General features: G+C 56.2%; 52 protein-coding genes and 4 pseudogenes (1 of these 56 running past the window's edge). 9 read left to right on the top strand and 47 right to left on the bottom strand.

Annotated elements, in window-relative coordinates:
* A protein-coding gene (locus BM193_RS28615) for an NACHT domain-containing protein (protein WP_139176061.1) crosses the window boundary here: on the bottom strand, positions 1-3,040 show its 5' portion. 2,255 nt of this gene lie to the left of the window's left edge; only the first 3,040 of its 5,295 coding nucleotides appear in the window; the start codon lies at positions 3,038-3,040; its stop codon lies beyond the left edge, outside the window.
* Between the two features lie 700 nt (positions 3,041-3,740).
* A pseudogene (locus BM193_RS29250) lies at positions 3,741-3,894 on the bottom strand (transposase); the annotation flags it as partial.
* Positions 3,895-4,046: 152 nt separating this feature from the next.
* Between BM193_RS29250 and BM193_RS27645 the strand changes: the two are divergent.
* Positions 4,047-5,195, top strand: coding sequence for an IS5 family transposase (locus tag BM193_RS27645; RefSeq protein WP_092832592.1), 1,149 nt, complete (start codon positions 4,047-4,049; stop codon positions 5,193-5,195).
* Positions 5,196-5,220: 25 nt separating this feature from the next.
* Here BM193_RS27645 and BM193_RS27640 read toward each other — a convergent pair.
* A pseudogene (locus BM193_RS27640) lies at positions 5,221-5,478 on the bottom strand (transposase); the annotation flags it as partial.
* Positions 5,479-5,935: 457 nt separating this feature from the next.
* Here BM193_RS27640 and BM193_RS27635 point away from each other — a divergent pair.
* Complete coding sequence (locus tag BM193_RS27635; protein ID WP_092797222.1) at positions 5,936-8,539, top strand: HD domain-containing protein; 2,604 nt, start codon at positions 5,936-5,938, stop codon at positions 8,537-8,539.
* Positions 8,540-9,017: 478 nt separating this feature from the next.
* On the opposite strand, the pseudogene BM193_RS27630 reads toward BM193_RS27635, so the two are convergent.
* The 30 genes and pseudogenes from BM193_RS27630 to BM193_RS27490 form a co-directional block, all read right to left on the bottom strand.
* Positions 9,018-10,259: pseudogene (locus tag BM193_RS27630) on the bottom strand (RNA-guided endonuclease InsQ/TnpB family protein).
* 122 nt (positions 10,260-10,381) lie between these two features.
* Entirely contained in the window at positions 10,382-11,380 is a 999-nt protein-coding gene (locus BM193_RS27625; protein ID WP_092797223.1) for a S49 family peptidase, read from the bottom strand.
* Between the two features lie 32 nt (positions 11,381-11,412).
* A complete protein-coding gene (locus tag BM193_RS28610; protein ID WP_139176062.1) occupies positions 11,413-11,991 on the bottom strand; it encodes a hypothetical protein in 579 nt (192 codons plus the stop codon).
* Between the two features lie 449 nt (positions 11,992-12,440).
* Positions 12,441-15,305, bottom strand: a complete 2,865-nt coding sequence (locus BM193_RS27620) for a conjugal transfer protein TraG N-terminal domain-containing protein (RefSeq protein WP_092797224.1) — start codon at positions 15,303-15,305, stop codon at positions 12,441-12,443.
* 37 nt (positions 15,306-15,342) lie between these two features.
* Positions 15,343-16,764, bottom strand: a complete 1,422-nt coding sequence (locus tag BM193_RS27615) for a conjugal transfer protein TraH (protein ID WP_092797225.1) — start codon at positions 16,762-16,764, stop codon at positions 15,343-15,345.
* Between the two features lie 10 nt (positions 16,765-16,774).
* Positions 16,775-17,629 (bottom strand): conjugal transfer protein TraF, encoded by an 855-nt coding sequence (traF, locus tag BM193_RS27610; protein WP_092797226.1) that lies wholly within the window; start codon positions 17,627-17,629, stop codon positions 16,775-16,777.
* Positions 17,626-18,039: a hypothetical protein gene (locus tag BM193_RS27605; RefSeq protein WP_217638437.1), complete on the bottom strand. Its 414-nt coding sequence runs from the start codon at positions 18,037-18,039 to the stop codon at positions 17,626-17,628. Before BM193_RS27605 ends, traF (BM193_RS27610) begins: the two co-directional genes overlap by 4 nt.
* Complete coding sequence (gene traN / locus BM193_RS27600) at positions 18,033-19,346, bottom strand: conjugal transfer protein TraN (RefSeq protein WP_092832588.1); 1,314 nt, start codon at positions 19,344-19,346, stop codon at positions 18,033-18,035. The genes BM193_RS27605 and traN overlap by 7 nt, the downstream gene beginning before the upstream one ends.
* 2 nt (positions 19,347-19,348) lie before the next feature.
* Positions 19,349-20,122, bottom strand: a complete 774-nt coding sequence (trbC, locus tag BM193_RS27595) for a type-F conjugative transfer system pilin assembly protein TrbC (RefSeq protein WP_092832586.1) — start codon at positions 20,120-20,122, stop codon at positions 19,349-19,351.
* On the bottom strand, positions 20,112-21,119 hold the full coding sequence (locus tag BM193_RS27590) for a TraU family protein (RefSeq protein ID WP_092804448.1): 1,008 nt from the start codon (positions 21,117-21,119) through the stop codon (positions 20,112-20,114). The genes trbC and BM193_RS27590 overlap by 11 nt, the downstream gene beginning before the upstream one ends.
* Entirely contained in the window at positions 21,116-21,808 is a 693-nt protein-coding gene (traW, locus tag BM193_RS27585; RefSeq protein ID WP_092804445.1) for a type-F conjugative transfer system protein TraW, read from the bottom strand. Before traW ends, BM193_RS27590 begins: the two co-directional genes overlap by 4 nt.
* A gap of 14 nt (positions 21,809-21,822) precedes the next feature.
* A complete protein-coding gene (gene traF, locus BM193_RS27580) occupies positions 21,823-22,347 on the bottom strand; it encodes a conjugative transfer signal peptidase TraF (RefSeq protein WP_254786455.1) in 525 nt (174 codons plus the stop codon).
* Positions 22,344-22,688, bottom strand: a complete 345-nt coding sequence (locus tag BM193_RS27575) for a hypothetical protein (RefSeq protein ID WP_254786454.1) — start codon at positions 22,686-22,688, stop codon at positions 22,344-22,346. Before BM193_RS27575 ends, traF (BM193_RS27580) begins: the two co-directional genes overlap by 4 nt.
* A gap of 5 nt (positions 22,689-22,693) precedes the next feature.
* On the bottom strand, positions 22,694-25,261 hold the full coding sequence (gene traC, locus BM193_RS27570) for a type IV secretion system protein TraC (protein ID WP_254786453.1): 2,568 nt from the start codon (positions 25,259-25,261) through the stop codon (positions 22,694-22,696).
* Between the two features lie 26 nt (positions 25,262-25,287).
* Positions 25,288-25,950 carry a TraV family lipoprotein gene (locus BM193_RS27565; RefSeq protein WP_092804438.1) on the bottom strand — a complete coding sequence of 221 codons (663 nt, stop codon included), beginning with the start codon at positions 25,948-25,950 and terminating at the stop codon, positions 25,288-25,290.
* Positions 25,951-25,952: 2 nt separating this feature from the next.
* Positions 25,953-26,729 carry a DsbC family protein gene (locus BM193_RS27560; protein WP_092804435.1) on the bottom strand — a complete coding sequence of 259 codons (777 nt, stop codon included), beginning with the start codon at positions 26,727-26,729 and terminating at the stop codon, positions 25,953-25,955.
* Entirely contained in the window at positions 26,713-28,095 is a 1,383-nt protein-coding gene (locus tag BM193_RS27555; RefSeq protein WP_139176398.1) for a TraB/TrbI/VirB10 family type IV secretion system protein, read from the bottom strand. The genes BM193_RS27560 and BM193_RS27555 overlap by 17 nt, the downstream gene beginning before the upstream one ends.
* A gap of 6 nt (positions 28,096-28,101) precedes the next feature.
* Positions 28,102-28,908 carry a type-F conjugative transfer system secretin TraK gene (locus tag BM193_RS27550; protein WP_092804429.1) on the bottom strand — a complete coding sequence of 269 codons (807 nt, stop codon included), beginning with the start codon at positions 28,906-28,908 and terminating at the stop codon, positions 28,102-28,104.
* Positions 28,859-29,461, bottom strand: coding sequence for a type IV conjugative transfer system protein TraE (gene traE / locus BM193_RS27545; RefSeq protein WP_076572811.1), 603 nt, complete (start codon positions 29,459-29,461; stop codon positions 28,859-28,861). Before traE ends, BM193_RS27550 begins: the two co-directional genes overlap by 50 nt.
* Before the next feature lie 16 nt (positions 29,462-29,477).
* Positions 29,478-29,777: a type IV conjugative transfer system protein TraL gene (gene traL, locus BM193_RS27540; RefSeq protein ID WP_092804423.1), complete on the bottom strand. Its 300-nt coding sequence runs from the start codon at positions 29,775-29,777 to the stop codon at positions 29,478-29,480.
* Between the two features lie 44 nt (positions 29,778-29,821).
* Complete coding sequence (locus tag BM193_RS29245; RefSeq protein ID WP_254786452.1) at positions 29,822-30,202, bottom strand: hypothetical protein; 381 nt, start codon at positions 30,200-30,202, stop codon at positions 29,822-29,824.
* A 171-nt stretch (positions 30,203-30,373) separates the two neighbouring features.
* Positions 30,374-31,009, bottom strand: coding sequence for an OmpA family protein (locus BM193_RS27530; protein ID WP_254786457.1), 636 nt, complete (start codon positions 31,007-31,009; stop codon positions 30,374-30,376).
* A 59-nt stretch (positions 31,010-31,068) separates the two neighbouring features.
* The gene (locus tag BM193_RS27525; protein WP_092804417.1) at positions 31,069-31,692 is read right to left on the bottom strand and encodes a lytic transglycosylase domain-containing protein; all 624 of its coding nucleotides are present in this window, start codon (positions 31,690-31,692) and stop codon (positions 31,069-31,071) included.
* Positions 31,693-31,782: 90 nt separating this feature from the next.
* Positions 31,783-32,289, bottom strand: a complete 507-nt coding sequence (locus BM193_RS28605; protein WP_139176395.1) for a hypothetical protein — start codon at positions 32,287-32,289, stop codon at positions 31,783-31,785.
* Between the two features lie 155 nt (positions 32,290-32,444).
* The gene (locus BM193_RS27515; protein ID WP_092804411.1) at positions 32,445-33,059 is read right to left on the bottom strand and encodes an IncC plasmid conjugative DNA transfer DtrJ family protein; all 615 of its coding nucleotides are present in this window, start codon (positions 33,057-33,059) and stop codon (positions 32,445-32,447) included.
* Complete coding sequence (gene traD / locus BM193_RS27510; RefSeq protein WP_092804408.1) at positions 33,053-34,966, bottom strand: conjugative transfer system coupling protein TraD; 1,914 nt, start codon at positions 34,964-34,966, stop codon at positions 33,053-33,055. Before traD ends, BM193_RS27515 begins: the two co-directional genes overlap by 7 nt.
* A 2-nt stretch (positions 34,967-34,968) precedes the next feature.
* Complete coding sequence (gene mobH / locus BM193_RS27505) at positions 34,969-36,786, bottom strand: MobH family relaxase (protein WP_092804405.1); 1,818 nt, start codon at positions 36,784-36,786, stop codon at positions 34,969-34,971.
* A gap of 762 nt (positions 36,787-37,548) precedes the next feature.
* The gene (locus BM193_RS28600; protein ID WP_139176392.1) at positions 37,549-37,959 is read right to left on the bottom strand and encodes a hypothetical protein; all 411 of its coding nucleotides are present in this window, start codon (positions 37,957-37,959) and stop codon (positions 37,549-37,551) included.
* A gap of 106 nt (positions 37,960-38,065) precedes the next feature.
* On the bottom strand, positions 38,066-38,524 hold the full coding sequence (locus BM193_RS27495; RefSeq protein WP_092804399.1) for a hypothetical protein: 459 nt from the start codon (positions 38,522-38,524) through the stop codon (positions 38,066-38,068).
* Between the two features lie 346 nt (positions 38,525-38,870).
* A complete protein-coding gene (locus BM193_RS27490) occupies positions 38,871-39,452 on the bottom strand; it encodes a FlhC family transcriptional regulator (protein WP_092804396.1) in 582 nt (193 codons plus the stop codon).
* Between the two features lie 704 nt (positions 39,453-40,156).
* Between BM193_RS27490 and BM193_RS27480 the strand changes: the two genes are divergently transcribed.
* Complete coding sequence (locus BM193_RS27480; protein WP_092804390.1) at positions 40,157-40,852, top strand: S24 family peptidase; 696 nt, start codon at positions 40,157-40,159, stop codon at positions 40,850-40,852.
* A gap of 96 nt (positions 40,853-40,948) precedes the next feature.
* Here the strand turns inward: BM193_RS27480 and BM193_RS27475 are convergent, their stop codons facing one another.
* Genes BM193_RS27475 through BM193_RS27460 form a run of 4 tightly spaced genes read right to left on the bottom strand, consistent with a single transcriptional unit; the run spans position 40,949 to position 44,161 of the window.
* Positions 40,949-42,124, bottom strand: a complete 1,176-nt coding sequence (locus BM193_RS27475) for a DUF945 domain-containing protein (protein ID WP_254786451.1) — start codon at positions 42,122-42,124, stop codon at positions 40,949-40,951.
* A 51-nt stretch (positions 42,125-42,175) separates the two neighbouring features.
* Positions 42,176-43,198 carry a DUF7146 domain-containing protein gene (locus BM193_RS27470; protein ID WP_092804387.1) on the bottom strand — a complete coding sequence of 341 codons (1,023 nt, stop codon included), beginning with the start codon at positions 43,196-43,198 and terminating at the stop codon, positions 42,176-42,178.
* Positions 43,195-43,548 (bottom strand): hypothetical protein, encoded by a 354-nt coding sequence (locus BM193_RS27465; protein WP_092804384.1) that lies wholly within the window; start codon positions 43,546-43,548, stop codon positions 43,195-43,197. Before BM193_RS27465 ends, BM193_RS27470 begins: the two co-directional genes overlap by 4 nt.
* Positions 43,541-44,161 (bottom strand): hypothetical protein, encoded by a 621-nt coding sequence (locus tag BM193_RS27460; RefSeq protein ID WP_092832581.1) that lies wholly within the window; start codon positions 44,159-44,161, stop codon positions 43,541-43,543. The genes BM193_RS27465 and BM193_RS27460 overlap by 8 nt, the downstream gene beginning before the upstream one ends.
* 588 nt (positions 44,162-44,749) lie before the next feature.
* Between BM193_RS27460 and BM193_RS27455 the strand changes: the two genes are divergently transcribed.
* The gene (locus BM193_RS27455; protein WP_139176389.1) at positions 44,750-45,535 is read left to right on the top strand and encodes a DUF1845 domain-containing protein; all 786 of its coding nucleotides are present in this window, start codon (positions 44,750-44,752) and stop codon (positions 45,533-45,535) included.
* Between the two features lie 951 nt (positions 45,536-46,486).
* Positions 46,487-46,744, top strand: coding sequence for a helix-turn-helix transcriptional regulator (locus tag BM193_RS27450; RefSeq protein WP_254786456.1), 258 nt, complete (start codon positions 46,487-46,489; stop codon positions 46,742-46,744).
* Between the two features lie 4 nt (positions 46,745-46,748).
* Here the strand turns inward: BM193_RS27450 and BM193_RS27445 are convergent, their stop codons facing one another.
* From BM193_RS27445 to guaB, 3 genes are all read right to left on the bottom strand, one after another.
* Positions 46,749-47,945: a tyrosine-type recombinase/integrase gene (locus BM193_RS27445; protein WP_092804454.1), complete on the bottom strand. Its 1,197-nt coding sequence runs from the start codon at positions 47,943-47,945 to the stop codon at positions 46,749-46,751.
* Positions 47,946-48,343: 398 nt separating this feature from the next.
* Positions 48,344-49,954: a glutamine-hydrolyzing GMP synthase gene (gene guaA / locus BM193_RS27440; protein WP_092804375.1), complete on the bottom strand. Its 1,611-nt coding sequence runs from the start codon at positions 49,952-49,954 to the stop codon at positions 48,344-48,346.
* Positions 49,955-50,124: 170 nt separating this feature from the next.
* Entirely contained in the window at positions 50,125-51,585 is a 1,461-nt protein-coding gene (gene guaB / locus BM193_RS27435) for an IMP dehydrogenase (RefSeq protein ID WP_092804372.1), read from the bottom strand.
* Positions 51,586-51,915: 330 nt separating this feature from the next.
* Between guaB and BM193_RS27430 the strand changes: the two genes are divergently transcribed.
* Positions 51,916-52,470: a hypothetical protein gene (locus BM193_RS27430; protein WP_092804370.1), complete on the top strand. Its 555-nt coding sequence runs from the start codon at positions 51,916-51,918 to the stop codon at positions 52,468-52,470.
* A 252-nt stretch (positions 52,471-52,722) separates the two neighbouring features.
* Here the strand turns inward: BM193_RS27430 and BM193_RS27425 are convergent, their stop codons facing one another.
* Together BM193_RS27425 and BM193_RS27420 are read right to left on the bottom strand one after the other, a co-directional pair.
* Positions 52,723-53,019: an RnfH family protein gene (locus tag BM193_RS27425; protein ID WP_092804367.1), complete on the bottom strand. Its 297-nt coding sequence runs from the start codon at positions 53,017-53,019 to the stop codon at positions 52,723-52,725.
* The gene (locus tag BM193_RS27420) at positions 53,012-53,443 is read right to left on the bottom strand and encodes a type II toxin-antitoxin system RatA family toxin (protein ID WP_092804364.1); all 432 of its coding nucleotides are present in this window, start codon (positions 53,441-53,443) and stop codon (positions 53,012-53,014) included. Before BM193_RS27420 ends, BM193_RS27425 begins: the two co-directional genes overlap by 8 nt.
* A gap of 93 nt (positions 53,444-53,536) precedes the next feature.
* On the opposite strand from BM193_RS27420, the gene smpB reads away from it, so the two are divergent.
* A complete protein-coding gene (smpB, locus tag BM193_RS27415) occupies positions 53,537-53,986 on the top strand; it encodes an SsrA-binding protein SmpB (protein WP_092804361.1) in 450 nt (149 codons plus the stop codon).
* 13 nt (positions 53,987-53,999) lie between these two features.
* Positions 54,000-54,212, top strand: coding sequence for a hypothetical protein (locus BM193_RS28595; RefSeq protein ID WP_139176386.1), 213 nt, complete (start codon positions 54,000-54,002; stop codon positions 54,210-54,212).
* Positions 54,213-54,285: 73 nt separating this feature from the next.
* On the opposite strand, the gene BM193_RS27410 is transcribed toward BM193_RS28595, so the two are convergent.
* The 5 genes from BM193_RS27410 to BM193_RS27395 all read right to left on the bottom strand — a co-directional run bounded on the left by BM193_RS27410 (position 54,286) and on the right by BM193_RS27395 (position 57,315).
* Positions 54,286-54,594 carry an H-NS histone family protein gene (locus BM193_RS27410; RefSeq protein WP_076569808.1) on the bottom strand — a complete coding sequence of 103 codons (309 nt, stop codon included), beginning with the start codon at positions 54,592-54,594 and terminating at the stop codon, positions 54,286-54,288.
* Positions 54,595-54,722: 128 nt separating this feature from the next.
* Positions 54,723-54,869, bottom strand: coding sequence for a hypothetical protein (locus tag BM193_RS28930; RefSeq protein WP_175533441.1), 147 nt, complete (start codon positions 54,867-54,869; stop codon positions 54,723-54,725).
* Positions 54,870-55,263: 394 nt separating this feature from the next.
* Complete coding sequence (locus BM193_RS27405) at positions 55,264-56,208, bottom strand: SPFH domain-containing protein (RefSeq protein ID WP_092804357.1); 945 nt, start codon at positions 56,206-56,208, stop codon at positions 55,264-55,266.
* Between the two features lie 15 nt (positions 56,209-56,223).
* A complete protein-coding gene (locus BM193_RS27400; protein ID WP_092804354.1) occupies positions 56,224-56,640 on the bottom strand; it encodes an NfeD family protein in 417 nt (138 codons plus the stop codon).
* A 177-nt stretch (positions 56,641-56,817) separates the two neighbouring features.
* The gene (locus BM193_RS27395; protein WP_071324012.1) at positions 56,818-57,315 is read right to left on the bottom strand and encodes a Dps family protein; all 498 of its coding nucleotides are present in this window, start codon (positions 57,313-57,315) and stop codon (positions 56,818-56,820) included.
* A gap of 207 nt (positions 57,316-57,522) precedes the next feature.
* On the opposite strand from BM193_RS27395, the pseudogene BM193_RS29240 reads away from it, so the two are divergent.
* Positions 57,523-57,671, top strand: a pseudogene (locus BM193_RS29240) (IS1595 family transposase); the annotation flags it as partial.

Raw genomic sequence — 57,671 nt, 5'->3', positions numbered from 1 at the left:
CTAAGGGCTGAGGAGCCAGTTGCCCCAAACCCCAGCTGTACACATGCCAGTCGCCCCAGAATTGTTGCTCTCCCCAGGGAAACCGTATAGACACAGCAAGAGGTGTGCCCATTCGGCTTTTATTAATGGCATGAACCTGGCGCCACCCCGTAGTTGCGTGATTGGCCAGGTCGCTTACCAAACGTAAGGCCTCTTCTGAATTATTTTCGAAAAGGCTCTTGAACGGCTCCTGAAGCGCGGAGGACGGATAGTATGCGTTGTTGTGACGGTCTATCCCAACATCATCAAGGTCGTATTTTTCGCTATGTAAGAAGGATCCGGAATGCAGCGCAGCCTGTTGTTTCGTTGTGCGGGACTCTTCCGGTATCGCGTTCAATTCGGCTCTACGCTTGTAATAGTCCTCTTGACGCGTACGCTCTCGCTGACGTCGTGCTTCTGGGAGTTCTTGTAGTAACTCCGTACGCGTTAGGTCCGCAAGCAATTCAGGGGCAATGACCGACATAAAAGGAGAGAAAGCAATCAAGTCCGAATACGAATGGCGCCTTAAGCGTTCGTCCGCGATAGTTCGCTTGAACAAGTCCCTCGCAAATTCAGGATAGCTTCTCGCTGAACGTAAAAGCATATTTCGCAAGGTGTTGCCTACCCCAGAGTCATCACGGAACCCAATTGTGGTCTTGGCTTCGCTCAGTGATCTGTCATGCAAGGTGCCCATTTCCATTTTACGAAGCCATGACTCAACCAATTGCAAAATTTGGTATGAACGAGGGTTTTCTATATGAGACCACGGATTTTGCCAGACACTAAACAGCTCAAGCGCTTTCGGTATCAGTCTCACAGGCATCTGTGGCGCCTCGCTTATAACCCAATCAATCAAACGCCCCCAAGCGATAAAGTCGGAGGGCCAACCGAGCATATCGGCAAGAGTTAGACGGTCAATCGTACCTACAGGACCGTGGTCCCGTCCCAAAATAATCGGGCTTGGAATGGTATGTTGCGCTTGGAACCAAACTAAAACTTTCTCAAATAATGCATAGTCGTTGGATTGGAGTAAAGTAGAAAATTCGACTATGCGCTTTTGGAAATCTGGTGTAAACGGCGGGGCGGTGAGCCATTCCCGTTGCCACTGTCGCCTGAGGTTTTTGTCATTCAATGATAGGTAGCCGGCAGTCCAGCGGCCTGAATCTCCGAGTGATTCTTGAGCAAGGATACCGACCACCCGGCCGAGAAGCGGGGCCTCACCTGCGGCCACCAACGCAGTCGGCCAATCATCTCCGAGGTCAACCAGGAGCCTGAAGAATGTCCACTCAAAAAATATATCGTGGGAGAATGTAAGTGAAGCGCCGCCGCGTTGCTCATTGATGATTTGGTCGGTCTTTAGCGCTGTAATTTGCGCAACGGAGGAATCTTTTAAGTCTCGCACTGGAATTCTTTTACCGAAATTACGCACTCCGTTTTCTGCAATGTCGATAAGCGCGCGCTGGCGTAGAGGAACAGCGTCGGTGACAGCGTCATGTCCTGCGTTGCTCCACCATGCCGAAATCAAGTCCACTTCAGCTTGCGGCTCGGTTCCATGGGGTATTGAGCGAGCGAGAACTGAAGCAAAGAACGGTCGACGTGCTATCTCACGCACCGCTGGATTTCCGAACAACACAGCGCGAAGATTCGGCTTTGACTGCGCCAGTTGCTCCGACTCGTCTTCAGAAAATGCCTCGACAATAACATCGCCTATCCCGCTCGATGCTATAAAGGTAGGTGGGAACCACGTGCGGAAAGCTTCAAGCCCCTGGTCGCGAGATGTGGCCATCACGCGCCAGTTACCTAGATTCGAATTGTTTTGAATAGCGCGAATTACATCTAAAATCAGTCCGCGTTGGTCGGGTCTAATACGGTCTATGCCATCGATGAACACGATAGGCTTGCTGACGGAACCAATTTCTGAGAGTAGCTGACTCAGGCTTCGTCTAAGGCCCAGACTTGCAGCAAAGGCGGTCCATCCGTTACCAACGAGACGGTCATTTTTAAAGAAGAGAACCGGGCCTCTAGAAGCTGCGTCCTGTGCGAACCGTTTTAAGACAGCAGACTTCCCGCACCCTGGGAGGCCGCCAATCACCACCACTTTGAACTGCTCAAGTTGTCGGGCTAGTTTCAACTGCAACTCAGCTCGCCCAACGTGAAAGTCGTCAATAGTCTCACTCACGTCGTTCATGCATTCCAACGAATAAGCGGACAGAGCCTTTAAGTCGCTCTGGAGGTAAGGGATAGTTCTAAGCGTTACACAGCTGCGAAGTTGAGGCAGTAGCGATTCTCTTGTCCATGTTGTCGCATTGGCTGAGCCTTCTCGTGCAATGCGGCACAACCGGTCAAAAAGCAAAATGTCGAGGCCATCATCATTTGTAACAATGAGCTCCTGAAGACGATTGATTACTTCCGCTCGCCAAGCTCCATTTTCGTCAAGGCCGCTCATCTGCGTCGCATCAAAGTGGCGATAGAACGAAACTTCGTCTTCGGTGCAGCTAGCTTCAAGTAACGGCAGCAGCGATTGTCGCAGTTCACGTTCATCCTTGGCGGCGTTGCCTTCGCTTAGAAAACGCGATTCAAATTCGAGCGAGGTCGGGCTTGCCCGCGCCCAATCAATTAAGCGCTTCAAACTACGCAAGGTGCTGGGCGTCACGTGTTCGACGATGAATCCGCATTTATCGACATCTCTCTTGAACTCAGCTAAACGTTGCGTGGCAACCGCGGCAGAAATTATTCCACGGAATTCTGTATTGGACTCAGAACCGCTAATTGTTATAGAACGCTTTATTTGTAGGCCAATGTTCCGAGTGACACCTGAGTCATCAAAGCCGACAACGAGGTCGTCCATAGGATTTTTTTGCTCTTGCTGAATAGCGACGCTCGTCACCAATCCTGGCTGACCGTAGGCCCTTTCGAACCTTAAAAGTTGAGCGAGATAGTATGCAACGACTGTATCCTCGTAAGTAAAGCCGCTGCCGCCAGTTAGTTCGCTTGAAGCTGCCTTAGGTTGTGGATAGGTCATGTGAATGCCTTGGGAAATTTTCTATTGTCAATTATATTACCGCAACAAACTAGCTCCTCATGAAATTTCGGGCAACGCTTTTATGTCGAATCGTCGTGTTCTATTACTGGAAATCACGAGACTTTGTTTCCAACTCTCCTAGCGTGTGGCTTTGAATCACCAGGAATTCACTAGACGCTCGCAAGTCGCTTGAAATGCGGCTTTTTGTAGGATTGGGAGCAGCTTGTTGTTGAAGCGGTGGCGTACGCACCGTTCCCGTCCCGCCGCCGCCTAAACCGGACACGCCTGGCTGGTGTGGTACTTTGGCCCGGCCAGCAATATGTCGCCGCTCCATTCCATCTTGTGGGCGAGTTGCTGCCTGAACTCTTCTCAGCCCTGGTCTAGAATGGCACGGTGCAGCCCCGACTTCTGGCTGACCTTCTTGCCCGGCTGCCCGCATGAACCAACTGATGAACCCGGTGCCGCCTACATCGCGACCAGCTGCTGCGTTGCTAGTCGACCTTGCGGCGGCGGCAGATGGTCGATCAGGTCCACGGCGCCGGCGTGGCCGGCTGTTGACTATTACCCTGAGGCAGCTTCGGTAAATGTTGCGTCACCCATGCGGATCGGCCGTGTTGCCAGATCAGATCGTGCAACGCGATCAGCCGATCAACTCCCAGTCAGTCGCCTATATGGCGAAGGACTCGGACGACAGGTATTCCCAAGGCAAGCCGGCCTTCAGGGCGAATAGGATGCCGATCAAGGCATCGCGATCGCCAACGCGAGGACATCCGCCATCGAGGGAAAGGACGATGTGCTGGCAACAAAGGCTGAATCAGCTCCCACAGGTCATCAGGAAGAAGTGCTTGGGCCATGGCGCGGCCCTCGAAAATGATGTCAGGTAGGTTTGACCAGCATCGGTCCCCTTTGTTTCCCTGGACGACGTTTTGTTAGGCGTTCTAAGAGGGTGTAGACAAAATCAACAACGAAGTTGTGGCATGCTATCTCGATGTGGGAGGAACATGCCATGGTAACGACACATCCACTCGACGGCACTGAACCGTCAAGCAGCGCCGGCGGCAGACCGCCAGCGCTGAAGCCTGAGCATATCGCAGTTTTGCACGATATCGTGATGGAACGCGCCCAGGCCAGCTTGCAGGAAATCGCCGACGAACTGCATTACCGCTGCGGTCTACGCGTGTGCGCAGCAACGATTCGTCGTGCCCTACGCGCGTTAGGCGTCGTACGGCTCAAGCCACTGCGCCGTACGGTCACGGTGCGAGCCGAGGGCGCCAAACGATATGGCTATACGGCGGCCCACCGGCGCGAGGCCATCTCGCCATACAGCACGAACCTGACCGATGCCGAATGGGAGCTGGTTGCTGATTTGTTCGAGCGTATGCCGGGACAGCGAGGCACGCCCGTGCATTACAACCGCCGCGATCTCGTCAATGCGTGCTCTTACGTGCTGCGCACAGGCTGTGCCTGGCGGCTGTTACCCGAGACGTTTCCTCCCTGGCAGGCAGTCTACAAGGCGTTTTCGCGCTGGGTTGACGCCGGTGTATTCGAACAGATGCAAGACCGGCTGCGCGAACAATGGCGTGTCCGTATGGGACGCGCAAGTACGCCAAGCGCAGCAATCATTGATGCGCAGTCCACCCGGATCTCGCCGCAAGGCGGCGAAAGCGGATTTGATGCAGGCAAGAAGATCAAGGGGCGCAAGCGTCATCTCGTCGTCGATACGATGGGGCTGATCATCGCCGTGTCGGTCACCGCCGCGAGCGTGCAAGACCGGGATGCGGCCGCAGCCGTGGTGACGCAAGCGTGCAGCAAGAGTCCTCGCCTCGACAGGCTCTATACCGACGGCGCTTATGGCGGGAAATGTGCGCATGCCATCGAGCAGGCGCACCGTATTCGCGTTGCAGTGGTGCGTCATCCAGCCAATGGCACGACCGGAACACTGCACGATCCCAATACCACCCCTGAAGATGTTGCGGGTGTGAATGCCGGGTTCATGGTCCTTCCCATGCGCTGGGTCGTCGAAAGGACCCATGCATGGACTGAACGCTGGCGCCGCACGGTGATGCACCACGACCGCAAACTCGATGTCTCGGCAGCTTGGGTCTGGTTGGCTGAGGCGCGCATGCTACTCAACAGACTTGCTTATAAGGGTTAATTTCGTCTACACCCTGTTAGAACGCCTAACAAAACCTCTGAATGTATCTCCAGCAGATGAGTATGCAGGCAAGCGCGAAGAATGCCTGGTGGATATCGGCACGGCGCTCGTAGCGGATGCGTAATCGGCGGAAGCGGTGCAACCAGCCCTGCGTGCGTTCGACCACCCAGCGCCATTTACCCAGGCCATCGCGCGACTCGATGCCGTAACGGACTATGTGTGGAGCAATGCCACGGCTGCGCAACCAGGCCCGATGGGCACGCGAAGCATAGGCCTTGTCGGCATCCTTGGCGGCCTAGCTGTGAAGTTGCAAGAGGCTATTCGGAGTAGATATGAGCCGTGACATCGGGGCCATGCTGCGGCTAGGAATATGATCACACGAAATTAAACAACTAACGTCTACCTCAACCCGACCGCGGCGAAGTAGAGTTCGGAGCGGCTCAACCAGGTCAGTTACCTTTTTTTATCAATCGTAGCCTACCAGGATAGCCAATTTGACGGCTTCTTCAGGCGTTTGAAACGGAAAGCTGTCTCCAGCTAACTAGTATGTGCTGCCCAGCCTCTTGCTACAAATACGTACTCTTTTCGGACGGCTCAACTTTTGCACTAATCGATAAGGTTTGCGCGCTCAGAACAGATAGATTAATATCTGAAAACACCGTTCTCTTGGAAATTATTGTGCAAGAGTGATTTCCTGCACTGATGCGGCATTACCCCATACTTAATTTCTAAACATTGCCATGACGCCTTACATCGAAGCCACTACCCTTTGGAAAAACAGTCTCGGCGCGGTCGACCACGACCGCGAAGCCGAGCAAAAAAAGGAGGCTTTGCGCGGCACGCTTTCGCGTTTTCGCAATAACGTTTCAATGTTGACATTAAGGATCGCAAATCAATTTCCTCAGCTAACGATCCACGATATTACACACTTGGATGCACTGTGGGAGACCGCGAGCTTGATTGCCGGGCCGCAGTATCCTCTTAATCCCATGGAGGCATTTGTCCTAGGCGGAGCTATTCTATTGCACGACGCCGCGCATTGTTCTGAAGCCTATGAGGGAGGAATAGTCTCCATTAGAAACACTGTCGTCTGGAAAGACGCCTATGCAGCCGAAATTAGCAAGGAAAACAGAGCTTCACAGGACGTAATCGAGCAGTTCTGTGACTTTTATACAATGAGGTCATTACATGCACGACAAGCAGAACTCCTGGGCGAACGCGAATGGCCTGGTCAAAACGGAATGCCCTCTTTCTATCTGATCGAGGATCCAGAGCTGCGACGACGATATGGGTCACTGATAGGACAGATAGCCGCGAGTCACAATTGGAGCATCGAAGACGTAAAAAGAATACTGCCGTCTCAATTTAACCCACCGGGAACATGGCCAATTGGATGGGCCGTCGATCCAGTCAAGATCGCTTGTCTATTGAGGTGCGCGGATGCGGCACATATTGATGACCGTCGCGCCCCTGACTTCCTATTTTCGCTATCCAAACAGAGCGGAGTATCCTTAAACCACTGGAAGGCGCAAAATTGGTTAGGCAGGGCAAGCGTTGATACCTCAGATTCCACCGAAAGCAGTTTGCTGATTACGTCGATGAGACCATTTCACTCGCAAGATGCAAAAGCGTGGTGGGTTGCGTACGACACGATTGTTTTAATCGACGCAGAAATAAAGTCATCGAATGCCCTCCTAGAAACGAGACCTCAATGTCTCAGACAAAGCCCTCAGTTTCAAATTCGAAGAGTTACCGGCTCCGAGTCTCCTCAGGAGCTGAGCCGCTTCGTCAGAACGGTAGACTGGACCCCGACCACTGCTAAGATTCACGTTGGGAATCTGGAAAAACTAGTTAGGGACTTGGGCGGCAAACAGTTGTACGGAGATGGCGATAGTTTCGCAGTTGTTATCAGAGAGCTTGTTCAAAACGCACGGGACGCGATACGGGCACGTATGGCACTTGCGCCGAATTTCCGTGGACGTATTTTGGTAAAAGTTAGCCGCAAGTCTGAGACTAAAACCGTTATCGAAATCTGTGATGACGGCATAGGCATGTCCCAGCGCACCATTGTAGGGGCACTCCTAGATTTTGGTACATCATTCTGGGCCTCGGATCTAGTTCAATCCGAATTTCCGGGATTGAGATCATCAACTTTTAAGCCCGTCGGAAAATTTGGCATCGGATTTTATTCTACATTTATGGTCGCGTCAGAAGTTTCCGTGTCCAGCAGATTATTCAGCGACGGGATCTCAGATGTCACCAATCTTCATTTTCCCGATGGATTATCGTTGCGTCCAATATTATCCAAAGGTGGTGGCGTTAAGTTTAATGCAGCATTTTCTACAAGCGTCTGCATCACGGTCGACGAACCAATAGAGACGGTGACAGTTCGGCTCCTAAATAAAGAACAGAAACCCGAGGTACGTGTACCGCTAAGAAATTATCTTGCCGTCATCACAGTTGGCCTTGACGTAGGAATTACACTTCAAATTGAAGGAGAGCATGAGACGCGAGTTCACGAAGATATCAACCTCATTAAATCAGAAGAACAAATCCGAGAATGGATAACTGATTTAACATTTTCCGATGTCTTGGGATCATCTTTACCGCCCTCTGCCGAATACGTTTATGAGAACGCCAATCGACTTAAGGCTATTGAATTTGAAGGGCGCATGGTCGGGTATGCCGCGCTACTTGACCTGCCGCCAAATAAAGAAATGAATTTTCTGACGACTGAAGCTATTGGAGGACTCACGCACCAAGTCAATCGCGCTACGGGATCATATTTAGGATATTTGGAAACCCAGCCGACATCTGCGAACAGGGAATCAGGGATAAGAGTCGCGCCGATCGGGGTTTTGCAAACATGGGCAAATGAACAGATCTCAATCCTCACGAAAAAAGGCGCTGCACGAGAACAACTCTACTGGGCCGCTTCGAATCTAGCCAATCTGGAATTAGATCCAATCGAAATAATATCTTTTCCACTTGTCTACCCTGGCGGCAAGATCGCCCTAAAAACTATTGATGAAATCTTGGATATTTTGGCCTTGTCTCCAATTCCAAGCTTAGTACATCAGCAGACAAATTTTTCTGAGACCAACATTGGATTATTTTGTATAGATGACCTCCCAACGCTCAGGCCACTTACAAATGGAAATTTGATTCAGATGCAACTAGAGAACGGTCAACCAAAATTTCCCACAAGCCTGCTTGGCTGTCTCGCTAGGTTGGCTTCACAGCGCGGGTGCGAGCTAGAGTACGAAGTTAAGCCCAACATCATGAGGACATTTATTGGCACCTTGGATGTGCTCTTTATAAAGCTAAGACCACCTCATGCTTAAAAGTCGAGAGAGTCTCAGGTTTTTGCATTGGTTATCTCGTTCGTGCATTGGCAATGGCGGGCGTTCTAAAAGTCTAAGGACTACGCCATTGCAGCAGTAACAATCTTCAAAAAAGATGGACATACTCTTCGAGACTGCTTTTCCTAAAGTGTTAACAATGTAGACATTGCCTACTTGATTCGTGCGTATGTGAAACCTTCTGCTACGCGGCGAATCTAAAGGTGAATTGCCCCGAATTCACTAGACACTCGCCAGTCGCTTGAAATGCGGCTCTTGTAGGATCGCGAGCAGCTTGTTGTTGAAGCGGTGACGCACGCGCCGTCACTGGCCCTCCTGTCCCTGTTGACATCCTCCCGCCTAAAGGACGGAGATTTCTACGCGCTGGGCGATGACTTGCGAAGCGCTTCGGCGGGTTCCTGCTTATTCGAGCGGCCTGACTGCGCCATCTCTCCACAGGCTAAATTGACATCCTCCCTGCCTAAAGGACAGGGATTTCTACGGCGCGGCGCGATGAGTTGCTACACGCTTCGAGGGGTTCCTGCTTCTTCGAGCGGCCTGACTGCGCCATCTCTCCACAGGCTAGCAAGCGGTGCCCCCGCTCAAGCACATTTATCGCGCCAACTGTATCGGCGTGATTTGTGTAACCACAATTGACGCACTGGAAATTTGCCTGCGTCTGCCGATTGTCTTTCGACACGTGGCCGCAAGCTGGGCATGTCTGGCTAGTGTGGTGCGGTGGCACGGCAAGCAGCATGCCGCCACTCCATTCCATCTTGTAGTCAAGCTGCCGTCTAAACTCGCCCCATCCCTGGTCGAGAATGGCGCGGTTCAGCCCCGACTTTTGACTGACCTTCTTGCCCGGCTGTTCGACAGTGCCTTTGGCGGACCTGGACATATCCCCTATCTGCAAATCCTCAATGCAGACGAGCACGTGATTTCGGCTTATCGCTGTGGTTGTCTTGTGCAGGAAATCTTTCCGGGCATTCGCGATGCGCGTGTGAATCCGTCGAACTTTGGCGATTGCCTTTTTCCAGTTGCTACTAAATTTGACCTTCCGGTTCATGCGGCGCTGGTAGCGCGCCAAGCGCTGCTGGTGTCTCTTGAAGCTGTTCAGCGGCGCTATGAAGCTGCCGTCGCTCAGGGTGGCAAAGCGAGCGATGCCGACATCTATTCCAACTGCACTCGTAGCGATAGGAACCACCAGATCTACCGCACGCCGGGTCTGTATTGAAATGAACCACTTACCAGCAGCCTGGCTTATGGTTGCATTCACAGGTTCACCAACAAAGTCCCGGCTCTTGCGGTACCGTAGCCACCCTAACTTGGGAAAACGCAGGCGGCTGTTGGTTTGTTCGATTCTAATTGCCCCTTTTGCTGCCACGCGGAAGGAAATTCTGTCGCCCTTGCACTTGAATCTTGGAAATTTCGCACGGCCAGCAAAGAAATTCGCGTAAGCTTTCTCTAAGTCCTTCAACACATATTGAAGTGCTGAACGCGGTGCGGCAGCAAGCCAAGGAGTTTCGCAACAGTTGCGTCATGCTGTCAGATATTTCGACATGTCCACATAGCTGATGAACTTGTTGCCGGCTGCGTGATTTTCTTTTTGCAGAGCCAAGGCTTTGTTGAAGACGAACCGGCACGAACCAGCGAAGCGGCGCATGGCGCGCTCCTGTTCGCCGGTTGGTCTCAACTCGAACCTGTAGGCTTGATATCTTTCCATGATTCTTCAAGCTTACTCGTGCGAAGGCAGTATCGGCCACAAGAAAGCTAGCCAATTTGCACCGTATTTTTGCTTGACATGGGTCGCATACCGTACGGAATTGCACCTCCGCTCTCCCTCCTCTACCTGAGCTGAAACCTCTGCCTCGCGATGATGTCGTCGAGCGAAGAAATGAGCGAGGTTGAGATCAGGGCACCCATTTGGCCAAATCCGCCAGGATGTGGTCCAAAGTTGAATGCAGTCCCCTCCTTTTGAGCATCCACGAAGTCATCCACCGTGCCGATGGCATCGATCAGGCCGATTTCCTTTGCCTCTAACCCGCTCCAGATTTCCCCGCTGGCGTAGTTAACGTCGTGCCTCAGGGCGCGGCCGCGCCGTTCCTCAAGTTCGCGCAAAAAGGTTCGCCCTACCCTGTCCACCAAATCCTGCGCCTTGGCTTGCGCGTCCTGGGTAGGCGGCGTGAACGGATTTAAGAATGCCTTCAGGTGACCGGATGCATATACCTGCTGCGAGATTTCCAGGCGGTCCAGCGCACGCGACAGTTGCCATGGCGCGATGATGGCGCCGATCGATCCCACCAGACTGTATTTCCCGGCGATGATCTTGTCGGCGTGCAAGGCAATCATGTAGGCAGCCGATGCGCCGACGTTGCTGATCGCCGCCACTACCGGTTTCGGGTGCTTTTTCCTGAAAGAGTAAATCGCGTTTCCGATACGCTCGGCCTCGACCGGCGCACCACCGGGACTATCTATCGCCAGAACTATCTGCGTAACGTTGCTGGACTCAAACGCGCGCTTCAGGGCCGGCACGATCTTGTCCGCGGACGCGAGTGAGGTTGCAGCGATCTCGCCTTCGATGTGCACAATGCCTATGACCGGGCTGAAGGGACCTATTTTAAACTGCAACATTTGCATGAAAAAGTACAGGCCGAACAAGAGTGGCATGAGAACGAGCAAAGACTTCAGCGTCATGGTGAGGCGGCGAGCAAATTTTCGATCCCGTTCAAGCGCCAGGCGTTCTTCCCTGAATCCCGCGCGTTGTTCGCGTATCTCAGCCAACATCAGTAGTGCGAGATTGGCGGCCTGCAGTTCAGCCTGACTCTTATCGTCATTATTTTCCATGGCGTTTCCTTGGGGCGGATAGGCGCGATAAGTTAGCGACAACTGCCCCCCCAACCCAGTACGACAGTTTCCCAGGTCATCTTGTCACCACACGCTTTTTTTTCTTCTTCTCTCCGGTTGGGCTGTGCACTGCGCATCGGCGCGCCCTCCTCGATCATGGCTTCCGTCGGTTTTGCTTTTTCCATTTCGGCTAATGCTGCGGTGGCTTCTTTGATCTTCGAGATCGGGCATTCCAGCATGAAAGCATGTGGGCGTTCTTGAGTAGCGGCAGATTCTCGTTTTACCGCAGAGGCGCTACATAGCTGAGCTGTAACGGCGCGAAAATATTGCTCGTCGAATTCTGTTCCATCCTCGGAGTGCAAAAGCAAAACCTGGCCATTTGTACACGCCTTTGTGACGAAGCGAAGGGCGAGCCGAGCATAAATTTCGCTCTCATCGCGCGTGCCGGCTTCAACGAAGGTCCTTTGCCCTAACCGACTCGTGGTCTTCGGCGCTAAATCGCAGACCGAGTCATCCGTCGGTTTTTTTGCGAAGGCTACAGCATGCGACGAAGTTGAAAAAAGACTTAAAGAAAGGAAAATCATAATTGATAAAAATTTCCAGCCATACATGATTTTAATGTCCTTCCGTAAAGTTATTCAGTCTGAATTTATATTTAAATACTTGAAAAAAGAAAAAATATCACTATTATTTCCTTTCTTGGTCACCTGTTCGTGGAGGAAGTTCATGATTCATTTAAAGAAAGTATTGATGTGTGGAATCGTCGGATCGATCTTCGGTGGCGTTCTCGGATATGGCGAATCTACAACGGTAACAGCCATTTTTTCGATAATTGGTTTCATTTTTATTGTAATGCTATATGAATTGATTTACCTTATACATTATACAATTACGGAATTTCACAAATGCAGTGGGAAAACCACATTGCGCTCTCATGCTCATCGATACGATACCGATTTTAATGATGGAAATCTCATAAAAAATCCGTCATACAGAATCGATGAGCATGGCAATTCAAGTTTAGATGCTAGATGGTTATCTAGGGAGAATTAATGTGCGTCTATTTATTTAATAATTTATTCAAATTATCTTTCGCCTTTCTTTTTAGATATTGGAAATGTTTGGCAACGACATCGGGATCTTCAGTAACTTGTTCATTTGCATTTCCAAAAAGAGATTTATCTGTCGCAATGTGTCCTGATGGGTTTTCTTTAATGCCTGTAGATTTATAAAAATCCTTCTTTGATTGATTTACTTCTCGGTCTAAAGCGTCGTATTTGTTAGAAATTTCCTTCTGCAATGGCGATGGGGATTCTTTGATTCTCACTTGTTCCTTTTCAACCCAGCTTTTTCCTTCTCGCTGTAAGCTTGTGCCGCCTGCATCGGCAACCTCCCCGCTGCCCCCTATTTTCCCGGAAGGTTTTTGATTCACCTTTAATTTGTTGTTTTTGTGAATTTTTATTAAATCCTGATTCAAAGACAGGTCGGATTTATCACGATGATAAATTTCTCGAACAGCTTTAAATGAATTCGGAAGATTAGATTTTGCGCTAGGAATAATCGGTGACTTCGCGATACTACCTAAATGCGAATCAAATAATATTTGAGCGGAAGCGCTACTCTCGCCATGTGAGAGTAGCGCTTCAAACAAGTCGATGTTTTTAGGATTTTTTGCAAGATCGATGCTCATTAATTCACCGCGTTCAAATGCCCCGGAGACAGTTCTTGAATATTCTTCTTGTTCTCGAAGCGTTGCATCCGCTCTTTCAGATCTAGAAACAGAATTTGTCAATCTTGCAGCGATCTCTTGCCCATTTCTATGGTCCGATATTACCGAATTCAATAAGCTAGTATTTTTGGCAAGCATTTCTCCCCATTCCTTAAATTTTGTTACTTCTTCACTACTTAGTTTGTTTTTGATCTCTTTTAGTTGTTGGTCAATCGATGCGACGTAATCCTTGGCACCACGAGCAGATATACCGACGCTTCCGACTCCAGGTATGCCGGGCTTAAACTCAACAGCGCCGCCAAATGCGACGGTTGCTACTTGCTGCTCGGTGGCCCCAGTTGCTTTGGCCACATTCTCGGCCACTTGGCGGAGCTCGTTCGTACGTTGTCCAAAACCTTCTGTACTAGCCCTGTTTGTACCTTTAGACGCGTTTTGAATACCAGAGGTTCCTTGCGAATGTGTTAGCGCGTCCGACAGGACTGCGGCTTTATCATTGGTGGCTGCGATGGCCTCAGACTTTGCCGCGCTAGCGGACTTCCTAGCGGCTGCAACGTGCTGTTGCGTAATCTTGGCGTCGACGATCTTCGAAACAGGCCCCTCATTGGCAAATGCTTTTCCTGCCGTGATTCCAGACAGTTCACCACCTGTATACGTGTTCCCCGAAAAATCATTTTGCCGACTTCTGAAGAACGGTGACGAGCGGACAGGCGCCAAGGTCATCTGGTCCATGGAGACATTTCCCATAGATACGTTGCCTGTTGCCGCCGAATTGGTGGCAGTGGTCACATTGCCTTGCAACAGGCGCATGCCATCGACGAGCGCGGTGCCGAAGTTCTCCATGCGCTTGAGGGCAGCCCAGGCAATGAAGGGAATGCTGATGGTCATATAGCCGACGACGGCTTCGCCAGAAATGGCGCTGGAAAAAATGGTCGAGGAAGTAGTCAGCGACAGGGCGTTGACCCCGTTGCCTACGCTGGCCGCGGCCGCCAAATCGCGCATTGCATACATGGTCGCAGCGTAGTTGAGGATGGCATACAACGGCGGCCAAAGCTGGATCCAAATAAGCACAGACGCATAGTTCTTGAAGCCAGCCACGGTATCTTTGCCGTTAGCCAGCATAAGGAGCAGGATCAGCAGCGGGAACATCGCGTACGCCACCACTTCGACCACGTTACGGATGACGGGCAGTGCTTGTTCAGCTATTTTCCCAGCATTGATCCACGCCGCATTGGTCTGAACCACCGCCTGCGCGCGGCCGACAGCCAGCAGCATCGTGGCCGGATCGTTGTCCTTTTGGCCAGCCAGAAGGCTAGTGTCGTTCACAGCATTGATGAGTGCGTTTTGGCGGATGATATCAGCAGCGCTGGCCGAGGCGTCGGCAATTTTTGCTTTCAGATAGGCTTGCTGTATCTGGTCCGCGATCAGGGCCGAGGCTACCGCCCCAGGAAGCGTCGGATTCATGCGGAATGCCAGTGTGCCCTGGATGCGCTGAACTTCGGCCGGCATTTTCGCCGATAGCTTTGTATATGCCTGAGGACAGGTGAGCACTTCCGAGGTACCGGCCGCATTCGTGACGCCGGTAAACCTGGCAGGATTGGGATCCCCCATGAGCGCCCAAACGTCACCAGAGGTCGCAAATGCTTCCGGTGACAGGTAGCCAGAGGCCAAATCGAACATCGTGCACTGGTGCAGAAAATTAATCAGATCGTTCCTGAAGTACGGACTTTGGAACACGACCTTGGACGTTTCGCGCACCAGCCGGCTGCCGAACATGAGTCCATTGTTCTGATAGCTCAGCTTATCCGGCATGCCGGCGGGCCCCGGAATCACCTGCATGGCTGTTTCTTCGAGTTCCGTCAGACTATTGCCGACCGTACTGGTCAGCGAAGCAAGCACCGCCAGGCCGAACGGGACGTTGTCGACGAATACTTCGGCCGAACCTCCCGTCTTGTCGACAATACCGACAGTGACCTTTGGCACTACGAGTACTGAAAATACCAGGACGACCGAGGCGAGCCACTTCCAGCCCACCATCTTTTCCGGGGCGAAGGCATAGCCTACCAGTGCGGCCACGAAGCCGCACACGGCGACGATGCCGAGAGCATTTCGGTAGGTGTTGGCGCCGACCATGGCGGCCACTGCATTCATCAGCCCGTACAAACTGTCCGAGTTCTGGTAAGCGAAAATTTCCCACATGACTATTTACCTCCTTCTTTTACTTCTCTACTTTTTATCAACGCAGATAGGCGGCCTGGCGTCCCAGCAGATCGAGTACCTGCTGCGGCATATTGGCGCGCATTTGCCGTGACAGTTGTTCCAGGTGGTTGGACACCACCGTGATAGAGCCTACTTTCTGGTAGACGAGGGCCTTTTCGCGGGACAGCTGGGCCAGCATGTCTTTGGCACGCAGCCGGATTTCTTGCGCTCTTATCTTTTGTTGGGCGTTTAACGTGAAATCCTTTTCGAGCGCCCCCATACCCAACCTGAGGTTCTTCTCGAGAAACATGTAGGCGTAATCCGCGGCAATCACATCCCGATAGGTGGCAATCAGCTGCTCATTGGCTGTGGCAGAAGGAAACGATGCGCCGATCGACAGCATGCGGTAGACAGGCTCACTGGTCTGGTTCACAAAACCGACCTCCGGCGACATGTTGGGAATCGGTGTGCGCGTCTCGATTTTGTAAGCGATAGAACGCATCAGTTTTTCAACCTTGGCGGTAAATGGCGTGTGGACGTAGGCGGGATCCACGGTAACCTGGTCACACGTTGTAAAATTGTTGCACCGCAACACTGTTTGGTGGACGTTCCCGCCGCCAGCGTCCGACTGGCCATAGAGCAGCTGGGAGATGGAAGTGAAGGTCGGAGCAATTGGGTTGTCGTCTCGTCCTTCCGGATAGAAAATAACGGTGCCGACCATGCTCATGACCATTTCCCGCTCTTTGTCGTCCAGGTAGTTGCCAGCGAGCTTAAGCGATTCCCAGGTGAGGTTGCCGACGAACGGCGCCTTGTTTTTGACGAGGGGATCGGAGGATTTACGCGCGGCATCCAGAATGGAACCCTTGTCGGACTTGCAGCGGACGGCTGCGGCGGCATAGTCCGATTCGAGGCCCAGCGAGACGGCGATGTCCTCGCAGGCCTTGCTGGAGCTGAACCCCGTGGCCTCGGCGGCCGACGAGACCAGGGATTTGGCGGTGTTGCAGGAATTGATTTGCGCATTCGTCATCATCGATTCGAGGTTTTTGGTCCACTTGGTGATACCGCCGAGCATCGGAGACACCGATTCGAGCGCGAGCTGAAACGCTACGCCTGGCAGCGCGGAGGTGACGTTCTTGAGCATGTTCTTGAATTCGGCCGCCGAAATGTAAGAGAACGAGCCGCCGAAAAGATCAATGCCACCGCAGCCAGCTTTGGCCGTCGGGTAGTTAATTGCCATTAATTGATACGTCTTGTTCGGCGCGCGCAGCATCAGGCTGCCGCCACTGTAGGTGTTGTAGACCTGGCCGCGGAAGGCGCCCGGCGCCGAGTAGTTGCCGATGGCACCGAGGTCGTTGAACATCTTGTTGACTTCGGCATTCAAGTCACCGGCGAAGGCCAGATGGCTATAAAGGGTACTGGTGGACAGGGATAGTGCGATGATGAGTTTGCGCATAGGCATGATGAGCTCCTTACCGAGATGAAAGTGTTTTTCCAAAAAGTGGTTCGACGGTCTCAACGGCGCGCGGCCGCAAGGCGTCGATCCGTTCCACCAGCTGGCCTTCCGACAGCACACCAAAACCGACCGGCATGATCTTGCCGGTGATGGGCTGTGCCAAAAACAGCGCCGGAACTTGCTTGACGTTGAGCGTGGCGGCGGTACCGTTGTCGGTGCGGGCATTGGTAAAACCCGGCACCGCGCCGCCATCCAGGCTGACCGGCAGCACCTGGATACGGTATTTCGTGGAAAACGCCCGCAATACCGGCCCATAGGCATGGCAGTACGGACAATCGCCACGGAAGAAGAACATCAGAATGTGGTCGCTCCCGATGTTGGCGAGGGCGGAATATCTCTCCTGCATCTGCACCTGTTCAAATACCTCCAGCGCCTGGGCATTGACGGGGCGGCCCTGTGTGGTAGGGTCCAGGTCCGGATTGGTCCACGCCACTTTCTGCGACAGGTCGGCAAACAGCGAGGCATTCCTGACGATCTTCGATTCGAGCTCCATGTAGCGGCGCACATTGGCGACAGTCGGGTTCATGACGGCGACGGCCTTCACCTGTTCCAGCTGCACCTGTAAATCGCGCAGCGCCTTGACTTCAGGCGGTGGCTGCGGCCCGGTGGGCTTTGGCGGCGCGACTGGCGCAGGCGTTACTACTTCCTTCTGCGGTTCGTGCACTGCCGGGTCATCATAAAAATGCCAGCCGCGCCGCACAGCGGCCTGCGCGCCTGCAGCGTGGCCTTGTGCAGGGACACTGGCGGGAACCTGGGCGTGTACGGCTCCGCATGCGAGCAGCACTGTCAGACAGTATTGGTACCTTCTCATGGTGTTTTCTCCAGGCGCAGATGGGCGGGCGGCTGGCCATTGCGGCAGTAATTGATGCCGATATCGATCGTTTGCCTATTTGGTGCCTGCCCCGCCGCAAGCCTGACGCCTTCCTGCCAAAAGCGGACGTTGAGCCGGCGGCAACCGTCCTGGGCGTAGCGGGCCAGTGTCGTGACATCCATGAAGAGCGCAGAGGTGGCAGAAAAGCGCTGGGTGATCGCGTCAGCCAGTTCTCCCGTCAGCATGCCGGCTGCACGGCCGTCGGGTGCATCGATGGCCGCCAACATCAGTACTTTCGGATCGTTCACCGCCACGCGGAGTGTGGCGTCCGAGGCCGCACTGGTTGCGGCACAGAGCATGGCGGAGCAAAGGGCAAGCGAAACCTTGCGCGTCGTGGTTCGATTCAGCATTTCCCTCTCCCAAGATAACAGGCTGGCGCACGCTGGGCGGCAGCATCCTTGACTGCCGCCACGTTGGGCAGCGTCGGCACGATCGAGGCATAGAACTCGGTCAGATCGAGCTTCGCAAAGTCGATGCTTTGCAATTGATCCACGCTAAAGCCGGAACAGGCAGGATTTTTTGGTGCTCCCCAGCCCATGCCGAGCTGCGCCCTCCCCTGTTCGTTGATCATCCTGGCCAGGCGCGAGTTAAAACAGCATTTAGAGGTCGTGTGCTCGATGCACGACACGCATTTCCCTAATACCCGGATGCAGGAGCTGCACCAGGTACCAATGGTGTGACATAGCTGGGCGCCCTCCTTCATCGCCAGCTTGCCCTCGCCGGCGTTGCAGGACATCATCGAGACCGCGATGTACATCACCGCAGTCATCGCCAGGCTCCAGGGATTGAACGCGATCGCCAGGTGTTCGGTGGTGGCCAGCGTGATGGAACCAGCCGGCAGCGCCGTGCCATTGACGGCCACCGTCACACCGAACGTCGTATAACTGCCGCTGAAACCACCACTGGTCAGCAGTGCCTTGGCGCCTTGCGTGATGAACTCGCGGTTGCCACTGTTCATCAGGATGTCGAATACCAGGCGCGAGCCGATGCCAAACAGGGACTGGTTAGTAAAGTGGGCCCCGGCGCCATCCGTATAGCAGCAGTTTTTGAGGAGCCGGTTGCGGCAGGTATTACCCTCGCCATTGAACAAAGTCATGGTCTTCGGATCGAGATAGACGCCAGCCTCGCGCACGGCCTCCATGTAGGTCATGACCTGCGCAAAATCGACGTCATTCGTATAACTCGTACTGAAGCATTGCGTACCGAGACAGAACGTTTTTGGCGCACATGTTGCGCCAGCGGGACAGCCGGTGGTGTACGCGGCCAGCGCCGTCTCGGCACTCAGGGGATCGCGGGCGATGGCTTGCGCGGCGGCGATAGCCGGATCGGTGGCCAGCACGGGCGGGCGCGGCGTGTTGGCCGAGTTCAGGGCACCCACTTGCGCAGCGCAGGCCGGGTCGCCAGGCGTCAGGGCGCAGGCCGCCAGGTGGGTACTGGCATCGCTTTTGAGGTTACTCTTGCCGTGGTAGACGGTTTCGGGTGGCGACAGCGTATAGCCGGGCACGTGGGCAGTGGCGCTCTGGGTGGTGACGCTGGCCCGGGCCGCCTGGTTGGCAGCCGTGGCGCCGGCCAGATCCTCGTTGACTTGCGCCAGGACAATGGCAGGCTGCATGCTGCTCAGGCAGCAGGCGGTCGTCAGGGCGATCAAACGGCGCATGGCTATTTCCTCATCTTCTCCAGGAGGCGGCCGGCGCTGTCGGCGAAGCGCGGTGCGCGTTGCTGGATGGTTTTGAGCGCGTATTCAAGCGAGACGTCGCCGGCGACGCGAACATAAGCATCCGGCGCGAAACAACTACCTGCCCCGCAGGTCTGGGCGGGTGCACCGGCCCGCAGTAAAACGAAGGTCGGCGCCTGGCGTACGATAAAACGGTCAAATGCCTGCGGATCGATTTGCCATGCCACCTTGCGCTCGCCCATGATTTTTTGGACATGCACCACGGTTTTGACCAGTGATCCGTCGTCCAGGCCCCGTAGTAACAAGGTCGCCTGCAGCTGCGCCGCTTGCATCGCCAGTTTATTCAGCGCGGCTTCCGGCATAGCGAAGGTCACAAAGACCAGCAGCCGGTCGCCATTCAACGCGGAGAGCGCGATCGGATTGGACGCCGCTTCATAGCCTTTGGCGATGGCGCCCAGATCAACGGGTGGCGTTGGGCGAGGCTGGGGCAAGGCGTCGATCCGCATCCGTGGCGTAGTGGGAGTTGGCCCTGGCGGCGGGTCTTGTGGCATGGGATTGGCCCGTACCGCGCGGGCGATATCCTGCTCGGTGATGACCGGCTGCAGCTTTTTGGCACGTTCGATGTCCGCGTCGGTGATCGTTGGTATCGCCTGCGCCGCCACGGCCTGGGCCAGGAACAGAGCACCTAGCCCTGCCATGGCACGCACCGCAGCAGGCCTGGCGCCCGCAAGGGGCACTTGGATCGGATTAGTAGCCAACACAGCAATTCCTTTTTCGAAATAACATAAACGCAAAATCTTCACCCTTGACCGGGTATTCCTTCCCCGCTCCCCAGGCGATGGTGGTGCGACCAAAAGGCTGGCAGCATTTGCCCAGTTCCTTGTCGGTGGCCGGAATGGGATACGTCAGCTGGGATTTGTAGGCAGTCTTGTCCATTTCCGGCAGGAAGTACGGACCGCACAGCCCTTTCTGGCCATGCATGCCCCACGTCAGCAGTTCCCGGTGCATCTTGGCGGTGAGGCGCTGCATCACCAATTCGGCGGTGCGCACCCCGCCCACGTGGTAGGCCGCGCGGCCATCGAGCGGGAAAAGACCTCCCTGACAGCCGGCGCACCAGAACAATTCCGGGCGGCCAAATCCCGCCGTGGCGGCAACGCAGTCGGCAGCGCAGGCGGCGACCGCCCCCGGATTGGCAAAGAGGACTGTTTCGGGATTGATAATTAAGGTGAGCTCATCATCACCCCATAGCGGGTCGACCTCGGTCATGTAGGCGATATCGAAGGAGCCGGCTTCCAGGCAGGGGAAATCGGCGACCGCCTTAAGCCAGTACATGACCGGATTAACGTAGTAATGCGCCTGGTAGAAGGCGTCCTGGGCGCCGCCTGCGTCCGTGGCCCGGGCGGCTTCCGGCGCAGGGATGCCCGGATTGAGATCGATGCCACCCAGGGACACCAGGCAGAACGGTTTGCGCACCACTTCCACGTGGCGCACGGGTTCCCAAAAGCCGATGGACAGGCCGATCACCGGATTGACTTTGCACGAACAAATCGGACTGGACGGATTGGCCGTGTCTTCCTGGCCACCCAGGTTGCCCAGGGTGACGCTGCCCAGGGAGATCGGCAGGATGCATGACCAGCAAATATCCGTGATCGGATTCGGGAAGGCGCCAGTGCAGGTACCTGCCGGCGCCGCCTGGGCATGGCCTGCCCCGATGAGGAGCAGGATCAAACCGATGGTGTGTTTTAGTCGGCTCATTTGGCCACCACGATTTCGTCGATGCGAAGGCGCATGCCTTCCTGGTAGACCAAGGCCGGGACGTGTTCGATGCCAAAGCGCCGCACTAGCGTGCCCTGCTGATCGAAGTAGATCCGCGTCTTCCACTGTTTCATCAGCTGCAAATACGAGCCGCCGACGAGTACCGGCTTGATCCGCGCGCCATCGCGCTGAAGCAGGCTGCGCGCTATCCTTGCCTGTGCCGGATCGCGCGCGTCAAAAAACATCAGCTTTTTCGACATGGACGTGATCGCGAGCGGGTTGGTACGGGTTCCTGCGGGGAACAGGACGTGACCTTGTGCGTCGAGGATGTTCTTGTCGAGCACATAGGTGGGATCAACATAGACGGTTCGTGGTGCCTTCGCCGGTGTCAAACCTGCCACCGGCGCCGGGTTGGCCACGGCCGCCCTGCCTTTGGCGATCGCCTGCTCCTGCAACTTGTGAAGCTGGCCGCTCTTTTCCAGCGCGCGCAGGCGCTGGGCAATCATGTCGAGCAGGTTTTGCTCGGCGATCGGATACGTCGGCCCGATCGCAGCCAGTTCCTCGGCCTCGGCCAATGCTCCCATGAGGCCACTGGCCAGCAACAGGACGGACAAAATCCGCCTGGTCAGCTCACCGCATGGCAGGCAGTGAAAACCCCGTGTCGTGGGTGCGGGTTCAAGTAATGGCATGATTTGCTTTTCCTTCAAAAGATCGGAATGACGACGCCCAGGACCGCGTCGGCGCGTACCAGGCCATTGATGCTGTAGCGTGAATCGAAGCTGTCCGGGCTGGTGCCTTGCACATAAAAATACGAGAGCGGAATCACGGTCTCGGCGATGGGTTCGAGCCGGAGGTGTTTAACGGTGGTATGGGTCTTGGCAAAACCGACTTCCTCACCATTGACGAACACGTGGCGATCCCGGACGGTCACTTTGTCGCCGGCCACGCCGCGCACAATCTTGAAGAACGGCTGGTGGTACAGGCCGGGGAAGATGCGGTACGCCGCCCCTTCGAATGCATAGACCACATAGTCTCCGCGACGGATGCCGTCCGCCCGGTAGTCGACTACTGCGACCGTGTAGGGCAAGCTGGGGGTCACGTTAAACAGGATAGGCAAGCGCGGGGTGGCATCGATAAACAGACGCACATAGGCGAGTGTCCAGATCGCGACCAGCACCAGGTACAGATACCAGTGTCTGCGCACATGCTGAAAAAAATCGCGGGTCACAGCTTCACCTTTTTTCTGAGCAATGGAGTGAGATCGATCAACGTTGCGCGGCTGCCGATCACCGCCGTTTTGTCGACCACCAGGCATGCGCACTCTTGCGGTAATTGCGCCAACGCAGCAGCAAAACGGGGGACGAATCGTTCAGCATCGGATATCGCCTGCCGCCGTTCCATGTCGGTACGGCTGGTCGTCATGGCTTTGAAGTACTGTTCCTGTTTTGCATTGAAGACGTTCGCCGCGTCGACGACCCCGATGACCAGCATCGGCCGCAGCACCAGCCGGTCATAGGCCGCAATGCCGATCGCCACGAAGCAGGCCGATACGAAGATATTGATCAGCATGATCCTCATTGAAGTCCCCTATCTGCCAGTACCCGGGCGATGGCCTCGTCGATGGAATAGCCTTGGGCGCGCAGGGCATCGATCGGCTTGTTGTCGGCGAGTTTGTTCGAGAACAGCAGCTGTGTGGCTGGATCAATGACGAGGCGTACGACGCCTTCGCCGATGGGCGACGAGACGTACATTTCCGCAAAGGCCCCCGCTTCCGTGCGCAGCGATTTGAGCAGCCGCTTTTTGGCCGCATCCATGACGAGGCGCTTGTTGCTTTCCAGGATGTCAATCGACTCCGGTTTTTGCCGCAGCAGGAAAACCCAGTCGGAGCAGTTGAAAGCGGCCGTCATTTGCACCGAACCGTAATAGTCATCGGCACCCTGCGTCGCGGTGCCCAGTGCACCGCCATACTTGCGCGCACGCCGGGCTGCTTCTTCCACCACGGCGGCCTTGACCGGGTCGTCTGCACCGATCTCTCCAAGCTGTTGCTTGAGTTCATCGATAATCAGGAGCTTCTTGCGATCGCGGTTCAGGTACATCTCGCCGGTGATCTGGTACATCAGCAGGATATTGACGACGGCATGCAGATCGGGCTTGCGTTTGAGTTCTTCGTTTTCGATCACGACGAAGTCATTCGAGAAGTCGACGTTATTCTTGCCCTCGAAGAAGCGTTCGTACTGCCCGTCCTTGGAGTATGGATTGAGCATGATGGCAAGATCGCGGATGCGCTCATCGCCTTTGATTTCGAGTTCAACAATACTGCCGGTCTTGAATTCGTCGCGCAAAGCGGTGATCGTCAGATCATTGCCGTAGGATTTCCATAGCTTCAGGAGGACCGTTGAAATGGCCTTATATTGCACTTCTTGCAATTGCTGACTCATGGAACACATCTTCGCCAGGGCGGGCATTAGCATATCGATGTCTTCGTGAATGTCATTGACCGCTGTAAACGGGTTCAAAATGATCTTCGAGCGGGGGCTGAACTCGACATGCGTGCCATTGGCTTTCTTGCACAGCTTCTCAAATGAGCGCCCGAGATCAAGCAGGCGCACTTGCGCACCGCCGGAGCGATATGACCAGGCTATCTCGTTGAGGGTGACGGACTTGCCGGAACCTGGAGCGCCGACGACGGCAAAATTGTAGTTGCCCAGGTCGTTGTCATACAGGTCCAGCGTCACGAGCTGGCCGCGGCGGCCGGCGAAGATGAGCGTTGGCGTGTCGGTTCCTCGCCATTCCGCCAGCAGGGGCGCGAGATGGATGGCGTTCGCCATGGATTTGCGCGTCACCCGCTTCATCTTCTTCATGTCGTTGTGGAATGCGGGCGTCAGGGTCATGGGCAAGCTCGCCAGCAGCGCCTGCCGGTGCATGTACACATCGGCATTGAGTTCAAAGCCGCTGGCACGCCAGATGGCCCTGGCCGCTTCTGCAGCCGCCGTCGCCTCGGCGGGCGGACAGAAAATGGCCAGCTGGTGGTACATCGAGACGAGGTTGCCGCCGACATCCATGGCGTTGGCGACGGCACTCCAGTCTTCCTGCTTCTTCTGCACGTCCGGCATGATGGCGGCCATCTTGCTGGCCGCGTTCTGTGTCGCGCGGATATGGTTCGCCGTAATCAATGTCCGCGTCGTGTTCGTATCGAGGATGTGCACGCCCATGGTGAGCAGGAACGGCGCACGGTACTGCAGTGCCGGTTGCATGGCGTGGCCGATGAGCGCACCCATCTGCCAGAGGGGAAAACGTCCCGGAAACGATTTAATGGAGAAGAAGCGTGCTTCCACCTGCTGCGGCTTGCCTGGCTTCGAAAACCGGATGCCTTCGTTGGTCGGCTCCTGGACGGTATCGAAGTCCACAATCTGATCCCGCAGTTCTCTTCCCTCATCGTAGTGAATCCATGGGATGAAACCATCTGTGAGCCGGTGCGGATTGGTGAACAGTGCGCACCAGTTGATTAAGTCGGCCGCATCGCATTCTTTGCTGGGTATAGAGGCGGCGTCAAGGGTGCTTGCCATCGAGTCGCGCAAACTAATCGCCGCTTCGCGCTGGCCGATATCATCGGCGCGTCCGTCCACCGTGACGCTCATCATCAGTCGAAAGTCGCGCAGCGTAAAATGAAATCCCTTGGTCAGGGATTTCTGGCTCCCGGCCAGCAGATGATGCACGCGTTGGCGTGCCAGCTGGCGGTACAGGTTGCTGTTCCGTGCCGGCCGGCCCCACTGCTGCGAGTTTTCATACTGATCCTCGTCTTCCATGCGCATGTTGGCATATTGGATCAGCGGGGCGCGGATGTCCGGCGAGCCAAACAGGTGAAATTGCACACCCGTGTTGGCGGGACAGTTGGTATACAGGCTTTGCAGTACTTCCACCATGCGCTCATCGGCGCCGGCCTGGGGCATGAGTTCGAGCATGAAACCAAGCTGGTGATGGCGATTGATGAACAGCTGCTCGCTGTCGACATAGGGACCGTACGGTAGCCAGCTGGCAAACTGATCCTTGGAAAATGTCTCGCCTCGGCTTAATCCAAACAGATCCCAGAGGCCAGCGCTGATCCCTTCGCCATCGTTTTCTGGCATGAAGAACTTGAGCATATTTGTCCTCTCTGAATACAATATCGCTATTGGTTTGTTGCCGGCGCTGGAGACGGCGCGCCTTCTAGAACCGTCGTGACGGCCCCGAGGGGAGGATCGGCAAGCGCTCCCGCTGGCAGCGAGGTTGGCCGTGTTTCAGCGCCAGAGTTGGCCTGTCCGGAGGGAGACGCTGTACCCGGAGATGAGGCCCGCTGAGGTGCGGGCGGTTTCAGGGGCGCATAGGCATCACGGATCTGCCGCTGCGCATGGGCGATCTGCCACCTGCCAGGGTCTGTCTGCAGGTAGACAAAGGACTGATCGTGGAGATCATGGTCGCTGTCCTCCCACGGTTTGATCCAGAGCCGCATGACGCGCGGCGGCGAGCGCAGCGCGGCGGGCTCGAACGCAGGCGATCCCTGCATGGCGCTGCCGCTGGATGCAGCTTTTAGCATCGTGTACATGCTGCGCGGGGCTGCACGCGGCGTTCCTTTTGTGGGAGCCCCTGTGGCCGTCCCACCGCCGCCCGATGGCAACGAGTTGTAGTAATTGCCGGAGACAGAGTTGCACTGCACGCCTTCTGGCGCCTTGCAAGCATATTCGGACTTGCCGCCCAGGCCTGTCATGTCGCCGCACCCGGCCAGGATCGTCAGGCAAACCGCTGCGGCGGACAGTTTTTTGGCACGGAATGAAATCGATGGATTCAGTTGCATGATTACTCCTGTGGGTTCTTACTGGCTTGGTGGCGCGACGCGGCTTGCGCCAGATGGGCCTCAATCTCACTGGCACTGATAAAACCGGTTTCCCGTGCGCCATCAGCAAAGAAGAGGGTCGGCGTGCCCTGTACGCCCAATGTGCTGGCCAGGGCCAGGTTGCGGTCGAGCGGATGGGCGCATTGGGCTGGTGCGCCCTGCCCGTCCAATGTGCCGCTGACGGCGCTGCGCCAGGCAGCGATGCGGTCGGTAGCACACCAGATGCGCAGAGGTAAAGCCTCGTCCTGGAATGGCACCATGAAGTTGTAGATGCGCAGGTTGGGTACCTTGACCAGTTCCGGTTCGAGCTGGCGGCAATACGGACAATGTGGATCGCTGAAGAGATAAAGGACGCGTTCGCCCCTGCCCTGCGTGGAGACGATCGCATCGGCCAACGGCAACTGGCGGACATCGATAGCCGCTACCGTCGGCGCTGCCGGGTTGGCCGCTTTGGTATGCTGCTGCAGTTTCGGTGCGGTCAGGTCGCGCATGGCGCGCAGGTCGACCAGGCGGCCAAAGATCATGTAGTCAGGGCGTGTATCGGCGACGAAGCCGACGTTGTCGCCCATCCACACCTCAAAGACGTGGGGGATCGGTGTCGCCGTGACAGTATCAAAGGCCGTGCCGGGATAGGTTCGCTTCAGCGCGGCGAGCAGTGTGTCCTCGGCCGTACTGGCGTGGGCGCCGAGTGTGGCGGCGCAGGTGAGCGCGGCGAGGGCCAGTCTAGTCAGCATCTTCATTGGGAACCTCCATCGTGCGCTCGGCAAGGCCAAGCTGATCCTGCCGGTCCGCGTCGCTGCGTGACATGGGCCGCGCGGGAATGCGCACGCCGCGCGTCAGCACCACGTCCACTTTGCGGCCCGCATGCACCTCGATGACGGGAAATGTCTGTTCGGCCAGCCGGATGTAATAGTTGGCCAGGTTGTTGAGCGCGCTCCCCATGCCGCTGCCAATGCCACGGCGGAATTGATCGCCCGTGCCGCTGGTCGTCGTCGACAGGGTGCCAAACGGCGAAGTCGTAAATGAGCTGTTACCTTGTGCAAAACCCTGGCCGATGCCGCTGACGATGCCGGCGCGCAGGCTGTTGGCCAGCAGCTGCCCCTGTTTGGAGACGAGCGTGCCGCGCAGCCCCAGGTTGCCATCCTCCCCAAAGATGTTACCCTCGATCTTGACCTCGACCACCGAGCGGTCGTAGCGGATGCAGGAGAGCACGTCGGTGCGCAGGTACGCGCGTTCGGAACTGATGTCGCCATAGCCGGAGGCAACCACAAAGCATTCCTTGACGTCCGCGCGGAACTGATTCGGCAGGATGGCTGCGGCTGAAATCTTGATGAGTGCCGGCAGCGGATTGCTTTGGGCTTGCCCACCCGTTGGCGCATCGATCCCACCGAGCAGCTCTCCGGGCAGGATGCCGACCGGAAGGAAGTCCTCCAGCGTATTCGCAGTCGTTCCCCCATTCGCCCCGATCTCGCCGGTGGATCCAGTCTTCCTGCTGGAGTCTGTCGCGGCGCCCAGGGACACGCGGATCATGGGGGCGGGCGTCTCCGGTGGCTCGTTTGGCCGCAGCACGCCGGTGTTCCCACTGGCTACGTCGGTGGCGGGCGGTCCTGGCGGCATGTTGCCACCGAGTGGCGTGCCAGGAGGGTACTGCGATGGAGCCGGCCCCGATGGCTGGGGAATGGGCGGCGTGACGGGCGCGGGCGGTGCGGGTGGCGGCGCTGGTTCTGCCGTGGCGGCCGTTTTTGCTTCCAGATCGGCCAGGCGCTTGAGCAAGGCTGCTTCGACGACCTTGTGATCGTTGTTGATTTTGTCTTGCGCTTCCTTGTCACTGTCATATTGGGCCAGCTTCTTGCCGGCATTGCCGACCCATTGGTCTTCCGGCGAGATCTGGCCCGGCACCATCATGCTGGTGCCATCCACATTGACGGTGGCGCGCTTGTCGGTCGCTTTGGGGAGCTGCTTGGCCGGGCTGCCGGACTCGGAATAGGCCAGTACCGCCCACAGGACGCCAATGCAGGCTGTCACGATACCGGCGGCGGCCAGGTACTGCTGCTGCTTGGGCGTCAACCGTGCCGTGCAGGATTTCAATGTTTGCATGATGCGCATGGCGGCTCACTCCCCTGCCCTGATGACATAGACTCGCGTGCTCTCGTTCGGACGCAAGTTGAGGTTGTCGATGGCGACGGCCAGGACATCGCCATCGTCGCGGTCAAATTCCTGTTCTGCGAGCACCAGCGGCGCACCGCTGATATTGCTCAGTGCATAGGTCTCGCCGATGAGGCCACGGCCTTCAAACTGGCGGATGAGCTTCATTTCCGCTTCCGCCCACAGCAGGCGCGCTTCGTCTCGCTCTTCCATCCGGACGTCGTCGGGCACCTGCTCGGAAGCCATGAACATCAGCATCGATTTCAGGGAGCGGATGAATGTGGCGGACCTCCCTGGCCCCACTCCGCCGGCATTGGCTGCCTTGGCCTGGCGTCTGGCCGACTTGTCTGAGATCACGATGGTGTCAGCAGGTACCTCCGCGCGGTTCAGGCGCAAGGTGTAGGTCGCCGTGGCGGAAGAAATAAACAGGTTGATCGGCTTGGCAGCAGTGCCCACCGGTTGAATATAGATTTCGCCTTTGGCCAGGTCGCAGGCAAGCGACAGCTGGCCGCCGGGATTGACGGTCGTGCCGGCACCTGGCGCCACGGGCAGGCTGGCGTCGGCAGGTTTGGACGCACAGTTGCTGCTTGAATAAATGTTGCCGACGACGTCGATGATCTTGGCGCCCTCGATGCGGATGCGCGTGGGTTCATGTGCGCCGATGACCGCCTCGATGGCGGCGCCGTCCCTGACCTCTCTGATCTGGTCGGCCCAGGCGGGCAGCTCAACGAGCCCCAGCAGCAGCCACGCCAGTGGCAGTATCCGGTTTTCCATCTTTCAACTCCTTGAAATCTTTCAAATGCACGCGCGCGCCTCTGAAGGCGAAGTCCACGCGGTAGGTCTTGAGGTTGTCGGAGGTATTGGCCCCGTTTACCTGGGTTTTGAGGTAGCCGGTCATCGTGACCGATTGCGTTTCTTCGTCAGGTACCAGTTGTTGCATCTGGAAGTACGTGCTCGCATTGAGCTTCTTCAGTCTTGCCGCCTCCAGATCCTGGCGGGTCTTGATGCTGCCGGCGTTCTCCGGCAGGCACCAGCTGAGCAGCATGTCCTTCTTCCATTCGATGGACTTCGGCGTGACGTCCAGCATCAGGTAGGCGATATAGCCGGACATCTGCACCAGATAGTCGTTGCTGGCCTTGCCGTCCTCGATCCAGAACGTTTTATTGATAGCCGGCGGCACAATGACAGTGCGTTCCGTGCCCGCGATGCGGACAATGATGGTCAACGCCAGCATCAGGCAAACGGAAAGGATGCCAATGGCCAGGCGCTGGTCAAATACGCGGCGCCGCAGAGCGCCCAGGTCATCCTGATAGGTTTCCAGTTTCACGGTGCCCTCCTTGGTCCTACCCAACCATCTTGCGGATATGCGAAGGCGGGGTCGAGCGCATGGACGTCAACGGGCTGACAGGCAGGTACCAGTACGCCCAGTGCAGTACAAAGGCCGGATGCTTGTCCGCTTTTTTACGGCTGAGCCAGCGCGACACAGCGACGCCGGCGCAGACCGCGAGGAAAAATCCGAGTTTGCTGCTGGCCAGATAGCCGACAAAGATCGAAAGGAGGACGGGAAAGGCGACATCAAAGTCCCATAGGCCAATCTTCCATTGGTCGTCTAGCCGCCGCGGAATATAGGTGTCGGCTTCCATGGCGTCCTCCTTTTCTCTATGTGCGGTGTCTGCGCCAGCCTGGTTCAGATCGTGGCGCCCATGATGGCGCCGCCAATGACCAACCCGACCGAGCCGAAAATCGCCAAGCCGATGAAGAACAGCACCGGACTGAAATTACGCAGGGCGGACAGCGAGATCAGGGCCACCACGAAGCCGATGAAGCCGACCAGTGCTTTAACGCCGGGTGCCAGTGCGGCCAATTGCGTCAGTGCTGACGTCAACGGGCCGGTGATGCCGGTGAACGCGACGAGGTCGATGGCGGTGACGGGGATCGCAGCGAGCAGGCCCAGGGTGATCAGGGTCAGCAGTGCCAGTACCTTGGCCGTAGTGGAGACGCGCAGGCCAAGCGGCCGCTTGCCGTGTTGTTTGAAAGGGAGAACGGTGACGTATTGCAGGGTGTTCATGTGCATTCCAATCGTGATCGTGAAGAAAATTGCCTAAAACTGTCTGTGCGGGCGGCTAGGTGATGCGGCATGGCAGCCTAGGAGGACCACGGACGGGACATTGCCACGCGATCGTGCCCGGCCGGCACGCTCCCCATGCCGAAGTCAGGTTGATCAGGTGAGTTGGGGTTCTCATCTCTGGACCTGCCGAGGCGTGTCGGCGGTGAGGCTGAGCTCCACCCTCCGGTTGTTCTGGCGGCCCGTTTCGGTCGCATTGGCGGCGGCGTAACAGCAGGCGCCGCTGCTTTCCACCTCAAGCTGAACTGCAGGCACGTGCAGATGGCGGCGCAGATAGCGCTCGACCCTGGCCGCGCGCTGGTGTGCGATGGCATCGTTCAGGGCCGGCGTTCCGGTGTTGTCTGTTCTGCCAGCGATACGAATATGGGACGCTGGCTGCACCAGCGTAAGAAATTGCTGCAGAACGTGTTGAGCCGTTCTATCGAGACGGGAAGAGCCCGGCGCAAAGTACACCGTCAGTTCGGTGACATCGGACAAATCATTTTCGTTCGCTGGATCGGTTCCCACGGGCGTCCGCTGGGTGCTGGCTGCCGCGACCATGGTGTGCGGCACCTCTTCAATGTGCGCATCCCGTCTTGCCAGCGTCTTGGGCGTACGCGTAGGGCAAGCTGGATCGATACACAGGCCGTAGCGTGCATGTCTACCGTAGTAAAGCTGGGTGATGTGCTGCAGGTGGGCAGCATGCGTGGCTGCGCGGGAAGGCTGTCCTGCAGGTTGTGGCTGGGTATGCACATTTGCGCAGGAGGCCATCAGCAAGCAGGCTGCAGCCACTCCTGTGGCGGCTCGTGTCGCATGAACAACAGAGCGTCTCATGTCAGCCCCACTGCCACCAGAGCAGGCTGCGTTGGGACGACCGATTCAGCTCGCGTGTTTTTCTGCGTCCGGTACTTGTCCCGCAGCGTAGCGCGGCGTATTGCCGGCGGCCTGGTATTGGTGAGAAAGCCGTATACGCGCCAGGCGTAGCGGGTGCGCGTAGCCTGGCATTGGGCCGCATCCAGTTTGGTACACGAGGCGTTGTATGCTCCAATCGCCTCCCAGGTATTGCCGTACCTGTGCAGCTTTTCCACGAGAATACGGGAGCCAGCATGAATGTTTTTGCAGGGCTCACGCAGGTCTTGCTCGGTCACCCCCAAATTGCGTAGGACCCGTGGATTGGAATTGACACCCATATAGCCGATATCCACGGTACCGGTTTGGCGCAGATGGCGGCGATTGACTGCGTTCGGGTCCAGTGACGATTCCGCTTGAGCAATCGCATAAAGCAGCGCTGCCGGCACATTGTGGCGAACGGCGGCTTGATCCCAGCAAGCCCAGGCAGAACCCGGACAAACGACAAGGATCGCTATAAAGCACGAAAGAGACCGTTCCATGGCAAAGAGCAGGCATAAACCCGAAAGCGTTGATCCACCCGGCGCGCGCAGGCGCCAGACCATCGAGGGTGTACATCGGGTAAGCCTGGCATCAGCCTGGCAAGGTCACTTCAGGTCGCATACCCGTTTGCGGTATGCCTTACGATCTGCCCTTTATGGCAGATGTGATATTGCTCGCTCGGCGATGTTGCGCCGTGCCTGTTCAAATATTTTGCTGTGCGCCCCCTCTTCCTGCAGGGCCAAGGCGATGCACGCGGTCGTAAACTGTCCCAGATCGAATCGAGGATGGGGATGCCGGTTCATTTCTGACTTCTGCAGCGCCAGCAACAATACATACTGGGCGCGCCAGATTTCCTCCTGTCGACGCGGCATGCATTGGTCGCGCAACACCATTCGGGTATGCAAAAACGAAAAAATATGCTTCGCGGGTTCCGGCTGCGCAAACACGCTTGCAATACAAGCACTAATCAGATCGGGGTGCCGCAATTTGGGCGAACAATTGTGATGGTGGTTGAACAGCTGGTCGAGCTGATGAAATTCCTCCAGCCATACCAGTGTACCGACCGTTTCCTCACACCCCGTCGATGAGGCCGCAGAACGATGCGTAGCGGCCTTGTGAGCAGAAGATGAGGACGGTATCGGACGATATTCAGTATTCATGGCGACTCAAAATCAAAAGTGGCTGCGTACGACATCATGCTAGCGCATCGCAGTATCAATGTTTGTCCAAAAAGTCGCGCTTTTTGTGGACTATTTGGATTAACCCAGTTTCCCTTCGATAGGTAGCGATGGCTGCAAAGCTGTGAATGGGACGCTCACGCATAGTGCACTGCCATTTGCCCTGCCAGCCACGCGACCACGACCAACATGGTAGGTAGCAGAAACGGGGACAATTGAACAGGAAGCACACACGCGACAGCCAGCAGACAAACCAGAAAAATCGCTATCCCCATCGCTGCCGCGAACCACTCCGGGTGCTGCCTGGCGAATTCCAGGCGTTTAATTCGCCTGCGCACCAGAGCATCCACGATACAGGCTGTCATCAGCACCACGAACGTTGACCACCACTGTACAAGGCCGGCCAGTCGATACAGCGCCAGCATGATCAACGTATCGAGCGAGCGGAAATAGCTGCTCTGAAAAAGCTGCAGACGTACCCGCCCCAGGCTATTGGCGATGGGTTGTGCGACAGGATCCCCCTTCACCTCGTGGGCGGGAACCGATGCCGGTTCGATGGCCAATGCCGCTTGATACTCAAACAATCGGCTCAACACGCGGCGTGCGTACGGACTCCCCCAGCAATCCGCACTGGCAATATGTTCTGCGCGAATCTGCGCGACAAATCGCTGCGGCGGAAAGGCTGACGGCAGGTACAGCACCAGAATCAGGAGCACGCTCAGCGAAACAATGGCCGTCAACCGAATCAGCATGTCTCCCCCTTTTCCTTCTCTTCAAGGCTAGCATCGTCCACGCCAGGGTCGATCAGCGTAAACCGTCCCTTGTAGACGTGGCCGCCGGAAACTGAGGCGAAAAACTGCAAATTGGGCAGCTTACCCAGGATCGATGGCGGCACCAACTCGTTGACTTCCTCGCTCAACTGCGTTGAATCGACCGCCGTATAATCCGTGAAATGGCCATCTCTGGCCGTGTTATGCCCCACTTTCATGTTATGGATAGTGGTCTGCCCCAGTGTTTCATTGATGAACTCCTGCGTGGGCTGATCCTTGGTTCGAAAAGCGATGAGGTTATTTAAGTTCCCCAATGCCATGCGTGCCGCCTCCTGGCTGCCAAGTCGTTTTGCCAGGTCAGCAATCGTCTGCATCGCGGCCGTGGTGTACAGCCCTCCCTCTGCTCCCTTGTTCAGGATCTCGATCAACGGCTGATTGATCACGTTCGATAGCTCATCCACAAACAGGGAAATGCGCCGCTCCCCTCCCAGGTTGTAGCGAATTCCTGAACGGGCCGCCAGGTCGGCCAGCGCCATGGCGCCGATGGCCGTTGCAACGGAAGGATCTGGCAACGAATCCAGGCACAGCAGCAGTACATGTCCCGCGCGCTCGATCTTTTCCAGATTCATGATCGGACGCTGGTCATCCGCATCAAAAGGATCCGGAGACAAGCTTTTTCCAAGATCGCCGGATGTCAACATGGACAAGATCGGTAAGAGATTGGCGGTTATTTTTTGATAATGTTCGCGGTTATGCTGGAATACCCGGACTTGCGAACTGACCACCGGATCACGCCGAGCCTCATGCACGTGGTGATCGTAGTACGTCACATATGCCAACAATTCATGACTCGCGGCCGGCGTCGGCGATTTGATGTGCCCTCGCCGTGCTTTATCCAGCAAGCGCACCATCTCAGGTGTACTGCGCCACTGCATGCCAAGGAGCGTTTCATAAAAACGCTCGAGCGCCTGTTCCAGGATGGGTTCGACACCTCCTTCAATATATTGCTTCAGCTTTGCCAGATTCGGGCGCCTCTCCAGTTGCACCATTCCTTGCACGACCACATTCACCGCGTCCCAACCAAATGCGCTGAACGTTCCGGCCGTGTCCGGTGGCATGATCGACTGAATACGAGAAGCGACTTCGGTAGGTTTTTGCCAATTGAACGTAAAGTCGAGACGAACACCCGTTTCCGGAAAAGCTGGATGAAACCAAAGAAAGCTGTCTGGCTCGCGATACAGTTGGCAGGCCTTCATGACCAGTCGCTTGAGGCGGCGTGAATTTTTCGGATCAATAATGATGACAACGTCGTCACGCCGGATGGCCTGAAAAATCAACCAGCCAAGGCATACCCCTTTGCCCGACTGAGTAGTCCCGACCACCAAGGTTCCACCTTCAAAGTTCTGCAAGGGCCGCGCCAACAAGCGCTCTTCCGATTCGACACCATGAATCCAGGGTAGGCCGATCTCTGCGTCGGATTGTGGATTGGGCTGATATCCCAGAGCCCGTATGAGCCAGGGAGAAATGGTCATTGCGCGGTAATCGATCTTGATCAGCTCATAAAGGCGCTGAGAGTGTAGCGGCAGCCAGACAAAGCCCAGGCCGAACGCGACCTGTTCTGGATCGCCTGTCCAGGTCGCCAGCCGGGAAATTGGCACCATTTCCATCGCGCGGCCAGACAACGCGGCACGAATACGTATGACGCGCAAGGCTTGCCGGCAGCGGATCAATGCGACGAATATTGAACAAAAGATGACGGTAAAACCCGCACGCGGCGGCAAATGATCAGGTATCAGAAAGCAAAAAATGGCGGCGGCGAGCATCCATGCCAGGGCGGCAGCGGCCTCAATGGGGCCACGCCACGGCATTTCATACCGGCGCAGCAACATGGTCAACTTGCGTTCAAATCGATGGTGGTCGCGCCTGCGGCATCCATACCTTCGACAAACTGGCTGGCGATAACCATGCCGGCCAGTTGCTTGCCATGCAGGGCGTGGTATTCAACAGGCTCGGTCCCTGCTGGACCTGCCACCAGCATGTTGGCATCAGCAAGTGCGCGTTGCGCCATCTTCGCATCCGCCTGTCGCGCGACGAAGGCATCCAATGGGACGAACAAGCCGGACGCCATGGGATAACACGCAGGTGGCAAGCTCGTATCATTGAGAGACTGCACGATCGCCTGCAGTACCTTGGCAATGCCAGGATTGAGGCGAATCGGTGCGCGTAACGAGTAGCGTGCCTTTGCTGACTGCATTGGCTCGGTATTTTTAACCTTCTTCGCCCTTCCTTGACGAGCACCTGCAGGTGGTTCGATACCCGTGCCCGCCGCAGTTGGGGGAACCGGTGGGATAGATGGCAACGACAACTGACGATCGCTCACATCCGGCGGCATCTCTGAGGCAACGCATTCGCCCTGAACCTGGGAGGATGCCGCGTTCGCCTGCCGTGAACTAGCATCATGCTCCGTAGCTCGCACCTCGTCATGAGTGCGGTGGACAGCAATATCCATGTCCAGCGCCACTGGTGGCGGGTGCAACACAGCAAGGACAACGCCTGGCGTCACCAGCTTAAACGCCTCCAAGGGTTCAGGGGCGCCTGGCGGCCGGATTGACCAAACAGACTCGTCCGAATTCATTGGCAGGATGATCCCGGCATCGCTCAGAATTTCCATGGCCTCTACCGGGGAGGCAGGTAAGCCATACAATCCCTCGTCTTCCAGCAAGGTGAGCATGTCGCTTATTCCGTTCGGCCACACCAGAAACAGGCCGTCCCGCCCAAGCCACATGCGGGACCGTTCCGCATTGGGCACCCATCCCTGATGTGACTGCACGAGCTCGCGCATTGCTTTGAGCAGAAACCTGGCAAGGTAAGCCCTCGCGCGGGCCTTGCCTGCTTGCGTGTCGGCTTCGCGCAAGTCTCGGTAGATCACTAAAGTAGATGCTCGATTGACGAGATGGTCAATGACGTTATGATCGTGATACCTCACCTCACCACTGATCGCCGCAAGCATGTGGGCGACGATCGTCGAGCCGTCCTGGGTCAGGTAGGCCAACGTGTCGGTCGGCAGGATCATCGGTAGCGCGAGCAACGACAGGGAGCGGCATTCCTGCCTGGCCTCCCCCCATTTGACAAACAGACGGCCAACCTCGTGTTTGTGGATCCAATCCCCGAGGGATGCCAGGTATGGTTGCCAAACGGTTCCATGCGCGTCACTCACGACGACAGTGTCCAACGCGCGGTAAAGGTATGCGCATAGCCCTGCGACGAAGGTTGCAAAGCGCCAGCGTGGCTCCAACTGTCGACGGGTCGATATCGTCGCCCTGCCAGCAAAAATCTGAGAATCGGTCGCTTGCAGTGCGAAGAACCCGGTTTCCATGCCAAGGCGGGCTAAACCTCCTGGGCGCGCAAAAAAACTGTCCCGCGTCGCTGGCAAGACGTTCACGTAAGCGATGTACTTCCTGATGAGCGGAAGCATTTCCTTGGCAAAGGCATGCGCATCGCCGCCATAAGCCAGTTTGATGCGCCCCAGGATATCCCGATTGTCGTCCAAGATCGCATCGACACTACGGGGATGCATCCCGCCGTCACGCGCATGGCCGTTAATGGGATGTGAACGTTGAGGACAGGTGGGCGCGGCTTGACGGCCGCGATTACATTGACGATGGTGGCCAAGCCAACCCAGGTATTTGAAGAGATTCACTGTGGCCATAAGACACACTCACGTGGCTATGTGAGCATTATGGCTATGTAGATCAACGTACGTCCACATGAAAGCCTGCCTTTCGCTGCGACTATTCACCGACAGAATGACGAGGAATTCAGCGGTGTAACGCCACTGCCAGCACTTGGCTGCAATCCATTCCTGCAGTCTCTGCCAAAAGGTCATGCAAATCGCATGTCCGAGCTCAAGCGGCAAATAAATACTCCCAAGGTATTTCATCTCTCAGCAGGAGCCAGACACCACTTACAAGGCGAGGTCATTGACAACTAGGCACCCTCCTTTGAGCGAAGCTAGATGTACAGGAAGTTGAGCCTCGATAATCGGCCGGAGCATAACGATCTGCAAGACTTTAGCCAAACGGGCAACCCCGTTGAGAACACGTTTACCATCCTGTCTCTGGCAACCGTGAACGAGCGCTTTCGCCCCGGAGCAGCCGTTCACATTTGGTGTATCCATTCCACTTGACCGTCAAGAAGTGTGACCCAAACTCGTACATCTGGAGGATCGACAACTGCCACCGTGGGGTCCGTTACTGCTGGAACGACGTAAATCGCCTCCCACCTGCTCGGCTCTTTGCTGCCAATCCGACCAGGAAGGATGTACTCAATGGCATTTGACGACAAATATTTCTCAGCAATCCTGAGACACAGATCTTCGGTCATCGCGTTCCTTGGAAATTATCGAATGGCCGCTCCTGGCCGGTTGCTGTCGTTGGCAGGTTAGACCCCGAAGCGGCCCTTCCCCGATAAATTATTCATCGACCCAGCAAACACCCGGAAATCGTTCGCCAGTCGCAAGCCAATGATTCAACGCTTCGATAGCCGAAGCGCGCGGAATCGTAGAGTTTTCGTCCACGTCGAACGTATCGCCGTCTTCAATAAACTGAACTGTTGTACCGGATACTGTCGCTTGTAGACTAGCCGCGTGAAATCCTCGATGCTCAAGTATACGTACATATGCCAGCCCGATCGCATTCAGGAAAATGATGAAATTTCCGTAGTCCGCGTTATGCTTTAGATGGCTCACGATGAGTACGGAATTGGGCACAAGCGACTTCGCAACGAAGGTCCGAACCTCCGCAACTGATGGCACTACGATTTCAGTCTGACCTGAGGCGCCGCTATCAACGGTCAGTTCAACTCTATAGGTAAATGACTGCATCTTTTTGTGAGAAGAAGGTGCTATTGCGTTCAAAGTCGTAATGTCTGCTTCTGGCCGGTTGCCGTCGTTGGCGGATTATGTCCTAAAACAGACGTCTCAGCACTCCTCAGGAACGCGCGGTCGCCAACGGCTTTGCGTCTGGGTATCGTATCAAGAACGAATGGATGGCTTGTTCAGGCAGGTTGATCAGAATCGTTCCACTGCTGTCCCAACACGCGATCTCGAACAACGCGCCCTCTAGTTGCGGGTCCGGTTCCGTACCGTCCCAATACTGCGGATTGTCCTCGACGTATGGCGCGGGAACAGGTATCGGACGAAGCCCCTTAGGTACCGCGCTGAATACTGCCCAGATAAACTGGACCTCATAGGCATGCAGGAAGGCTTCAAGCTCGTCGCCAGTGAACCATTGATCATCCGGCGAGAAACCTGGTGGTCTCCAGTTCGTTTCGATGTCGCTGACGTACCAGTCATAGTCTTGCGGCGCAATGTTCGCGGCCTCGAACACGTCGCGCATGTTCGTGTACCAGCGAACTTGACTCGTTTTTTCAAGGATGATGTTCTTCATGTGGCTCTTAATCCTCACACGTTAATGACCGCTTCTGGCCTATTGTGTTGAAAAACGCGGGTACGTTGACCTGTGGATAGAATTCCTGCCAGCCTGGTCTGGCCAGAACCGTCGCAATTGAACGATCACCGACAGCTTGGAGATTTGAGACATTCCGAAATGGTTGCCGCTCAACATTTTCAACACAATAGGCCGATAGCGGACGGGCCGAATGGCGCAGTGTACGAGATTATTGCATTAATGACCAGTACATGGGATTACGATGGGCATCAAACCTAATAGTAGATAGCCATGCATAGCCATTAATACAGAACTACAAGAAAACTCTGAACAATCCATTAAATGACTAATTTTGCTTTACGGCCAGGCGCAGGTCAGGTTTACCAGCAAAGCTCGATTGAATACGGGAATCGGTGGCATACCGTTTAACGAGCTTGCAAAACACACATCCGGAGTGATCCGCCGAGGTATCCCCGAGTGCGATCAGATAGCGGCAGCGGCAACGCGGGCAGGTATGCAGCGCCAACTGCGATGAATGGTGGGTCCAAATGCCCTCTACGCTAGCGATCAGCTCGAAAGCTCGGTCAAACGAAATGCTGAACCGGCCATTCCACCGCTCTCGATACATTTTATAAGCGCAGACCATGGCCTTGCGTGCCGAGCATGCATGCTGCGTACGCAAGAAATGAAAAATAGTAGCGATCAGTGACGCCTCGGCACGTTGCACCAGGGTCGCCATGTGGTACCAATCCTGCGAGCTAGGCCATCGACCGCCGGTGGCCGCCCGGTCATTGTAGAAGTACTCCCGCAGCAGCGATGCACTCAATCCGGTCAAATAGGCGACGGTTTTCATCCGCGCGCCCTGTTCGACGCAGGATTTGGCAAGCTGCAGGGCCTGAATGTGCCGCTCTGCATGTTCATAGGCCATATGTCACCTATGCGAGGCGCGCATGAGCCGTAGTAGCTTGGCCGGCACGCGATGGTCCGCGTGCTGCATCCTGATCCACAGCGCCGACCCTGCACAACGTCATGGCCAAAACGGGCGGTGTTTCAAGGAGAGTTTTAAAATTACCTATTGGCTTAAACAGGCTTTCATGCGACATGCTCGCGGCCAGCAGCTGCAAGGAGTCCACGCTCATTGCAGCGAGCGTCTCGGCTGAGGCTGTGTCGAGGTGAAAGGTACAGCATGTGGCAAGGGGGTCTTGCTTCAGACCCACCTGGATAGTGAGTAAGTAATTTAAGTTGAGGTACTGCACGTCCGTGTATCGAATCGCGTCTTCCATGGTCCACCCCGCTTTGCCCCGCTACGGCGGGGCGTGGTCATTCATCCGGTTTCCGCTGTGCACTCTGCCACGTCGGTCAACGAATGGGCGAAGTCATGGGTAAGAGGACTGCGCGCGACGGCATTAGCACATTAAAAAAAGACTACTCCGCAAAATTTCAAAGGTCAATAGCAACTGCTAATCGAATCAAAATATTTATGTGCACTTTAGCAAAATTTTACTAGAGGAAATGCGATTCTCGCCCTAAAATCGAACTCTACCCCATAAAAATCTACCCGTAACAACTGCTACAAATAATCTACAAATAAATCAAAGTCTCTCACTTTACCCCTGCACGGAGACAAAAATCGTGACAATAAGCAATAACATTCCGCTTACCAGAGAGGCCGTCCGCGAACTGGACATTGATATCGTCCCTGGTGTGCGGCAACGCCTCATTGCAGAACTAGACAGGCGGGGAATACATCCTGGACAACGCGAGCACTTCCTGAGCCAGATTACCGGCCGAGCCCTGCAAACAGTGGCGCGCTGGATCGATGAAGAAAAACCAGGTCTCCCCGATCTCAAATCCCTCGCCATTGTCTGCCTTCAGTTCGACATGGACGCAAACTGGATCCTGGGATTGACATCGCATCGTCTCCCGTTCCCCAAGCAACAACTATCGTCACAGGTTCAGGAACAGGTCTACTGTCATAAAGAGCCCACCTTTGACTGGATCGGTCACATGCTCGGGCAAACCGCATCGTTCACCGGCCCCAATCAAGTAGGAGTGATGAAGGGAGATGACATGGCTCCGCTCATCCATGATGGCGCCCCATTTTTTTTTGATGCGACGGTCCATGAGGTGGAGGTTAACGGAATCTATCTATTGGATTACCAAGGAAGGCGCCTTGTGCGACACATTGAAATCATCGTGGGTGAAGGCCTATTACTTCGTTGCGAAAACCAACGCTACAACTCAACTCTTGTAAAAATATCAAAAGCAATGCTTACCCTGCAAATTGTAGGACGTGTTAAAGCCGCCATTAACATTAATCGTTTTTGACGTATCAAGATTCGCATCACGCTTCATTGAGCGAAATTCCCCGGTAGCCAAGCTACCGGGGAACCCAATCGTCGTGGTATTAGATTTCATGCCACGCTACTTTGCTTCAGCGACCTCGCTCCACTCCTTGAGCGAAAATTCGAGCATTTTTCCACCAAACTCCTCAAATTCAGTGGCGCGATCATAGTCACCCACTTCTTGCGAGTAACCAGTCACCGCATTGAGCAAGCCATAACCGTTCAACTGCCGCTCGGCAATCAGATGGCGTAACACGCCGGCACGTTCCGCCTCGTTCAATACGAAGCGATTCGCTAGCACCTCCACCGATTTCACCGGATCGCCCGTCAATGCGATGCCCATGGTTTTGCGCATCTTCTCCGATATCAGTTGAAAGGTCGTCTCCGACACAGCGGTCTGCACCATGTCCCGCGCTTTCAGAAAGATCGCGCGATCTTCGGCCTCGACCGTGTCATCTTGCAGCACAACGTCATCACCACATTCGAGTAAACGCCCAGCATGGTTTTTTCGCATCGAGCGCTCACAAGCGATGAGCCCATTGCTGCATTTCAGCCGATAAATCAACGGGTCCACGCGCAACCGCCCCACCCCGATCTCCGAATTACTGACCACGACGCCGGCCTGCAAAACGTCTCCTGGCACGACCTCATGCGTCACCTCGGCACTTACGACCTTCAAATACATCTTGGTTTCGGTCAGCTCCACCGACTCAAAACGGGCACCGGGAAGTTTAAGCAAGATCGGTAAAATGCTGTGGGCCAAATCGATGTTGTCGAGCCGACGGAAGCGCGACGACAAGAATGCCCTGGCCCGACCCGCCATGGTCCGCACCATATAGCTGTCTGTGGCATTGATTCTGAGCCACGCATTGATGTTTTCATCGAGTAGTTCGGTATCAAATGAACGCATACGCTTAAAATACAGCAACGGTATATCCAGTTTCCTTGCCAGCTGCGCGCAGGCAAAATCGTTCATCAGGTATCGCTTCTTGCCATAGGGTTCATCAATGACGAGATTGCACTGCCCTGCCGCCGTCGTCTCGCTTACCAGCTTCGTCGCCGGCACGATCATGTCCTTCTTGAGCGCCGCCTGCCGCTCAAGTTCGATGACGAGTTGTTCCAAAGGACGTCCTGTTTTCATCACAACCTCCATGAAAAAAGCGGGCGATGCAGCTCCCTGGCGGGAGTGCATCCCCGCAGGGTCAAGCACGCAGAATTCACTGAGTTCCACGTGGGCGCACGATTGCGCCAACATGCGGCGCCCACACGGCCGCCGCGCCACATCTACTGTTTTGCTCTCGGGACTTCACGCCGCATGACGCGCGCGATGTGAAATCTTCAGTAACACCTCTGCCCAATCGGCGCCCGCCGACTTCGGCACAAACACCTCGGCCGATCTCCCTGTCCTTCCTGCATGGGATTTCAGGTAGCGACGCGCAAGGCTATACGCCGCAGCCTGCCCATCAAAAAATGCATGCGCATCGTTGTCAGCATAAATGCGTAGGCGTTTGACTGTTTCAGGTATCCACAGCTTTTCCAGGTTCCCGGCACTTATCCCCGCCCACACTGGCTGATGCGAACGTTTCATGACCGCCAGCGCGGTCTCGATGCCTTCACACACAGCCAATTCGTCTGAGGATGGCGCCAGACGAATGGCAGCGCCACCTATGCCAGCACACAGCAGCTTCTTGACCGCGCATTCGCGGGCCTTCTCGCCATTGCTCAAATACGTCCGATGCAACGACACCGTGCGCCCGCTCTTGTCCTGCACGCAGGCCACCATGGCAGGGTAGCGTCGCACCACAACGGCTTGACCAGTGAGCACATTGCGCTCGTAGTAACCCAACGCAGGATGCATGCGCAGCGTCGATGGGTACCGCTCCAGGTTGATACCACGGTTTCGCAGATACCTGTCCACCTCATCTCCCGGTGTCACTGGCACTGTCTCGGCCAGAATCCTCCGAATCAGGCCATCGCGCTCTGTACGAGAATCCTGTGGGAGCGAGATCGACGCCCTCGGCGCAGTCACGCCAAGATAGCCTTCTACCCTGCTCAGCGCGTCAACAGCACTGAGTCCCAAGCAGCCCATTAGCAATTTAAATCCGCCACCGGCGCCGCAGCCACGGCAAATATAATTGCCGTGGCCAAACTTGTCCGTGTATTGAAACCGGTCAGTGCCGCCGCAATCACCCAAGGGGCACGGCTGATTGCGTTGATTGAGCACTTTGGCATCCACGCCCAGCGCCAGCAAAATTTCCGTCCATCGTCCAAACGCGCGCTGCTTGACTTGCTGAAAATGCGCGTTGAATTCTTCCTTATTTCTGCTCATGTTGACCTCCCCCTGTCAGGCGCAAGAGAACTGCCTCGGTTCAGGCACGCCACGCGGCGCGTGAACAGCCCCCCGTGCTCGATGGCAAAGCCAACTCGCCCCGACAGCAGTTCGTTGAACGTGAGAAATCTCGTTCGTCTCTCCGGCCGGCCTCGCTGTGGATCGACCTGAAAACCGCCTGGCACCAGGGACAAGCGTATCGAGCGCAGTTCCTTCCCGAGATAGAAAACACGACCTGGCTGCCCCACGACGATCTCGCTTTCCTTGATTCTGAAGGTCAGCTCGTCGACATCTTGCACCTGGCAAAAGCGAACGGAAGGAAATGCAGCGGCAATGGTGGCGTCACGCATGGCAACCTCCCTTCCTGCCAGTCTGGCGCGCTCCCCTGCCACCATGGCCATTTAAATGAGGCTCACCGTCCTCAGCATTCAGCGATGCAAAAAGATCGGCTTCATGGAGCTTGACCTGCTCATTCATCCACTGCGGATTCTTGAACAAATTGTCGGAAATCCAGTCTGGCTTTGTCAGTACCGCTTGGCGGGCCCACTCGGGGTAGTCCTGCAGCGCAGTCATAAACCAGCGGCACAACTGGGAAGCAATCCAGTCGCGCACCTCCTGCGCATCGACGGCGCCGATGAATGGCAGCTGCGACAACGGACTGCCACTCACCACCTTCATGCAATTGACGAAGGAAAACGGCTGCGTGTCACGATCCGGATCCGTAAATACCCAACGGACCAATTCAAATTTCTCGTCCAGTGGCGTGCGCGGGTCGCTGAGCAAACTTACTTTGCGCAATAGCCACCAGTGCAATGCCACCAGCTCCTCTTCTGAAAATTCAATCGCGTCATCATTCGTTTCGCGCGCGGGTACCTTGCTCACAGGTTCGCGCGGCGCGGCTGGATGGAAGGAAGTGTCCCTATCCTGGGGGACGCGACAATAGTTGATCTGATATCTGCTCATGATTGCCTCGCACAAGAAAAAGAGACGAGGCAAGTCCCTCCCGGGATGCATCGTCCCAAAGGGGGAAAGAGATCATCCGGTTGCTGCGACGCACCGGAACTTCAATTGACTGGCTTGATACTGTCGGCTGATGCCGTTTCGGCGGGGATGCCAGCTACCGTCCTGAAAACGCATGCAAAGTGCTTTGACGTAACGGCGCGGTGCGATGCGCGTGGCGCGTCAAAACACTCTCGTTATTCAGGAACACGGACGTCACGCCTGGAAACAGGAGACGGTCCAATCGGTGCTGCGGCGCGCTGGGCGCAATTGATCAGGCTTGCCAGACGATGCAGGGCTAGCTGCTGCGATATAACTTTAGGTCGCCCTCCCCGGCCTGTCAACACAGGTTCGACGAAAAATGCTTCCGGCAAATCCACCGGCACTGGGATCACGCAGTGGCGTACGCATCCGTAAGGGTATCGACGTGCCCGAATGGCGAACACAGTACCGGCAAATACGCTTGTAAAGCTCCGCGCATTCCTCTTGAATCAGCAGGATGGCGAGTACACCATGTTATGTAGCCCAGTGGGCATTTTCGAGGACATCACCATGAACTACCCAGCTCCCACCCATTTGATCGTCACGCGTGATTATGGCGAAACCAACAGGAAGTTGCTGGCCAAGGAGGCCGCCGCCGATCTGACACGCGTCGAATCAGCGAGCCGCAAGGTCAATATCTCGCTCGCCAGTCCGGAAGGCAAGCGTTTGTACTTGCGCTGCTTCTACGTATCCCAAGCGAATTTCCATTTTATTTCCGTCTTTGCCAGGATGAAATTACCAGCCGAGGATGTCGATAAAGTGGAGCTGGAATTGCGCACCATGCTTGACGCGCGCATTGCCCTTGCCAACCAGCGCATCGTCGCCTTCGAAAAACTGTGCCATCAACATGGCATCCACGAACTGGCCAGCTACGACATCGAACCTCTCGCCCTCGAAGCGAAAGTCTTTTCCATGTTTGGCCGGCGTTTACTGGAATTGATCAGCAAAGTCGACCAGCTCATGCCCATGCTCGAATCCTTGTGCATTGACGAGGCGCTCTCGACAAGCCAGCTGATCACCGAAAAATCGCAGATCAAGAAAACTGTACGGGCGGTGACCGCTACCACGCGCGCGCTTTCCCTCGGCCTGCTCAAACGCATCAATGCACTGCCCGCATCTGAACGTAAGCCCACCGCACCGAGCAGTCTCCCCTCCCAGGGCGATGATTCAGCCATTTCTCCCGCGCTCACCGGAGTGACGCAACGAGCAGACCATCCGGCGCCAAATCCGGCCCCTGAACGGGTTTTAAGCATGCCAGCAGCCACACTCAGCGAAGAGGTTCCGGCAAGTCCCTGACGAGCCTTACAAGCCTTCCTACCCGCATCCCGAATAGGAAGCCTCCCCCCAACCAACCGGCACGGAGGAAGCCATGTGCCTTAAGATGTTACTCTGCAGTGAAGCGCCTGCGGCACCGGCATGGTGCTTAGCAGCGATGGAAGTCGCATTTGGTCCGTCCTATCGGGTGGAGCCAAGAGGCGACAGCATGTTGCCTCTGGAGACGCCGCAACGACACAGCGGCATAGCAATGATGGTGATTGAGCAGACAACCAGGTTCAACCGGCATGATGTCCGGCGCCTGATCGAATGGTGTGATGTCCACGACAAGGTGGTGTTGGCATGCGGAGTGTTAACGGAGGACGAGCGGGAATCCTACGGATTGAACCATTGCATCGAATTGGATGTCATTGCCACACATGCACCACGCTGTATTCAATGGACTTCCTGCGCCGGCACGCTTCACCTTTTCGAAGAGATGTTCGTGCCAACGCTGAGAACCGTCCAGCGCACTTCTCATCTCTATTGCTCCGGACTACGATGCCAGCACCATCGCAGTAGAGCGACAACAGGAACGCAGCGGACATGGACACCTCGCCAGGGTCCTGAGCGCAGGAAGTGTCTCACAGGCCATTCCCATGCCACCTCTTTTCCAGCGGATGACAATTTGTCCGCTACACGCCACTGACACCGGCCGCTGCGCCTTCACGTAATTGCCGTGAAATGCCACCGAAATATGCCGGTTTTCAACTTGATGCCCACGATCAGCGCAGCCACCATGGAGCAGGATGATCCGTCATCCGTCATCGATCATGGAGACAGCTCATCATGAAATATATGCCCCCTTCGAACCATTCGCCGTTTACCAACTTGATGCACCCTGACATTGGCCTGGGAGCATTTGTCGGCAATCTCAAACGCCAGCGTCGGTCTGGCCCGAAAGCCGGCCGCTCTCCTCGCGCAGTACGTGTCTTGACCGAGAGCGAACTCAATGTACCTGGCCGGGTTCTCATTAAACGCCGCCAGCTCTTGCAAAAAGTGCCGCTATGCGAGCGCACTATCCTGAACCTTGAAAAAAGAGGGCAATTTCCCCGGCGTTTTACTATTACCTCGCGCCTGGTTGCCTGGGACCTCAACGAGGTGGACGCATGGATCGCCGAACAGCAGTCGGCCGCACGCCGGCCCGGTGCACCGCAGGCACAGCCAGTACCGCGCAGCCCGTCTAAATAGCCTGTTAGTCTTTCCGCTTTGTCCAGGCGTCGATCATGTCTGCCCACTCCTGCAGCATGGTCCGGCGCTGAACCGCGTATTCAGCCTTGTTGTAGACGGCTCGCACGCCCCTCTGCTCGTGGGCGAGACATTTTTCGATCCAATCGGTGTTGTAGCCGGCTTCGTGCAGCAGGGTCGATGCTGTTCGCCGTAAATCGTGCGGCGAAAAATCGGCCAGTTGTTTCCCACAGTCTCGTGCCGTGGCGCAGACTGACACCAGGATGCGATTGAGCGAAGCACCATTCATCGGCACATCAGGGTCATATCGCGATGGCAAAATATAAGGGGATGTGCCAGCACAGGTACGCAACGCAACGAACATATCCAATGCCTGACGTGACAGATAGACGTTGTGGGGGTTGCGGCGCTTCATCCGCCTGGCCGGAATAGTCCATAGAGCATCGGTAAAGTTCACCTCACTCCATGTTGCGTCCGTCAGTTCGGATTTGCGCACCATGGTGAGTAATAGTAATTTGCAAGCCAGGCGCAAGGTCGGCGCGCACTGCACGTATTCGATATGTTCGTAGAACAGCGCGATCTCTTCGGCACCCAACGCGCGGTCGCGCGGCTCAAATACGGCAATGGATGAGGGAGCAACCAGATCCGCAGGGTTTTCAACCTTCTGTCCTCTTTGTTCTGCGTACTTAAAGACCAGTTTCACGATATCGCGCGCATGCACGGCCGTCGCGGGGGCGCCACGTGCGAGGATGGCGTCGCATACGGAACGCAACTCGTTGTGCGTAATCTCATGCAGCAGGAGACTGCCAAACGGGCGTTTCAGATCGCGTTCGTACACCGCGCGCCGCATATCCCGCGTCGACTCCGCCATTTTGTACTTTAATAGCCAACGTTCGGCCCAAACACTGAATGGTTCTCCCGCTGCCAGTTGGGTACGCGATTTGGCTTTGAGGCGCGACGGGGACTTGCCTTCCGATTGCGCTTTCTTGGCTTGCTCCAGGCGCTCCCTTGCCTCCTGCAAGCTCAAGCCACCAGCACCGTACCGTCCGAGCACCAAGGTTTCACTGCGGCCATTGACGCGGTAGTTATAGCGAAACGAGATGGTGCCAGTGGGCAGGACCGTCGCATACATACCGTCACGATCCGGCACCTTATAGGCTTTCGTAGCAGGTTTCAGGTTTTTCAGTTTCGTATCGGTCAACATGGTCACCTCCCACTCCTACACAAGTCTGTACTGGCGGCCGATTCATTTCAAACAATCAATCACTTAGCGCGAAAAAAGTGAAATCGTTATCCCATCTCGGGCTGCTGATACCCTCACGATGAAGAGCGTAAAAAAGATGCAAAAATTCCTTTAAAATCAAACACTTAAAACAAAAAATACCCGCAAAAATACCCTCACGTGACAAAACAGCAAGAAGAACCAAATGTTAAATTCACATTTCGGCATATTTGATACCCGCAAAAATACCCACAAAAAAACGTGCTTGGCTCTGTCGACGGTTGCTTGCGTTTGCCAGACAAAATAAAAAAAGCCCCTGAAAAATCAGGGGCTTAGCTGTTGCATTGACCCGGCATTACCTTACGGTGCCGGACGGGAGATTATTCCCATTCGATGGTCGCTGGCGGCTTGCCCGAAATATCGTACACCACGCGGTTGATGCCCCGCACTTCATTGATGATGCGGTTGGAGACCTTGCCCAGCAAGCTGTGCGGCAGGTGCGCCCAGTGGGCCGTCATGAAGTCCTGCGTCTGCACGGCGCGCAGGGCCACCACGTATTCGTAGGTGCGGCCGTCGCCCATCACGCCCACCGACTTGACGGGCAGGAAGACGGCGAACGCCTGGCTGGTCGCTTCGTACCAGTTCGCTGGCAGCGCGTCCGGGTCGACGGCCTGGCCGGCAACGAATTCGTACGGCGTGTTGCGCAGTTCCTCGATGAAGATGGCGTCGGCGCGGCGCAGCAGGTCGGCGAATTCCTTCTTGACTTCGCCGAGGATGCGCACGCCCAGGCCCGGGCCCGGGAACGGGTGACGGTAGACCATATCATGCGGCAAGCCCAGGGCCACGCCCAGTTTGCGCACTTCGTCCTTGAACAGTTCGCGCAGCGGTTCCAGCAATTTCAGCTTCATGGTGTCCGGCAAGCCGCCCACGTTGTGGTGGCTCTTGATGGTCTGGCCTTTTTTACCTTTGCCGGCCGATTCGATCACGTCCGGGTAGATCGTGCCTTGCGCCAGCCATTTGGCATTCACCAGCTTGCCCGACTCCACCTGGAACACTTCGACGAATTCGCGGCCGATGATCTTGCGCTTCTGCTCCGGGTCGGCGACGCCGGCCAGGTGGCCCATGAACTGGTCTTCCGCATCGATGCGGATGACCTTGACGCCCAGGTTCTTGGCGAACATGTCCATCACCATCTTGCCTTCGTCCAGGCGCAGCAGGCCGTGGTCGACGAAGACGCAGGTCAGCTGGTCGCCGATGGCGCGGTGGATCAGGGCAGCCGCGACGGACGAGTCGACGCCGCCGGACAGGCCCAGGATGACTTCATCCGTGCCCACTTGCGCGCGGATCTTTTCCACCGCTTCGCTGATGTAGTCGGGCATGTTCCAGTCCGACTTGCAGCCGCAGATTTCATGCACGAAACGGCCGATGATGGCCTTGCCCTGCACCGTGTGCGTCACTTCCGGGTGGAACTGCACGCCGTAGAACTGGCGCTCTTCGTCGGCCATGGCGGCGATCGGGCAGCTCGGGGTGTTGCCCATCAGCTTGAAGCCTGGCGGCATTTCCAGCACCTTGTCGCCGTGGCTCATCCACACTTTCAGCATGCCGTGGCCTTCGTCCGTGACGAAGTCGGCTATACCGTTGAGCAACTTGGTATGGCTGCGGGCGCGCACTTCGGCGTAGCCGAATTCACGCACCAGGCCGTTTTCCACCTTGCCGCCCAGCTGGGCCGCCATGGTTTGCATGCCGTAGCAGATGCCCAGCACGGGCACGCCCAGCTCGAACACGGCTTGCGGCGCGCGCGGCGAATCGCCGTCCAGGGTGGAATTGTGGCTGCCCGACAGGATCACGCCGGCGGCGCCATAGTTGCGCACGAACTCGTCGCTGACGTCATACGGGAAGACTTCGGAAAACACGCCGGAATCGCGCACGCGGCGGGCGATCAGCTGGGTGACTTGGGAACCGAAATCGAGAATGAGGATTTTAGAATGCATGATGGGGACTTTATCTGAGGTCATTACAAAACCGGCGCACTAGGCGCCGGTCTGGTCTGTCGCTATAGCGCATCGGAAAAATTGTTCAGGGCAAGGCGCAGTGCCGAAGACAGTACGAATAGTACGGCGAGGCACTGTAACGCAGCCATGGGCAATTTTTCCTGTTGCGCTTACTCGGAGCGGTAGTTTGGCGCTTCTTTCGTGATCTGCACATCATGGACATGCGACTCGCGCATGCCGGCCGAGGTGATTTCCACGAATTCCGCCTTCTCGCGCAGTTCGTCGATGGTGGCGCAACCGCAGTAACCCATCGATTGACGCACGCCGCCCACCAGCTGGAAGATGATCGCCAGCACGCTGCCCTTGTAGGCGACGCGACCTTCGATACCTTCAGGCACGAACTTGTCGGCCTTCATGGTGGCGTCCTGGAAATAACGGTCAGCCGACCCATCGGACATCGCACCCAGCGACCCCATGCCACGGTAGGACTTGTAGCTGCGGCCCTGGTACAGGATCACTTCGCCTGGCGCTTCTTCCGTACCGGCAAACATCGAGCCCATCATGACGGTCGAGGCGCCAGCGGCCAGCGCTTTGGAAATGTCGCCCGAGAAGCGGATACCGCCGTCGGCGATACATGGCACGCCCGTGCCTTCCAGTGCTTCGGCCACGTTCGAGATGGCCGTGATTTGCGGCACGCCCACACCGGCGACGATACGCGTGGTGCAGATCGAGCCAGGGCCGATGCCGACCTTGACCGCATCGGCGCCGTATTCGACCAGCGCCTTGGCGGCGGCGGCGGTAGCGATATTGCCGCCGATGACTTCCACTTGCGGGTACTTGGTCTTGATCCACTTGACGCGGTCCAGGATGCCTTGCGAGTGGCCATGGGCCGTATCGACCACCAGCACGTCGACGCCGGCGGCGACCAGCAGGTCGATGCGCTCTTCATCCTTGGCGCCCACGCCCACGGCGGCGCCGACCAGCAGTTTGCCCTGGCTGTCTTTCGACGCGAACGGGTGCGAAGTCGACTTCTGGATATCCTTGACGGTGATCAGGCCGCGCAATTCAAACGCGTCGTTGACGACCAGCACGCGCTCGAGGCGGTGCTTGTTCATCAGGCGCTTGGCTTCGGCCGTATCGGCATCTTCATTGACGACGACGAGTTTTTCGCGCGGGGTCATCTTGGCGGAGGCTTCCGCGTCGAGTTCCTGTTCAAAGCGCAAGTCGCGGTTGGTGATGATGCCGACCACTTCCTTGCCCTTGACCACCGGGAAACCGCTGATGCCGTATTGTTCCGTCAGCGCGATCACGTCGCGGATTTTCATGTCCGGCGGAATCGTGATCGGATCGCGCAGCACGCCAGCTTCGAAACGCTTTACGCGGGCCACTTCACGTGCCTGGTCCTTCGGATTCAAATTCTTGTGGATGATGCCGATGCCGCCTTCCTGGGCCATCGCGATCGCGAGGCGGGCTTCCGTCACCGTATCCATGGCTGCGGACAGCAAGGGAATATTCAGGGTGATATTGCGGGTCAGGCGAGTTTTGAGGGACGTATCGGCGGGCAGAACGTTGGAGTAGGCTGGGACGAGCAGCACGTCATCGAATGTGAGTGCTTTTTGAAGTAGACGCATAGCATTTCCTATTGGCGCAAAAGCAGATTATACAGAAATTCTTGATTCCTGTCTTGAACTTCTGCAACGCCCTGCCAACGATGAAACTTTGGCGCCAAGGCACTGCAGGCGCTACGCGGGGAGGAATAGTTGCTTCACTCATTTCTGCAGAAATTCCTGCCGATATCGTGCCGACTGATACCACTAGTATCAGCACAGAACAAGAAAAAGCCAGGGACGCGCTCAACACAGCGCGATAGTGATAATCGGATAGATTTCTTGTCATCAATGTTTCATATAATCGCGCCGCGAAACGGCACGCTCTGCCGCCCCCCCCCCTTGAATGATCCAATGAAAAAAATCCTCACACTGGCCTTTACCGCAACCATCCTGTCCGCATGTGGAGGTGGCGGCAGCAGCGACTCTGTCGCCACGCCAACCGCCTCAGCCGCGCTCACCGTCGGCGCCCTGGATGGCAAATGGAAATGTGCGACAGGCACGCAAACAGTGGGACAGATCGTTGCCGGGGCTGGTGATACCCTCCAAATCATCGGCCTTGCATATTACCCTTATCTGGGCGCATCAGCCCAAACACTTTCCTTAAACCAGGGCATCGTCACGGGTCCGGATACCGCTCACTATGGCGGCAGCGGCAACCTTATAAGCCAACTCATTAACGATCGTGTTTACCCGGTGATCCACCTTGCTGACAAAATAGGTTTTGCCGGCATTTACAGCACGCAGGACGCTCCCATTGGCAGGGGACGGGAGTTCCGCTTGAATACCAACGGCAATCTGGTGATAAAAGATTATGCAGTACAATTCTTGTATGACACTGCCTATACGGCTGCAAGCGGCAAGGCAGCAGATCTGAACATCACCGAAACGACTTGCTCCAAGGCCTGATGCCTCTTGGCGATCGCCGCAATCATCATTGATGCTGGATTGCCGGCCAACTCACTTCGCACTTCAGGCGGCAACTGACAGTCACTCACCATTAACACCCTGACTGGCTTAGAGTCTATCCCAGCAGGGAGCGTCTTCCACTGGCAGCGCAGCAGGAGCGCGGACGAGACGTGAGGAGGACGCGTGGCGAGCCACGCGACGACGAACAACACAGTCCACGCTTCTGAGGGGTACCAGGGGGGATGTATTCGCCTACTGGGACAGGCTCTTATTGCTGGCCCGGCGCCGGCGCGCCTCCTTCGGATCCGCCTGCAGCGGCCGGTAGACCTCGATCCGGTCGTGTTCGCGCAACACGGTATCCAGTGATTTCTTCTTGCCATAGATGCCGACCATATTCACGGCCAGGTCGATGCCGGGGAATTCCCGCAGCACACCGCTCTGCTCCAGCGCCTGCCCGAGAGTGGTGCCGGCAGGCACCGTCAGGCTGCGCAGGAAGCTGCTGTCCGGCAAGGCGTGGCACACCTGCACCTCGATGCTGGCCTCAGCCATATACGGTCTCCGCGCGCTTGCAGAAGGAATCGACCATGCTGTTGGCGATCATGCCGAAGACGGGGCCGATGATCTGCTCGAGCACGCGGCTGGAAAACTCGTAGTGCAGGTCCAGTTCGATCTTGCAGGCATCGTCGCGCAGGGCCTTGAAGGTCCATACGCCGTCGAGGGTCTTGAAAGGACCGTCCACCAGCTTCATCTTGATGGAGCTGAAAGGCGTGTTCTCGTTGGACGTGGTGAAGCTTTGGCGCACGCCGTGGTACTGTATGCCCACGCTGGCGACGACCGTGTTCTCGCCGCACTCGCGTATTTCGACCGCGCCGCACCAGGGCAGGAATTTGGGATAATCCTCCACCGCCGCCACCAGCGAGAACATTTGCTCGGCGCTGTAGCCGAGAAAAACTGATTTATGTACTACTGCCATTGAAGAACCATTTGCTATGATGTTGGATACATTTGATTTTATCGCGCTTGCGCGAGACAGTAGTTTAACCGACCCGCGCACATTTACCATCTCATGACCATAGCAGACAACAGAAAAGCCTTCCACGACTACTTTATCGAGGATCGCTACGAAGCGGGCATCGCCCTGGAAGGCTGGGAAGTCAAAGCCATCCGCGACGCCCGCGTACAAATCAAGGAAGCCTACGTTGTCGTCCGCGGCGACGAGCTGTTCCTGTTCGGCGCGCATATCAGCGCCCTGCCGACCGCCTCCACGCATATCCACCCGGAAGCCGTGCGCACGCGCAAACTGCTGCTGCACCGCGCGGAAATCGATAAACTGATCGGCAAGGTGGAACGCTCCGGCTATACGCTGGTACCGCTCAACCTGCATTTCAAGGGCGGCCGTGTGAAATGTGAAATCGGCCTGGCAAAAGGCAAGAAACAGCACGACAAGCGGGCGGCCGAACGCGACCGCGATGGCGCGCGCGAAGTGCAGGCGGCAATGAAGACGCACCGGCGCTGATCCTGGCAGGCATATGCGCCTCGCCCTTCAGACCGAAACCCGGCTATATGCCGGGTTTTATTTTGTCCATTGCAGATGGCCATGGAAAAATAAAAACCAGGCAGCCATGGCGAAACAGGAGGATAAAACAGATAAGGCGGGAGCGATGATTGATATTATCAAAAATATCATTGAAATAACTGCGGGAGAATCAGGCTGGCCAGAGCGGCCAAAGACAGACAGATAAAGAAGAAAGTTCCGGATGCCTGTAAGCTGCTTGATGCGACACAGAACAAGCATCCGAATGACGGTGTAGTGAATTACACCTTCAGCAGATCACGCGACTTGCCCGAATCGGTCCATTCCTTGACCCATTTCGGTTGACGGCCACGGCCAGTCCATTGCTGCGTCGGATCATCCGGATTGCGATAACGCACGGCGACGGTGCCGGTCTTGGCGCGAATACCCGTGCCGACCAGGTCTTTGACGGAAACACCAACGCTCTGGGCGATCGCCAGAATTTGCTCGCGCGCTTTGGACAAATCGTCCTGTTCGCGTTTTTTCATTTGCTTCTTGATGTCGTCCTGCAGCGTACGCAGTTCGGACAGGGATAAGCTGGACAGATCCATGATATTTCCTTGTGTGAGTTGAAAAATATAACTGAACAGTTAAATTCTATCCAATTGTAACGCGGCTGAGGTGATTTTTTTTGAAATTTGATTGTTTTTTACAATTCTTTTGGCAAAAAACCTACTTCTCATGGCTTGACGATGCTGAAAAATTTTGGCGCCGCCAGGATGCGCACGGCGACCGAGGCATCTACGCCAGCAGCCTTGCCGCCTGAATGGTGCCATTCGATACGCCACCATCCACGGCATTTATTTTGCAGCACTTTTTGTTTCATTGCAATTTATAGTAATTACAAATGGCAATTCAAAATGAATATGGGAACAATACTACCGCAATCACACCCCTTGCGCACAACGGCAGTCCTTTACATGGATAAGCCGCAATAGTTAGCAGGCTCGTTCAACGGGCTCTACTCTAATCGAAAACAACTTTCAACGCTGCACCGCAGAACATAATGCCGAAAACATGCACAGCATAGCATGAAGAAAAAGGCGCACCGGCATCCATTCAAATAGGCATAGCGCCACGCCACGGTCGCGCCATATACCCAAGGAGCATCCAAATGCAAACCGCCCGCTATCAGGCGGGCGGCATTTCTCATGAATGTGCTGCGAACTTACGACACACTCACTACGAACTTACTATTCGCTAACTAGTCAGAACGGAACTCAGGGAATCGCCACGCCGCTTTTCGGCTTCTGTGTTTTTACCACCTGCATCGCCGTCGCAATCAAGCTGCTCATGTCGCCCAGATTGGCCGGCACGATAATCGAATTATTCGTTTTGGCCAATTGTGCAAACGCCCCCACATACTGTTCCGCCACCTTCAGGTTGACGGCATCCTCCCCGCCCGGCTCGCGGATGGCGGCGCCCACCTGGCGCAACGCCTCGGCGCTCGCCTGCGCCAGGGCCACGATGGCCGTGGCCTGTCCTTCCGCGCGGTTGATCGATGCCTGCTTCTCGCCTTCCGAACGGGCAATCGCCGCCTCACGCTCGCCGCTGGCGATATTGATCTGCTCCTGCTTGCGCCCTTCCGAGGCGGCGATCAAAGCGCGCTTTTCACGCTCCGCCGTAATCTGCGCCTGCATCGCATGCAGGATTTCCTTTGGCGGCGTCAAATCCTTGATTTCATAACGCAATACCTTGACGCCCCAATTCGCCGCCGATTCATCGATGGCATTCACGATGGCGGTATTGATATGGTCGCGCTCTTCAAATGTCTTGTCGAGTTCCATCTTGCCGATGACCGAACGCAAGGTCGTTTGCGCCAATTGCGTAATGGCGGCAATGTAATTCGATGAACCATACGAAGCGCGCATGGCGTCGGTAATCTGGAAATACAGAATCCCGTCCACCTGCAATTGCGTGTTATCGCGCGTAATACACACTTGCGGCGGCACATCGAGGGGAATTTCCTTGAGCACATGCTTGTAGGCGATGCGGTCGACAAACGGCACGACGATATTCAAACCGGGACCCAATACCGCGTGGAATTTACCCAGCCGCTCCACCACCCAGGCATGCTGCTGCGGCACCACATTGACCGTCTTGAAGACAAATACCAATGCCAGCAATAACAAGATCAGCGAAACGCTTCCGATGTTTACTTCCATAATCTACTCTCCAGGTTATCCAACAATCAAACGGCTGCCGCGCACGGCGCGTATGGTGTAATGCCCGGCCTGCGTATCGCTGCCGGGAATCAATTCCACATCCCACAAGGCGCCGCGATACATCACCCGCGCCACGCCATCGACCCAATGCGCCACCGCCACGCTTTGGCCGATATCCAGATTCACATTCGGATCCTGCGCGGCATCGCGCCGCGCCGCCTTGCCAAAGCGGCTGCGCCGCAATAACAGGGTCGCCACCACGCCGACAATGGCGGCCGTCACGGCCTGCCAGCTGCCATTTCCACCGGCCAGCGCCACGATGCCACCGGCGCTGATGCCGATGGCGATCATCAACAGATAAAACGTGCCGGTAAACAGCTCGAGGATCAATACCGCGCCAGCCGCCACAAACCAGCCTACCCATTCAGCCATGATGCCTCCATCTTTTTGAGTCCGAAAATAAAAAACCCCGCGGCCTATATAAGCGACGGGGTTTACATGCAGTGCTGCCTGATATTAGTCTTGCCATACACCTATATACAAGCAGTCTAACGCAATTCCGGATGGCGTCAATAGCCTGGGGCGAATTAGCGCTGCCAGTCCTGGCGTTTATTCCTCCAGCAGGCTGCGCAACATCCACGCCGTCTTTTCATGCAGATCCAGGCGCTGCGTGATCAGGTCGGCTGTCGGCTGGTCATTGGCCTTTTCCAGCAGCGGGAACAGACGGCGCGCGGTACGCGCGGTCGCTTCCTGCGCCGCCACCAGGTGGCTGACCATGTCCAGCGCCGGCGGCACGCCGTCGATTTCCTTGATCGACGCCAGCTTGACGAATTCCTTGTAGGTGCCCGGCGCCGGGTAGCCCAGGGCGCGGATGCGCTCGGCGATCAGGTCCAGCGCGCCCCACTGCTCCGTGTATTGCGTCATGAACATCAGGTGCAGGGTATTGAACATCGGCCCCTTGACGTTCCAGTGAAAATTATGGGTCATCAGGTACAAGGTGTAGCTGTCGGCCAGCAGGCCGGACAGGCCTTCCGCGATCTTCGCGCGGTCCGCCTCGGAAATGCCGATGTCGATCTTTGCAGCTTTGGTCGGTTTCTTGCTTGCCATGTGAACTCCCGTTTCAATGTATTGGTGGAATCATTTTAGCTGATCTGGCGCAAAACCATCGAATACAGGCGTGCGCCGCATGCGGATCTTCATCCGGATCAAGACGGGCATAAAAAAAGGCTCTGTCCCCGTTAAGTAGGGGAAGTTCAGGAATCTTCCTGTATCCCTGCTGTCTGACTGTGCATCGCAGACAAACGGGAGCCTTTCATGCAGATAGCTCAATGGAAAACCTTCATCGCCCAGTTCGCCGTACTGAACCGTCGCCAGCGCCTGGCGGGTATCGCTCTGCTGCGAGGAAGCGCACCGCAGGGCGCTGCCGCGGCACTGATCGAAAGCGTGGCCCGGCGGCGATTGCA

The sequence above is a fragment of the Janthinobacterium sp. 344 genome (assembly GCF_900112025.1).
Taxonomy (GTDB): Bacteria; Pseudomonadota; Gammaproteobacteria; order Burkholderiales; family Burkholderiaceae_D; genus Janthinobacterium.
Note: the sequence above shows the minus strand (reverse complement) of the source record. Positions and strands in the feature narration are given on the sequence as shown.

What these genes read in the sequence shown, in the direction of transcription:
- BM193_RS27495 (WP_092804399.1), bottom strand. Translation starts at nt 38,524, where the DNA reads ATGAAGAACATCATCCTTGAAAAAACGAGTCAAGTTCGCTGGTACACG.
- BM193_RS27465 (WP_092804384.1), bottom strand. Translation starts at nt 43,548, where the DNA reads ATGCGTGACGCCACCATTGCCGCTGCATTTCCTTCCGTTCGCTTTTGC.
- BM193_RS27625 (WP_092797223.1), bottom strand. Translation starts at nt 11,380, where the DNA reads ATGGAAAATAATGACGATAAGAGTCAGGCTGAACTGCAGGCCGCCAAT.
- BM193_RS27470 (WP_092804387.1), bottom strand. Translation starts at nt 43,198, where the DNA reads ATGAGCAGAAATAAGGAAGAATTCAACGCGCATTTTCAGCAAGTCAAG.
- traC (WP_254786453.1), bottom strand. Translation starts at nt 25,261, where the DNA reads ATGCTCAAGTTCTTCATGCCAGAAAACGATGGCGAAGGGATCAGCGCT.
- BM193_RS27490 (WP_092804396.1), bottom strand. Translation starts at nt 39,452, where the DNA reads ATGGCCTATGAACATGCAGAGCGGCACATTCAGGCCCTGCAGCTTGCC.
- BM193_RS27475 (WP_254786451.1), bottom strand. Translation starts at nt 42,124, where the DNA reads ATGTTGGCGCAATCGTGCGCCCACGTGGAACTCAGTGAATTCTGCGTG.
- BM193_RS27615 (WP_092797225.1), bottom strand. Translation starts at nt 16,764, where the DNA reads ATGCCTATGCGCAAACTCATCATCGCACTATCCCTGTCCACCAGTACC.
- BM193_RS29245 (WP_254786452.1), bottom strand. Translation starts at nt 30,202, where the DNA reads ATGAACACCCTGCAATACGTCACCGTTCTCCCTTTCAAACAACACGGC.
- BM193_RS27425 (WP_092804367.1), bottom strand. Translation starts at nt 53,019, where the DNA reads ATGGCTGAGGCCAGCATCGAGGTGCAGGTGTGCCACGCCTTGCCGGAC.
- BM193_RS27620 (WP_092797224.1), bottom strand. Translation starts at nt 15,305, where the DNA reads ATGTGGGAAATTTTCGCTTACCAGAACTCGGACAGTTTGTACGGGCTG.
- smpB (WP_092804361.1), top strand. Translation starts at nt 53,537, where the DNA reads ATGACCATAGCAGACAACAGAAAAGCCTTCCACGACTACTTTATCGAG.
- BM193_RS27605 (WP_217638437.1), bottom strand. Translation starts at nt 18,039, where the DNA reads ATGCTGAATCGAACCACGACGCGCAAGGTTTCGCTTGCCCTTTGCTCC.
- BM193_RS27410 (WP_076569808.1), bottom strand. Translation starts at nt 54,594, where the DNA reads ATGGATCTGTCCAGCTTATCCCTGTCCGAACTGCGTACGCTGCAGGAC.
- BM193_RS27575 (WP_254786454.1), bottom strand. Translation starts at nt 22,688, where the DNA reads ATGCTGATCAATATCTTCGTATCGGCCTGCTTCGTGGCGATCGGCATT.
- BM193_RS27430 (WP_092804370.1), top strand. Translation starts at nt 51,916, where the DNA reads ATGAAAAAAATCCTCACACTGGCCTTTACCGCAACCATCCTGTCCGCA.
- traN (WP_092832588.1), bottom strand. Translation starts at nt 19,346, where the DNA reads ATGCGCCGTTTGATCGCCCTGACGACCGCCTGCTGCCTGAGCAGCATG.
- mobH (WP_092804405.1), bottom strand. Translation starts at nt 36,786, where the DNA reads ATGGCCACAGTGAATCTCTTCAAATACCTGGGTTGGCTTGGCCACCAT.
- guaB (WP_092804372.1), bottom strand. Translation starts at nt 51,585, where the DNA reads ATGCGTCTACTTCAAAAAGCACTCACATTCGATGACGTGCTGCTCGTC.
- BM193_RS27565 (WP_092804438.1), bottom strand. Translation starts at nt 25,950, where the DNA reads ATGCAACTGAATCCATCGATTTCATTCCGTGCCAAAAAACTGTCCGCC.
- traD (WP_092804408.1), bottom strand. Translation starts at nt 34,966, where the DNA reads ATGTTGCTGCGCCGGTATGAAATGCCGTGGCGTGGCCCCATTGAGGCC.
- guaA (WP_092804375.1), bottom strand. Translation starts at nt 49,954, where the DNA reads ATGCATTCTAAAATCCTCATTCTCGATTTCGGTTCCCAAGTCACCCAG.
- BM193_RS27645 (WP_092832592.1), top strand. Translation starts at nt 4,047, where the DNA reads ATGGTAACGACACATCCACTCGACGGCACTGAACCGTCAAGCAGCGCC.
- BM193_RS28930 (WP_175533441.1), bottom strand. Translation starts at nt 54,869, where the DNA reads ATGAAACAAAAAGTGCTGCAAAATAAATGCCGTGGATGGTGGCGTATC.
- BM193_RS28600 (WP_139176392.1), bottom strand. Translation starts at nt 37,959, where the DNA reads ATGCAGTCATTTACCTATAGAGTTGAACTGACCGTTGATAGCGGCGCC.
- BM193_RS27530 (WP_254786457.1), bottom strand. Translation starts at nt 31,009, where the DNA reads ATGGCCTCCTGCGCAAATGTGCATACCCAGCCACAACCTGCAGGACAG.
- traL (WP_092804423.1), bottom strand. Translation starts at nt 29,777, where the DNA reads ATGGAAGCCGACACCTATATTCCGCGGCGGCTAGACGACCAATGGAAG.
- BM193_RS27550 (WP_092804429.1), bottom strand. Translation starts at nt 28,908, where the DNA reads ATGGAAAACCGGATACTGCCACTGGCGTGGCTGCTGCTGGGGCTCGTT.
- BM193_RS27635 (WP_092797222.1), top strand. Translation starts at nt 5,936, where the DNA reads ATGACGCCTTACATCGAAGCCACTACCCTTTGGAAAAACAGTCTCGGC.
- BM193_RS27590 (WP_092804448.1), bottom strand. Translation starts at nt 21,119, where the DNA reads ATGAGCCGACTAAAACACACCATCGGTTTGATCCTGCTCCTCATCGGG.
- BM193_RS28610 (WP_139176062.1), bottom strand. Translation starts at nt 11,991, where the DNA reads ATGTATGGCTGGAAATTTTTATCAATTATGATTTTCCTTTCTTTAAGT.
- BM193_RS27560 (WP_092804435.1), bottom strand. Translation starts at nt 26,729, where the DNA reads ATGAAGATGCTGACTAGACTGGCCCTCGCCGCGCTCACCTGCGCCGCC.
- BM193_RS27445 (WP_092804454.1), bottom strand. Translation starts at nt 47,945, where the DNA reads ATGTTGACCGATACGAAACTGAAAAACCTGAAACCTGCTACGAAAGCC.
- traW (WP_092804445.1), bottom strand. Translation starts at nt 21,808, where the DNA reads ATGCCATTACTTGAACCCGCACCCACGACACGGGGTTTTCACTGCCTG.
- BM193_RS27405 (WP_092804357.1), bottom strand. Translation starts at nt 56,208, where the DNA reads ATGGAAGTAAACATCGGAAGCGTTTCGCTGATCTTGTTATTGCTGGCA.
- BM193_RS27525 (WP_092804417.1), bottom strand. Translation starts at nt 31,692, where the DNA reads ATGGTCTGGCGCCTGCGCGCGCCGGGTGGATCAACGCTTTCGGGTTTA.
- BM193_RS27400 (WP_092804354.1), bottom strand. Translation starts at nt 56,640, where the DNA reads ATGGCTGAATGGGTAGGCTGGTTTGTGGCGGCTGGCGCGGTATTGATC.
- BM193_RS28605 (WP_139176395.1), bottom strand. Translation starts at nt 32,289, where the DNA reads ATGAATACTGAATATCGTCCGATACCGTCCTCATCTTCTGCTCACAAG.
- BM193_RS27515 (WP_092804411.1), bottom strand. Translation starts at nt 33,059, where the DNA reads ATGCTGATTCGGTTGACGGCCATTGTTTCGCTGAGCGTGCTCCTGATT.
- BM193_RS28595 (WP_139176386.1), top strand. Translation starts at nt 54,000, where the DNA reads ATGCGCCTCGCCCTTCAGACCGAAACCCGGCTATATGCCGGGTTTTAT.
- BM193_RS27555 (WP_139176398.1), bottom strand. Translation starts at nt 28,095, where the DNA reads ATGCGCATCATGCAAACATTGAAATCCTGCACGGCACGGTTGACGCCC.
- BM193_RS27395 (WP_071324012.1), bottom strand. Translation starts at nt 57,315, where the DNA reads ATGGCAAGCAAGAAACCGACCAAAGCTGCAAAGATCGACATCGGCATT.
- traF (WP_092797226.1), bottom strand. Translation starts at nt 17,629, where the DNA reads ATGAGAAGGTACCAATACTGTCTGACAGTGCTGCTCGCATGCGGAGCC.
- BM193_RS27420 (WP_092804364.1), bottom strand. Translation starts at nt 53,443, where the DNA reads ATGGCAGTAGTACATAAATCAGTTTTTCTCGGCTACAGCGCCGAGCAA.
- BM193_RS27460 (WP_092832581.1), bottom strand. Translation starts at nt 44,161, where the DNA reads ATGAGCAGATATCAGATCAACTATTGTCGCGTCCCCCAGGATAGGGAC.
- BM193_RS27455 (WP_139176389.1), top strand. Translation starts at nt 44,750, where the DNA reads ATGAACTACCCAGCTCCCACCCATTTGATCGTCACGCGTGATTATGGC.